Below are 57671 nucleotides of genomic sequence, written 5' to 3'. Positions count from 1 at the left end.
GCGGCCGCGCCCGGCGCGGTCAGGACGCCCTGGTCGACGCGATGGCTTTCCGGCCCGTCGGCGCGCAGGATCAGGTAGATCACGCTGTCCGCGGTCATGACCAGGGACAGCGTGGGCGGGATGTTGGCGAAGACCATGCGGTGGCGTTCCTCCGCGCTCAGCGCGGGAAAGACCGGAAGCACGGCGCGCTGCGTGGCGTTGAAGCTGGCATCGGGGTGCAGCGTGCGGTTGGTGCGATAATAGCCGGCGGTATCGGCGGGCAGGTCGTCGGGGAATTCGGCCAGTTCGCTGGGAATGAAATCATGCAGCGGCCCCTGGTGGAGCTTGCTGGCATGGTAGCCGTCATTGTTGTTTTCGAACATCACTTTCCAGTTCCATGGATAGCGCTGTTCCTGCCCTGGCCTGTCCCCTTCGGCATGGGCCAGGTCGTAGCCGCGCAGGATGTCCGAGATACCGGCCAGGCGCGGCGCCAGCGGCGCGGCATCGCGGTCGAAATTGATGAAGACGAACCCTTCCCAGATTTCCAGGGCGAAGCGCGGCAGGCCGAAATCCTCCTTGCGGAAGTCGCAGGACCGTTCCATCGCCGGCGCGGATGCCAGCGCGCCGTCCAGCGCGTAGGTCCAGTGGTGATAGGGGCAGACGAAGGCGCGGGTGGTGCCGCTGCCTTCGGCGACCAGCATGGCACGATGCTGGCAGACGCTGGACATGGCGCGCAGCACGCCGTCGCGGCCGCGCGCGACCAGGATGGGTTCGTCGGCGATGAAGGAGGTGAAATAATCGCCCGGGGCGGCGGCCCAGGATTCGCGGCCGACGCACAGCCATTCCCTCGCGAAGATCGCCTCCTTTTCAAACGCATAGAAGGCGGCATCGGTGTAGCAGAGCGGCGGCAGGCTTTCGGCCTGTTCCGTGGGACGGATGGAGCTTTCCATGGCGTCGAACAGGGCATCGTCGAAGGAGGGGCTGGTCATCGTCACTCCAGGTCGCAAGAGGGTCCGGATCGAAAAGGGGATGAGAGGATCAGGAAGGTCTGTCGCCGGCGATGGTGACGCGGAAACCCGAGCGAACCTGCGGGAAATAATCCCAGATGGCCTGATGCTGGGTGCAGCGATTGTCCCAGAAGGCGATCGAATCGGGCCGCCAGCGGAAACGCACCTGGAAATCGGCCGCCATGCAGTGCCGGTAGAGCATGGCCAGCACCGCGTCGCTCTCCAGCTTCGAAAGCTGGGGAATCCGCGTGGTGTAGGAGGGATTCACGAACAGGCAGCGGCGCCCGGTTTCCGGATGGGTGCGCACGACCGGATGTTCGCTGCACGGAAAGGTCTGGCCGTTCGGCCCGACGATCGGGCGATAGACGTGCTCGCCGTCATGGATGGCCGTCAGGCCGTCGAGGAAATGGCGCATCGGTTCCGACAGCGCGTCATAGGCGGCATACATCGAGGCGAAGCAGGTATCGCCGCCATAGTCGGGCACCACCTTCATGGCCAGGATGCTGCCCATCGGCGGTTCGGCATTGCACGACAGGTCCGAATGCCAGTTTTCGCCGGCCACGTAGCGGGAGTTTTCGTCGGCCTGGATGGCGACGATCTCCGGATGGTCGGGCAGGCCGGGCACCCCCGAATGGATCGCCAGCGTGCCGAAGGCGCGGCCGAGGCGCAGATGATCGTGATGCGTGATCGGCTGGTCGCGGAAAAAGATCACCTGATGGCGCAGTAGCGCGTCGCGCAGGCCGCGCAGCGTGGGCTCCGCCAGGGGCCGCGTCAGGTCCACGCCGTCGATCTCGGCGCCGATCCGCGCCGTTACGGGGCGGACGATGACGCCGCCTTCGAGACAGGTCGCATTCATCGGGCAGGCTCCGTGTCGGGTGTGACGCCGCAGATCGCGATTGCAATGCGAGCGTAGAGCAATGTTGCGGTCGCGAAATCGTCCAGCGTCGGGCGCCAGCGGCGCGGCCCGAACGTGGCCGATGGAATGCCGGCGCGGTTGAAGACGTTATGGTCGCGCCACATCGAGGCATAGACCGGGTCGGCGACCGCCAGCCCCGTGCCGCATACGCCCTGACTGGCGGTGGCGATGGCGTCGAGCAGCGGCGCCACGGCGGCTTCGTCGGCCATGCCGCCCTGACGGTAGGCGACGCAGGTCAGGTCGTGCGGCCCGGTTCCCTCCAGGACGGCCGCGATCTCGCGCCGGACGTCCTGGACGCGGTCCACGGCCGACAGCCCGACTTCGACATAGAGCGCGCAGACACCCGTCCCCCCGCCGATGGCGTGGGGCAGTCCGCCCCGCACCGCGCCGATCTGCACCTTGGGAATCGTGGTCCCCCAGCGCGTTTCGTAGCGATGGCGGCGCTCGAAATCGGGGGCCCAGGCGTGAAGTCGCGCGATGGTCTCGCCCAGCCGGTAGATCGGATTGGGGTGTCCGGCCAGCGGCCGGGTCGCATCGAACAGGGGGGTGAAGACCTGCGTGCCGTACAGGTCGATGCGGAAGATGGCGTAGCCGGCGCCCTGGGTCGTCACCGCGAAATCGGTGCCTTCCGCCGCGATCATGAAATCGGGCGCGACGCCGCCATTGGCCAGCAGGTAGGCGGCGCCGACATCCTTGCCCGACCGGGCCACGCCCTGGTGGCCGTCGATCGGGTCCGGCCCGATCTCGCCGGGGCAGGCGGCCAGGTGGAACCGGCCGGCCAGCCGGATGCCGGCCGCGCGGATCAGCGTCGCGGCCATCAGGAAACAGGCCATCGGACCGCGATCGTTGGCGACGGCGGCGCCGGTGAACACGCCGTCACGCTCGGCGACCGGCTCCTCGGGCGCCGCGTCCGGCGGCACGCACCAGCGGGCCTCTTCGGCTGGCAGTCCGCCCTCGGTATCGAGGTGCGCGGCGATCAGCAGGTCGCGCGCGCCGTCCTGGGCCGGCGCATGGCCGCCCAGGCAGCCGACGACGTGGAAGCGGTCCGGCACGGCGGCGACGCGGCGCGGACGCAGGCCCTCGCGCGCCATCCAGCGTTCGACATAGGCGCCGGCCGCCTGTTCCTGCCCCTGGGGCGCGGGGATGGCGCAGAGTTCCAGCACGAGCCGCCGCAGCGCCTCGCGATCCATCAGGGCGTCGAGGCGGTGTCCCAGCGCGTCCGTCATGCCGCCGATCCGCCGTAGCGGGCGCGCAGCGCCGGCAGCACGTCCGCGGCCAGCGCCGTGAGCCCGCGTTCGTAATCGGGGAAGATCAGCATCAGGCCGTCCAGGTCGGCATCGTCGATCACCTGCTGGATGCGCGCGACGACCGTGCCGGCGGACCCCGCGATATGGGGCGCCATGAAGCCGCTGCGCGCGCGGGCCGTCATGGCGTTTTCCTTGCCGATTTCGGCATCGATCATGCCATAGGCCCGCATCATGTTACGGAACCCTTCCTCGTCGAAGCCGTCGCGGAACGTGTCCATCATCGCCTCGGCCGCTTCGTCGGTTTCGCCCTGCACGATGATCGCCATGGCATAGGTGCGCAGGCGCCGCCCGGCGGCCCGCGCCTTCTGCTTGGCGCCTCGGCTGATGGCGCGCATTTCGGCATCGTCCCGGCCGCCGATGAACAGGGCGTCGGTATGGCGGATGGCGAAATCCATGCCTTTCCCCGACTGGCCGGCGGCGACCACGAAGGGCCGCGGCGTCTGGACCGGCTTCGGGTCGGACGCGCAGTCCGCGAGATGGATATAGCGTCCGTCGAGCGTGACGCTCTCCTCGGTCCATAGGCGGCGCACCGCCTCCATCCATTCGTCTGCATAGTCGTAGCGGGCGTCGTGGCCCAGCGTTTCCGGCCATGCGCCCATCTGCGCGAATTCGTCCCGGAACGCGCCGGGGACGACGTTCAGCCCGGCGCGGCCGTTGCTGACCTGGTCCAGCGTCGCGATCATCTTGGCGACGACGGCAGGATTGTGCAGCAGGGTCTGGAAGGTCGTCCAGACCTTCACCCGCCTGGTCTGCGCGGCCAGCGCGCTCATCAGCACCGTGGAATCCAGCGAGACGTCCCATTGGCGGGTGGTGCCGCCATAGCCGCGAAACTTGGCCATCGACATGATGAAGTCCAGCCCGATCTCGTCGGCCAGCAGGGCGGCGCGGCGGTTATAGGCGTAGGAGCCGTCGATTTCCGGCGCCGTCGTCGACAGGATCCACCCGCCATTGGCGATGGGCATGAAAATGCCGAAATCCTTGCCGCCGCGTTCCGAAGGCAGGTCGAACACCGGGCGCGAAATCGTGGACATGCTGGAATTTCCTCTCAAAAAAACCGGTTCGTGTCATGCGCGGATGCGCGTCGCGCAAGGTGTCGGTCAAACGCCCGGGAAATATTACGCGCCCGTTTCGCTCGGTTTCTTGTCTGAAAGCGTTGCATATTTGTATGATCCCACGGGAACCGCGGGAGAACAACGTGCAGCCCTGGACCTTCGATCTCGCACAGCATACCGATCGCCCGGCGGAGGTCCTGTGGCGCCAGACGCTGGCGCGCCTGTCCCTGCCGGAGGCGACGCCGCTGCCTGCGTCTCCGGCCGGTCATGGTGGCCTTGCGTCGCGCCGGTTCGCGGGGCGGGTCACGCAGGTTGTCACCCCGCTGGGGATCGAGATCACGCGGCTGGATGGCTCGCCGCAGCGCATCGCCGGGCGCTATGCGGCGCAGAGCGACGGCGTGTGGCTGGCCATGCTGCTGGCCGAGACCGGCACCGAGGACGGCGGCGGCAACGCGGCGCCCGCCCATGCGACGCTGGCGACCGAGGGCGCAAGCTGGACGCTGCCCGTCGGCGGCGTCGCCTGCGGGCCGCTGGCGGTGGACGCGGTGCTGACATTGCCCCGGTCCTTCTCCATGCTGTATGTGCGCCTGCCGCGCCTGGCCCTGCATCCGCGCCTGCTGGCACCGACGCAGTTGCGTGTCGGCGTGCTGGAATCGAAGGCCGGCATCCGGCGGGTGCTGGCGGGATTTCTCCAGTCGCTCGGCCAGGCGATCGAGGCGATGGATGCGCGCCAGTTGCGCGCGATCGAACTGGCCCTGTCCGAATTGCTGATCGGGTGCGTGCTCAGCGACCCGACCTATGGCGGGGGCGAGCCGCCGGTCAACCGTCGCATCGCGGCCATGCACGGCCTGTGCCAGTTGATCGAGGCGGAGCTGACCAATCCGGACCTGACGATGACGGCCATCGCCCGCAAGCACGGTATTTCGCCGCGCGGACTTCAGAAACTGTTTGCCGCCACCGGGCAGAATTTCAGCCAGTATCTGCGCCAGCGCCGGCTGGCCCGTTGCCATGACGACCTGGCCAGCCCGCTGTCGGCCCATCTGTCGATTTCGGAAATCTGCTTCCGCTGGGGTTTCAACGACGCGGCGCATTTCAGCCGCAGTTTCCGCGCCGCCTATGGGCGGACACCGCGCGCCTGGCGCCGCGACGCCCTGGGCGATGGGCACGAGGACTGATCGCGCGCGATCATTCCCGCGTGAAATGATCGGGGATCGCCGGGGCGGCGCCGGCCTTGCCCCACAGGATGATCTCGTTGCCCCACGGGTCCATGAAGGCGTGGTTGTAGCCGTTGAAGGTCGACCAGTAATGGTCGCGCCAGAGTTCCGTCGCGCCGCGTGCCGCGGCTTCGCCGAGAATGCGTTCGGGCGTGTCGTCGTCGCCGATCAGCAGCCAGACGCGCGGCTTGCGCCCGTCCTGCGACAGGCCGCGCGGCGCGACGCCGGCGGGGCGGGGATGCGGGCGCGCATTGTCGGCCTTGAAAATGCCGATATGCAGGTTGCCGATCGCGCTGTCGGTCCCGTCGGGGTTGGGAAACTGCCCGCCCGGCACCATGCGGTGATAGACGCCTTCGGGCCTGGGGTCGTTGCGCCAGCCGAAGACCTCGGCATAGAAGCGGGCGGCGGCCGATGGGTCGTCGGCGGGAATATCGACGAAGATCAACGTATCGGGCATGGGGCCTCGCGGGATGGAAAAGCGGTGTGGAGAGCGGATCAGGCCGGGCGGTCGCCCTTGACCCACAGCCGGTGCATCGTGCGCAGATATGTGCGGTCGTCGAACAGCGTGCCCGTATGCAGCGTGCAGCGATTGTCCCACATCAGCAGGTCGCCGACCTGCCATTGATGGCGGTAGACGAACGGGTCGCGCGTCATGAACGCGACCAGTTCGTCGAGCAGGGACAGGTCGGATGGATCGTCCTGGCCGATGATTTCCGTCACGGTGCCGGTCGACGGCCACAGGGCCTTGCGCCCATCGACCGGATGGACGCGGACCAGCGGGTGGACGACATCCGGATTGTCGCGGATCTGCTCCGGCGTCAGGCGGCGGCGCTGATGCTCGCGCGTTTCCATGAAATGACGATAGGAATGATGCAGCCTCAGCTTTTCGAGCTGCGCGCGCCGTTCGGGCGGCAGGGCCTCGTACGCCGCCACGCCATCGGCGATCAGCGTGTCGCTGCCTTCGGGGGGGACCTCCACCGCATAGAGCATCGTGCTCATGACCGGTTCCGCCTTGTAGGAATAATCGGTATGCCACCCCACGCCGTCATTGTGCGCGCCGATCGGGCGCCCATTTTCCACCCGGTTCGAGAGGACGTAGATCTCGGGAAAGCCGGGCAGCGTGAAGTCCTGGAGCGTATGCCCTTCGGGCGTGCCGACATGACGGATGAAGCGCACGAGTTCCGCCGGGTCCAGGCTCTGTCCGCGCAGCAGCAGCGCGCCATGGCGGTGGAAGATCCCGACGACCCGCCGCACCGTCGCCTCATCGGCTTTCCGCAGGTCCAGACCGATGATTTCCGCACCGAAGCCCGATTTCGGGTCGAGCGGAACGGTCCGGAACGCGGTATCGTCAACCGTCGTGTCCACCATCGTCTGTCTTTTCCTCCGGTTCGGTCGAACGTTGCGATTTAGACATCATGGCGACAGGGGCGGCTTGCCTGAGCGCGCCCCAGACTAGCATGAAACAGCAACTTCCCCCATCCTCGGCGAAATGGGATTGGCAGGCGCGCAGGGTGCGACACACTCCTGTTCCAGGCCACGCCGGGGAAAGGAAGGAGTGCTCGCCATGTCGATGCCGGTTGTGTTTTTCGGGCATGGAAGCCCGGTGATTGCCCTGCAAACCAATGAAACGACCCGTACATGGCATGAAATCGCCCAGCGCATCACCCGCGATCACGGCCGGCCGCGGGCGGTGCTGGCGATTTCGGGCCATTGGCTGACGCGCGGCGTCGCGGTTACCGCGATGGCCCACCCTCGGACGATCCATGATTTCGGGCCGTCCCTGCCCCGTGCGCTGTTCGACATCCAGTACCCCGCCCCCGGCGACCCGGCCCTGGCGGCGCGGATTGCGGAGTTGCTGGGCCCCGAGCCGGTGATCCTCGATCGGGGCGAATGGGGGCTGGACCATGGAACCTGGTCCGTGATGTGCAAGGCATGGCCCGATGCCGACATGCCGGTCGTGCAACTGAGCCTGGATGTGCGCCGCGCCCCGCGCGCCCATCATGACCTGGCCCGGGCCCTGCGCCCGCTGCGCGACGAAGGGATCCTGATCGTCGGCACGGGCAATATCGTGCATAATCTGCGCCTCATGGACTGGGCGCGGCAGGATTGCGCGCCCCATGACTGGGCCGCGTCGTTCGAGGAGCGGATCGTCCAGGCCGTCATGACGGGCGATGCCGCGCAGGTGATCGCCTATGAAGGGCTGGGCGACGCGGCGCGGCTGTCGGTGCCGACTCCCGATCATTACTGGCCGCTGCTCTATGCGATGGGCGCCGCGCGGGAGACGGATCGCCCGGTCTGCGCGCCGCGGCACATCGAGCATGGCTCGTTGAGCATGACGAGCATCACATGGTGGCCCGCGTAGGGCGGTTATCCGGTCGGTTATTTTCCGGAATCACAGCTTATGTGGTGCAGGAAGCGGGTCGTGTAGAGCGTCGAGAAATCCATGTGCGGCGGATAGAGGCCGGTCGGCTGCATCTGCTGGAGGTAGGCATTCCAGCGCGCGGCGGTCATGGCGCCGATGCCCTGGGTGCGGGCGTCGCCGCCTTCGATAAGCTGGTACTGCCGCATGGCGGCGACCGCGTCGCTGGCGTTCTGTTCGGTATAGTCCGGATTGCCGGCCATGATCAGGCGGTCGGTGCCGGCGCGGTCGCCATGCAGATAGAGGCACCAGCCCTGGAGCGTCGCATCCAGAAAACGCTGGACGATCTCGGGATGGCGATCGACCAGGGCACGGCGGGCGACGATGATCGGACCGTAGGAACTGTAACCGGCATCGGCCAGGGGAAAGACGCGGATCGGCACGCCCGCCGAGTGCAGGCGGGCGACATCGTTGGTCAGATAGCCTTGCTGGGCGATATGCGGCGTGGCGATGAACAGGGTGCTGTCGCCCGTATAGCGCCGTACCTGGCTGCTGGTGTAGCCGAATTGTCCGACCAGAAAAGCCCAGTAATTATCCAGCGCCTCGGGGCTGATCATGATCGGGTAGCCGCGCAGGTCGGCGAGCGAGCGCGGGGCGCCCGGCCCGTCATGCACGATGATCGCGGTCGGTTCCTTCTGGTAGACGGCGGCGATCGCGACATAGGGCAGATGCGCGTTCGCCATGTCCAGCGCGACGCCGCTATTGAAGACGTTCACGAAATCATAGGCGCCGGTGGCCAGCATCATGACCGCCCCATTGCGCGCATTGCCCGGAACGATCTCGACATCCAGGCCCGCGCGGTCGTACAGGCCGCCGGCCTGCGCCGCGAAGAAGCCGGCGAAATCGGCCTGGGGCAGCCAGCCCAGCGCCACGCGCAGGTGCGGCCGCGCCGCCGTGGCGGATGTCGCGGCCAGCGCCAGGGCCGCGACGACCGCCCAGAGGCATATCCTAGAACGAATAGGACAATGTCCCGAAAATCTGGCGTGGCGGAACATATTGCTCGACCGTCTGGCCGGTGCCGTACGGGTCGGTATAGCGCGAGTTGACGCCGGCGAAATTGCCGAGGTTGGAACAGGTGACCGCGAACAGCCAGTGCGTGTGGTCGGGCTTGTACGATGCATAGAAATTCCACAGATTATAGGCCGGCGTATGGTCATAGAGCGGATTGTTGTAGATCCGCGACTGCAACGGCCCGCGATAGATATACTGGATCCGCGTCAGCAGCTTGCCGTATGGAACATCCCAGGTATAGGCGGCGGAAATCGATCCCTGCACATGCGGCATCTGGGGCGGCGTATTGCCGTTGATATTGGAGGCGGCGGCTTCGACCGCCGCCCAGCAGGCGGGGTTGTAATATTGGCCGCCATAGGCGCAGGCGGCATTGGTGGCATAGACCGTCTTCTGCGTGATGGTGTCGATCGCCCGGTAATTGCTGTCGACCCGGCCGTCTTCCAGCGTCAGGTTGCCATCGAAGCGCAGCCGCCCGCCGAGGGTCAGCCAGGTGGCCTCGCTTTCCAGCCCCCACATTTCGGTATTGGGAATGTTGGCGATCCCGTAGGCATAGGGGTACGGGTCGTTCTCGACATACTGCATGTTATGATATTTCGAGAAGAAGGCCGCGAAATTCAACCGGAGATTCTGGTTGAAGAACATGTTCTTCGACCCGAGTTCGAACGTCGTGTTGCGTTCGGGCTGGAAATTCAGTCCCACCACCTTGGAATCGGGGTTTCCGTTCACGCCGCCCGGCTTGTAGCCCGTCGCCACGTCGAAATAGAGCATGTTGTCATGGCTCAGGTCGTAATCCAGCTCCGCCTTCCAGGTCGGTTCGCTGGTGCGGAAGCTGTTGCCGAGGCTGGAGGAGCCGAATGCCGAGAAATTGCCGTCATAATGCGCGAAATGGTCGTAATTGTATCGCGCGCCGCCGGTCAGGTGCAGCTTGGGCGTGATATTGTAGGTAAACTGCACATAGGGCGCGACGGTGAAGCGGCTGACCGTCGTCTTGTTGCCGTAGCTGAGGTTCGACGGCGGATTGGTCATGATGTCGGACGGAACGATGAACGAAAGCGGGCCAGGCGGCGTGGTGCCCTCGAATTCGGCGACGAACTGGCTGCTGCGCTGGCCCAGCAGGAAGACGCCGCCGGTCCAGGACAGGGGGCCGTGCCCGGCGGAGTGCAGCGAGAGTTCCTCGGTATAGGTATGCATGGTCGTCTGCCATGCCGCGTCGTTGTCGTAATAGCCCAGCGCGTCGTAATTATAGCGCGAACTGCTCATTCGCAGGAAATTGTTCAGGTGCTGGTAGGCCGTGACCGAGGTCAGCGTGGCCCAGGGCAGGCGCCAGTTCAGGTTCAGATGATAAAGCTGGGTATGGAGATTGAAGCGGGAGGGATAATCCTGCGCGACGCGGCGCGCGCCGGGCGTGGCGTCGAGAATGTTCTTCTGTTCGGCCCCGGTATTGGTCGCGCCATACCATTGCGCGGTCAGCGCGGCGGAGAAATTCTCCACCGGCCGCCACAGCGCGGTGATTTTGCCCGCCGTCGTCTGCGCGCCGTCCAGCCCGAACCCATAGGTCGAATGAGCGTAGTCGGAATGGTCATATTGCTGGAACGAGGCGCGGATGGCGAAATGCCGGCCCATGGGAATGTTGACGATCGCCCGGCCCCGGGCCATGCCGTAATTGCCGCCGCTGCCTTCGAGCATGCCGTGGAACCTGCCCAGTTCGGGCTGCCTGGTGTTGATCACCAATGCGCCGCCGGTCGAGCTTTGCCCATACAGCGCCCCCTGGGGGCCGCGCAGGACCTCGACCTGGTCGACATCGAACAATGTCTGGTCCAGCGAGATGGTATTGGCGATGAAGACGCCATCGGTATAGAGCGCGACGCCGGATTGCGCGACCAGGGCGTTTTCGGGCGTCTGCGAGCCGACGCCGCGAATGGTCACGTTCGTTTCGAACCCGGCGGTCTTGGCGATGCTCAGGCTGGGCACCAGGCCGTTCAGGTCCGAGGGCTGGGTGATGTTCGACTGGTCCAGCGCCGTGCCGCTGATGGCGGTGACGGCGATGGGCGTCCGCTGCATGTTCGAACGGACCTGCTGGACCGTCACGGTAACCTGTTCGATCTGCGGCCCCGCCGGCACGCCCTGAACTTCGGCGCCTTGAACTTCGGCGCCCTGGGCCGCCGGCGCGGGCGCCGCCGGATGCGGGCGGGCGGCGGGCTTGTGCTTCGGCGCGGCCGCGTGGGTGGGCGCGGCGGCCACCATACCCAGGCATGTCACCATCAGCCATGCGCGAAAGCCGGCAGGCTGTCGGCGGGACGGGGGCTGTTCGAACCTGCTCATATCTTGCCTCGCTTTGGAATGGGTGAGACCTGGGTTGGGAAGGACGCCGAGGCCGTGTCGCCCGACGAGTTCAGCGTCTTGTCCGGGATTCTGTCTTGCCGAAATAATACGTTTTCTTGCCTTCAGACGTTTTGTTTCATAATCGGATTGAAATGACGATCTTGCCGAAGAACTGCCCGGACCGCAGCCTGGCGAACGCCGCCGGCACGTCGGCGAAGCCGTAGAGCGAGTCGATGACGGCCGCGAGCGCGCCCGTCCGGTAGGCGGCGATGGTCTCGCGCATCTCCCGGCGCGTATAGCCGCCATGGCCGATCAGCGAGCGGCCGAAATGGAACAGGCTGGTATTGCGGATGGTCGAGTCATTGCCCGCCGTGGTGCCCGAGAGGACGACGCGCCCGCCGATGCGGCAGGCGTCGATCGCCTGTTGCAGGAAGGCGCCGCCGACGGAATCCCACACGAAATCCGCGCCCTGCCCGGTATGGTCGCGGACGGCGGCCACCCAGTCGCCCGCGGAGCGGTCGAAGGCGATTTCGGCGCCCAGGGCTTCCGCCGCCCGGCATTTCTCAGGCCCCGCCGCCAGGGCGATGACGCGCGCGCCGGTCCGGCGCGCGATCTGGATGCCGGCGGTGCCCAGGCCGGAGCCGGCGCCGGGGATGACGATCGTTTCGCCCGCCCGCAACCCTCCCGCGCCCAGCAGCCCGTGCCAGGCGGTGACCGACGCCACGGGCACGCTGGCCATCTTTTCCGGCGAGAGATGTTCGGGGTCGTAGACATGGCAGTTCCGCGCCGGAACGGCCACATACTCGGCCAGGCCGCCGGCGCGCGTGGAGCCGACCGTGCGCAGGGACGGGCAGAAGCCGGGCTCGTCCTGTCTGCACCATGCGCAGTCGCCGCATGTCACCACCGGGTCGATCACGACCGGGCGGCCGACCAGGGCCTCGCCCTCGGGGCCGCCGGTCGCGCTCACGGTGCCGGCCACGTCCATCCCCGCGATGTGCGGCAGGCTGAAACCGGGTACCAGCGGAGCGACCTGCTGCAACAGGTCGAGCCGGTTCAGGGCGCAGGCCTCCACCCTGACCAGCACTTCGTCGGCCTGGGGAACGGGGCGGGGAATATCCCGCAGGGTGACGGATTCAGGGCCGCCGAATGTCGTCTGGACCCACGCGCGCATCCGCATGTCAGGCGACCTCGGCCTGGATCCACAGGCGATGGAGCAGCCGTTCGTACCGCTTGTCGTCATAGACCGTCGCGGTATGCATCGTTTGCAGATTGTTCCAGATCACGATATCGCCGACCCGCCAGCGATGACGATAGACATGTTCGGGCCGGGTGACGAACTGCGTCAGCTCGCGCAGGAAGGCGCGCCCGTCCTCGTCGGTCATGCCGTCGATGCCGCGCGCGCTGCCGTTGCTCATATACAGCCCGGGGCGCCCCGTCGCGCTGCGCTGGACCAGCCGGTGGCGCACCGCGGGATTTTCGGCGCGCTGCCGGTCGGTGATCGGGTAGTCGGGAAAGCGTGTCTGCATGTAGAAGACGAAATCGTAGACCACGACCATGTCCGCCACTTTCGCCTTCATGTCCTCCGGCAGATTCGCGTACGCCGCGCAGGTATCGGCGAATACCGTGTCGCCGCCTTCGGGGGGCACCTCCAGCGCGTGCAGCAGCGTGGCGGCCAGGGGCCGTTGCAGGTACGTGCCGTCCGAATGCCAGCCCAGCCCGTCCAGATGGACGCCCAGCATGGTGCCGTCATCCTTTTTCTTGTTCGACAGCACATAGACTTCGGGATGTCCGGGCACCGTGTATTCCAGGCGCGTATGCGGCAGAAGCTCGCCCAGGCTCCTGCCGAAGGCCACGTAGGAGTCGACGGGGATCGTCTGGCCGCGCAGGACGACGATCGGATTGTCGTCATAGGCGCGGCGGATCGCGGCAAGGGTGTCGGCCGTCGAGCGGGTCAGGTCGGCATGCGTGATCTCGATGCCGATGCCGCCGTCGATCGGCGAAACGGTAAGTTTTTCCATGGGGTGATCCTCTCAGCGATCGCGCGACACGGCGCTTTCGTGCCAGCGTCGCAGGCAGAGATATTGAAGCAGGGACAATGCGCCCGAAATGGCGACCCCCAGCAGGCCGAGCAGGAACAGGGCGGCGAACATGCGGGGAGTGTTCAGGCGGTTGGCGGCCTCGCTGATGCGCCAGGCGAGACCGGCATCGGTGCCGGATCCGGCGACGAATTCGGCGACGACGGCGCCGACCAGGGCCATGCCGCCGGCCATGCGCGCGCCGGCCAGCGTGTAGGGCAGGGCCGCCGGCAGTTCGAGCAGGAACAGCCGTTGCAGCGAGGTGGCGCGCCGCACGGTGAACAGGTCGTGCAGATCGTGGCTGACGCTGCGCAGGCCGAGCATGGTATTGGAGGTGACGGGAAAGAAGGCGATGATCGCGGCCAGCAGCAGGATGGCGCTGTCCACATTGTCGATCCCGACCCAGACCAGGACGAGCGGGGCGATCGCCACGGTCGGCGTGACCTGCGTCAGGACCAGCAGGGGCGACACCGCCAGTTCCAGCAGGCGCGAGCGGGAGAACGCGATGGCCAGCAGGATGCCGGCGACCGTGCCCAGCACGAAGGCCTTCAGCGTGATCAGCAGCGTGTTCCAGGTGGACAGGGCCAGCGTGCCCGCATGCTGCCGCAGATCGTCGAGGACGGCGCTGGGCGCGGGGAGAATGAGCGGCGAAATATCCGCCGTCCGCACGATGACCTGCCAGGCGACTAGCACCAGCACGAAGAACAGGCAGGGCAGCGCCACGCGCAGCCAGAGCGGCGGCCGGGCCATCAGGGCGGACCAGTCGGTCATGACAGGGCCGCCTGGTCGGCGCGCAGCCGGGCGGCGATGTCGCCGCGCAGCGCCTGGAAGGCCGCGTGATCGCGCAGGCCGGCGCGCTCGGGGCCGAAATCGACCGGCAGGTCCCAGGCGACGCGCCCCCGGCTGAGTGCGACGATGCGGGTGGACAGGAAGGTCGCTTCCTCCACGCTGTGGGTCACCAGGATGACCGTGGGGCGGCGTTGGGTATAGAGCGCGCGCAGATCGTCATTCAGGCGGTGGCGCGTCAGTTCGTCCAGCGCGGCGAAGGGCTCGTCCATCAGCAGGAAATCCGGCTCCGTGACCAGGGCGCGCGCGATGGAGACGCGCATTTTCATGCCGCCCGACAATTCGCGCGGCCAGGATTTTTCCCGGCCTTCCAGGCCCAGCGCGCGTAGCAGGTCCAGCACGCGTGGCGCGGCGGCGGCGCGGGCGGTGCCCCGCAGCCGCAGGGGCAGAGAGACATTGTCGAAGACCGTCTTCCACGGCAGCAGCGTGGGTTCCTGCGGCACGAGGGCGATATCCGGCAGGCGGGTGCCGGAGGCGGACGACCCGTCCGGCGCCACCCAGCGGATCGTCCCCTCGGAGGGGCGCAGCAGGCCGGCCAGCAGGCGCAGCAGGGTCGATTTGCCGCAGCCGGACGGGCCCAGCAGGCTGACGAACTCGCCGCCGCCGATCGTCAGGTCGAGCGCGCTGAGCGTCGGGGCCGCCTGGCCGCTGAAACGCTTGCCAATACCCCGCGCCTCGATGCGAAAACCGTGCGTTTCAGCCATGCGGGGCCCCCATGGTCACGTCGTCGCCTGCAACTGCGCCATCAATGTGGCGCCGAGGGCGGTGAAACCGAAGCACTGCCGGACATTGTAAAGCGTGGCCTCGGTGCAGCAGGAGGGCGAGGTGGTCGCCGCGCAATCTTCCAGAAGGACGCAATCATATCCACGAAAGCTGGCATCCTGTAGCGTGCATAGGACGCACTGGTCGAGATTGACGCCGCCGAACAGCAGCGTCGTGACGCCCAGGTTGCGCAGGATCGCGTCCAGGGGCGTATCCCAGAAGCCGGACATCGCATATTTGGCGACATGGACGTCCGCGCTGGTATCGCCGAATTCGTCGACGATCGCGGTACACCAGCTCCCTTGTTCGAGGATGCGCGCGCCGTTGGGCAGGCAGGTTCCCACCCCGCGCCCCAGGGCCGCCCCGTCATAGGTATGCAGCGTCGATGGGCCGAGATTCAGCCGGTCGGGCCGGTTGCCCCAGTTGACCCAGATCACGGGCACACCCCGCGCGCGGCAGAGCCGCCGGATCCGCGTCAGCGGGGCGATGGGGGTCCGTGCCGGGGTAATGTCGACCCCGATGGAGGCCAGCCAGCCATCCGGGTGGCAGAAATCATTCTGCATGTCGATAATGACCAGGGCGGTCGCCGACAGGTCAAGGCGGATATCCTGCGGCGCCGCGGCCAGCGCCAGGGGGCGCGGCGGGCAGCACGGCCGGATGAAATCGACCTGTGTTTCGTCGACGCGCCACTGGTTGCGCGCCGAACTGCCGAGGGGCCGTAGCGGCGTCATCAGCATGATCCGGTGAGCGTCCGCAGGTCCTCGTCGTCAAGCGACAACGGATCTCCCGCGCGGATCAGTTCGGCGAAGTCTTCGTTGGGTACCATGAATGTCAGCGTATAGAGCTTCCTCGCGCCGGTATTGACGACCTGGTGCGTCGCGCCGGGGCGCAGCATCAGGGCATCGCCCCTGGCGATCTTCCGTGCCTGGCCATCGCAATAGGCGATCCCTTCGCCGGACAGGACGTAGAAGAACTCGTGGGCGCGCGCGTGCGTGTTGGGTGGGGTCCGGCCGCCCACAGCGAAGATTTCCACGACGCTGACCAGATCGACGCCGTCGCGCTCCGGGTCGAACAGGATGGCGAAATAATTGGTGTCCGTCGGCGAGATCCGGCGAACGTCGATCTGTCGCGCGGAGCGGACGACCATGGGCGCTTCCATCATGTCCTGCCTGTGTGCTGTGTGGTGCGGCTGGACATTACGATGACATATCGAACCGATAAAGCATCGTTATTCGCACGATATGTTGCCTGGAAGGCATCATGTCATCGGCCGGGGTCGCTCAGCCCCGGTGAGACGGCGCGCGCGCCGCCATAGCTGGCCTCGATGATCGCCGCCTTGAGCTGCTCGGCGAAGATATCGGATAATACATTGTTCTTCTTTGAGTTTTCGACCAGCATCAGCGTCTGCGTATGCTGCTGGAGTTCCCGGATGGGGATATAGGTCAGGCGCCCGTCGCGGCAGTCGGTCTCGACGTCGAAGGGGGTCAGGAAGCAGATGCCGTTGCCGCACATGACGACATGGCGCATCATCTCGATCGCGTTCGTCTCCACGATGCCCCGGCAGTCGAGGTCGATGCCGGTGAAGGCCTCCACGATATAAGGGCGGATGGCGGTCGTTTCATCGGCCAGGATCAGCGGATAGGGCGCGCAGTCTTTCAGGCCGAGTTCGTTTTCATGGGCCAGCGGGTGCTGCGTGTTCATGACCGCGCCGAGGCGACCCTGCGCGGAATGCAGCACCCGCACATTCGCGCGTTTCGAAAAATCGAATCCGATTCCCAGATCGACATCGTTCCGTTCGACGGCGTCGAGGATCTGCTCGCCGGTCGTCATCAGGTGCAGTTTCAACTCCACGCGAGGATTGCGTTCCCGGAACGATATGGCCGTTCGCGGCAGGATGTTGGCGGCCAGGCCGCTCATCAGCGCCACGCTGACCACGCCACGCCGCAGCCCCTTCAGGTCCTCGATCAGCGATTGCGTGCGCGCCATGCCGCGCATGGTCTCGCGCACATGGCGGATCAGCAGTTCTCCGGCTGCCGAAGGGACCAGCCGCCGTCCGGACCGGTCGAACAGGCGCACGCCCATATCCTGCTCCAGCGCCAGGATCTGCCGGCTGATCGCCGAGGCCGCGACATTGAGCCGCTCCGCCGCCTTGCGGATCGATCCCTGGCGGACGACCTCGTCCAGATAGGTCAGTAGGCGGGCATGGAGCATCGGGCCGTTCTGGCGTCTTTTTTATGGACAGGACCGTCTCGCGGCGAAGATGCCGGCCTGCCTCTTCATCCTATAGAGCACAGCCGAGCGGATGGGCAAGGCGCTTGCGCTCTCACCCGCCCGCCGCGCCGCGGGCGTCGCGGTGCTGAATGCCGCGTCTGGCGCAAAGTGGGTTCCGGTTCATGAAGGTGTTCATGGGCAGCTGGAAACCCGAGCGTCAGGAAGAGGACAATCGGGGGCCGGAACATGCCGGCGCGGCAACATTACGCCATCGGCACGCCATACAGGTCATAGCCATAGCACCAGTACGGATCTTCCGGCGCGCGCAGCCATGTGTTCGCGTTCGAGATCGCCTGGACCTTCGTGGCGCGGTCGCGGCGCAGGTCGAAATAGCGGTCGAAAATCGTGTCCAAATCCTCGGTGCCGAATTCCACCAGGCAGCGGGTCAGCATGGCTGCGTCCTCGACCGCCATGGCCGCGCCCTGGGCCATGTGCGGCTTCATCGGGTGGCAGGCATCGCCCAGCATGACGACGCGCCCCTGATGCCACCGGGGCAGAGGGGGGCGGGTCTTCAGCGGCCATTTCGTGACGTCGTCGGTCGCGTCGATATAGGCCTGGACCAGCGGGTGGTAGCCGCGAAAGGAGTTGCGCAGCGCGTCGCGCGTGCTGGGCATCTGGCCGGTGGCGCTGGTCCATTCGCCGGGCTCGCCGGTAACCAGATAGAACTCGTCCTGATCGCGGTCCAGATAATAACAGACGATATGCCGGTCGTCCGACCACCATTTCGCGTTCAGGTCGGCTCCGGCCGCCCGGGCGGCGGCCCCGGGGATAATGGCGCGATGCGCCAGCCAGCCGGTATAGAGCGGCTCTTCCTCACCGAACAGGATCTCGCGGATGCGGGAATTGATCCCGTCCCCCGCGACCAGAATATCGACGCGATCCTGGCTGCCATCCTCGAATTCCAGGGCGACCGAACGGCCGTCATCGTGGAACATCGCAAGCTTCTTGCCGAATTTCACCCGGTCCGGATCGATGGCCTCCAGCATCATCTGCTGCAGGTCGCCGCGATGGATGGTGATGTAGGGCGCCTGGTAGCGCGCGCGCTCGGCATTCAGCGGGATATTCGCCATGATGCTGCCGTCGTCCCATTTGCGGCTGGTCCAGTGGTCCGGCAGGCAGGACATGGCCTCGAGCCGGGCCTCCAGATCCAGATGGCGGAGGATCTTCATGACGTTCGGGCCGAACTGGATGCCCGCGCCGAGGCGTGAAAAGACCGGTGCCTGATCGTACAGGACGACGTCGTAACCAGCGCGCTGAAGAAGCGCGGCGGCTGTGATTCCTCCCATGCCCGCTCCAACGATACCGATTCTTGACGTCTGCGACATGTGATGGATACCCGCTGTTTCTGGATCTGAGCCATGAATGGCGTATACGCGATTTAATCAATCGACTGCTGCGCGGGATCTGTCAAGAAAATTGCAACGGAAGCGAGACGACCCCGCTGACGCTACCCCAGGCGTTCAGTCGGTGGAGAGTTTCTTGAGAACCTCGATCGCCGCCAGCCGTTCGCACGCGCTCAGATTCGCCAATGTCAGTTCCGTTATACGTTGCGCGTCGGGAATGACGCTGTCCACGAGTTTCTGGCCTTCGGTGGAAAGCGATACCAGGCGCTGGCGACGATCATCCTGGTCCGGCGCGATCAGCAGCAGGCCCCGGCGCTTCAGCCGCAGAACGATGTCGCGCAGGGTCGCGTGGTCGATCGCCGTCAGGCGGGCGATCAGGACCAGGGGGGAGCCGGGGTGATCGCGCACGGTCGTCAGGACGGCGAACTGGACCGACGTCAGCTTGTCGTCGGGAATCGTGCTCTGGAAAATGGCGGTATGACGCTGATACGCCCGGCGGAGCAGATGGCCGATCTGGTCGGAAAGAACGTAATCGCCGTTTCCCGGGCGATTCTCCTCCATCGCCGCGGGCGTTGCGGGAGCAGAGCGGGATTTGGTACTGCGGCGGGGCTTCTGGGTCATGCCCTTATGTTACACCGAAGGCGATGCCGGCTGAAAGAGACCGAAACAGGTCTTGTTTTACAGTGGATCGTGCGCTTAACATGTCGTGTATACGTTACAATGAAGCGCCACCTCCGACGGAGTGTGGCCTGTATGCGTAACATTGGTAAGGCGGAATGACTCGTGATCGAACTGAATGTCAACGGTCTGCGCCATCTTCTTGATGTGCCGGATGATGTGCCGCTGCTCTATGTGTTGCGGAACGACCTTGCATTGAACGGCCCGAAATATGGATGCGGGCTGGGCGAATGCGGGGCGTGTTCGGTGCTGGTCGACGGGCGTGCCGCGCGTGCCTGTTCCGTCTCCTGCGGCGCGGTCAGCGGGCGCAGGATCGTCACGCTGGAGGGGCTTGCGACCGAAGATGGGCTGGACCCCGTTCAGGAGGCCTTCATTGCGGAGCAGGGGGCCCAGTGCGGCTATTGCCTCAACGGGATGATCATCACCATTCGGGCGCTGCTGAACGAGAACCCGGCGCCTGATGAAGCGGCGATCCGCGAAGCCCTGCGTTACACGCTGTGCCGCTGCGGCACGCATGTGGAGATTCTGCGCGCCGCCCGGCTTGCATGCGGGCTGGACCCGGCGGCCATGCCCCGATGAGCAAGGACGTGCTGTCGCGGCATGAGGATGCCGGGGGCTATGTCGCGGTCACCCGCGCGCCTGCGCAGCCGCATGGCATGGGCGCCGTCAAGCGCGACCTGAGCAATGTGCCGGACGATGTGTTCGTCGTCGTGCGGGCGGACGAACATGTCGTCGGCTATTGCGGGCATGTCGATCTGGGGACGGGCATCGCGACCGCGCTGGCGCAGATCGTGGCCGAGGAAATGGATGTGCCGTTTTCCTGGGTCCGCATGGAACTCGGCCATACCGGCTCGACGCCCAACCAGGGGGCGACGATCGCGAGCGAGACCATCCAGGTCTCGGCCATTCCCCTGCGCAAGGCCGCCGCCCAGGCGCGGGAGGTACTGAAGACGCTTGCCGCCATCCGGTTCGGGCTGGCGCGTGACGAACTGCATGTTCTCGAGGGTGTGGTGTACCGGGGTGAGGGCACGCGCCTGGCCAGTGTCGCGGACCTGCTGGTCGGCGTGCGGCATGTCACGCGGTTCGACGAGGACGTGGCGCTCAAGCCCCGTTCGGCCTATCGCATCGTCGGTCATGAGGTCCCGCGGGTGGATATTCCCGACAAGGCGACTGGCCGGGTCGTCTATGTGCATGATGTGCGCGTGCCGGGGATGCTGCATGGGCGGGTGGTGCGGCCGCCCTACCATGGCGTGGAACATGGCCGTCAGGTCGGGCGCAGCCTGATCGATGTGGACCGGGCCTCGATCGCGCATCTGCCCGGTGTCGTCGAGATCGTGACGATCGGGGATTTCGTCGGTGTGGTGGCCGAGCGCGAGGAGCAGGCCATCGCGGCGGCACAGGCGCTGGTCGTGCGGTGGCGGCCGGTCGAGATGCCGGACCTGACCGATATCGCGACCGCCCTGCGCAACAACCCCTCGACACCGCGCCGGCTGCTGGACCGGGGAGATGTCGCGGCGGCGCTCGATACGGCCGCGCGGCGTCTCGATGTCTCCTATCTCTGGCCCTATCAGATGCACGGGTCGATCGGGCCGTCCTGCGCGGTGGCCGACTGGCGGGGCGGCAGCCCGGTCGTCTGGTCGGGCACGCAGAATCCGCATATGCTGCGCAGCGACCTGGCCACGCTGATGGCGCTGCCGGAAGGGCGGATCGAGATCGTGCGCCACGAGGCCTCGGGGTGCTACGGGCGCAATTGTGCGGACGATGTGTGCGGTGACGCGCTGCTGCTGTCGCGGGCCGTCGGCCGGCCGGTGCGGGTGCAGCTTTCGCGCGCGCAGGAACATGTCTGGGAACCGAAGGGGGCCGCCCAGCTGATGGAGATCAGCGGCGGCATCGACGCGGCGGGGCGGCCGGTCGCCTATTCCTTTCAGACGCGCTACCCCTCGAACGTTTCCCCTTTGCTGGCGCTGGTGCTGACGCGGACGATCGATGCCGATCGGCCGGGGGTTACCCAGATGGGCGACCGGACCTGCATCCCGCCTTATGCGTACGACAATGCACGGGTGGTCGTCCACGATACGCCGCCGATCGCCCGGGCGTCGTGGCTGCGGGGCGTCTCGGCGATGCCCAACAGTTTCGCGCATGACAGTTACATCGATGAACTGGCCGCCATCGCCGGGGCGGACCCGCTGGCCTACCGGCTGGCGCTGCTGCCCGACGCGCGGGCCCACGACCTGCTGCTGGCCCTGGCCGATCGGGCCGGGTGGGTGACGCGGCACGGGCCACGGCAACCGGTCGACCGGACGGCGCGCGTGCTGACGGGGCGCGGCATCGGCTACGCGGTCTATGTCCACGGTGCCTTTCCCGGCGTGGCCGCCGCCTGGGCGGCCTGGATCGCGGATGTGGCGGTCGATCGCCAGACGGGGCAGGTGCGCGTGCTGCGTGTCCATGTCGCGCAGGATGCCGGCATGATGGTCAATCCGGCGGGGGTGCGGCACCAGGTCCATGGCAATATCGTGCAGTCCCTCAGCCGGGTGCTGAAGGAGGAGGTGACGTTCGACGAGACCGGCGTGACCAGCCGGGACTGGGGCACCTATCCGATTCTCACCTTCCCCGAACTGCCCGAGATCGACGTGCTGTTCATGGATCGGCCGAACGATCCGCCGCTGGGCGTGGGCGAGTCCGCGTCCGTGCCCAGCGCGGCGGCGATCGCCAATGCCGTGTTCGACGCGACGGGCGTGCGGTTCCGGGACTTGCCGCTGACGCCTGCGCGGGTGAAGCCGGCGCTGGATCGTGCGCTTGGCGCCTATGTGGCGCCGGAGCCGGCGCCTGTTCCGCTTCCTCTCGCGCAACGGCGGATGCAGGGCCGGCCGGCCTTGCGTCGCGGCCTGCGAGACCTGCTGAATGTCGGCGTGCTGGCCGCCGCGATGTTCCAGGCGGCCTCGACCGCATGGCCGGTACGCCGCCCGATCGCGCCCGTTCCGCGTCCCGACGCGGCATCCTTCACACCGGACGAAATCGCGCGCGGACGGGTTCTGGCGGCGGCGGGAGATTGCGCCGTCTGCCACACGGCGCCGGGCGGGGTGACGAATGCGGGCGGCCGGGCGCTGGAAACGCCGTTCGGGCAGGTGATCACGACCAACCTGACGCCGGACGTGGAAACGGGGATCGGCGGATGGTCCTATGCGGCATTCGCGCGCGCGATGCGCGAGGGGATCGGCCGGGACGGGCGGCATCTCTATCCCGCCTTTCCCTATACGTCCTTCGCGCGCGTGTCGGACGACGATCTCCGGGCGCTTTACGCCTATCTGATGGTTCAGCCCGCCGTCACCCATGCCGTGCCGGAAACGAGGCTCGCCTTCCCCTATGCGCTGCGTCCGGCGATGGCGGGCTGGAACGTGCTGTTTCATGATCCGACGCCCTACCGGGCCGATCCGTCGCGCTCGGCCGAGTGGAATCGCGGCGCCTATCTGGTCGAGGGCCTTGGCCATTGTTCCGCGTGCCACACGCCCCGCAACGCCCTGGGGGCGGAAAAGCGCGGGTCCGCCTATCTCGCCGGCGGCGAGGCCGATGGCTGGATCGCGCCGCCCCTGGGCACGCGTTCCCGGGCGCCCGTGCCGTGGACCGTGGAGGCGATGGCGCGCTATCTCCGCCAGGGCCATGATGCGGCGCATGGTCCCGCGCTGGGCCCCATGGCACCGGTGATCGCGGAGATGCGCGCGCTGCCCGACGCCGATGTGCGGGCCATCGCCGTCTATCTGACCGAAGACGCGTCCCGCGCGGCGCCCCCCGCTCCCGATGCCGCCGCCGTCAGCGCGTCGGCCCTGGCGCGCCGCGCCGACGCCGCCCTGCGCGAGCCGGCGGGCGCGCGGATCTTCGCGGGAAGCTGCGCGGCCTGCCATGAGGGCGCGGCGCGGCATATGGACGGCAACCGGCCGGATCTGGCCCTGAACAGCAACTTGCAGGACGCGCGGCCCGACAATGTGATCCACGCGATCCTGCATGGCGCCGGTCATGCGGGTGAGGACGGGCGTGGCGAGATGCCGGGTTTCCGGACCGTGCTGGATGACGGACAGATCGCGTCGCTGCTGCGCTATCTGCGGGCGGTCAATGCGCCGGGGCGCCCGGCGTGGGACGGCCTGACGGCGCGGATCGTGGCGCTGCGCGCGCACCATGGGGGGCCGTGACGATGGGCGGCTGGTTTCCAACCTGGCGGCGGGCGGGCGCATCCTGCTGGCGGTCGAGCCGCCGGAGATCCTGGTGCGCAGGACGCCGACGATGGAGGACCGCACGCGCGTGCTGGCCGCCTCGGCGAAGCTGCAGGTGGCGAAGACGATGCATGTTTCCTCTGCCGCCGGTACCGACGTCACCTTCGCGCTGGGCGATTACCCGATGCTGGAGGAATATGGCTTCGTCGACGCGCCGGGGCGCTGGGACCATTGGCCGAGCGGCTTCCTGGCCACCTGGTCGAACGAGGGTTCGGCCGAGGGGATGATCGTGCTGGCGCCGGGCGACATCCTGCTGCCGCAGAAATCCTACGTGACCGCGCCGATCACGCTGCGCCTGGCGGGCGGCTATGTCCGCGCGATCGAAGGCGGCTACGAGGCCGGGCATCTGCGCGACTATATGGAAAGCTTCGGCGACCCCGAGGCCTATGCCGTCTCGCACATCGGTTGGGGCCTGCAATGGCGCGCGCACTGGTCGGTCATGGGGTTCTACGATCGCGAGGCGACCATCGGCATGGACCCGCGCGCCTGCGCCGGCAATTTCCTGTGGTCCACGGGGCCGAACAACGAGGCCGGCGGCACGCGCGACACGGCGTGTCATATCGACATTCCGATGTGCGGCTGCACGGTGCGGCTGGACGGCGAGGCGGTGGTGGTCGACGGCAATCTGGTGGAGGGATAAGGTGATAAACACGGACCTGCAACGTGACGAGGCGCGCTACAAGGCGCAGGGGTTCGGCAACGAAATGGGCATGGTCGGAAAGATCGGCCTGCTGATCGTCGATTTCGTCAACGGGTTTGCCGACCCGCAGGCATTCGGCGGCGGCAATATTCCCCAGGCCATCGCGCGGACGACGACATTGCTGGCGGAAGCACGCCGGCTGGGCTGGAAGATCGCCCATACCCGCATCGTGTTTGCCGATGACGGGGCGGACGCGAACATCTTCTCGCTGAAGGTTCCGACCATGCTGGGCCTGACCGAACACAACCCGGCCTCGGCCATCGTGGCGGATCTGGCGCCGGAGCCGGGCGAGTATGTCGTGCGCAAGACCGTGCCCTCGGCGTTCTCCGGCACGCCGCTGGCGGCGTGGTTCGTCACCCATGGCGTGCAGACCGTCGTGGTGGCAGGATGCGTGACCTCGGGCTGCGTGCGCGCCAGCGTGCTGGATGCGATGCAGGCCGGCTTCCGCCCGGTCGTGGTGTCGGATTGCCTGGGCGACCGTGCCATCGGCCCGCACGAGGCCAATCTGTTCGACATGGCGCAGAAATGCGGCGACGTCCTGGACCTGGACACGCTGCTGTCGCGCCTGCCCAATTGCTGATGTCCGGAGTATCCATCATGACCAAGACCCTTTATCGCATCGGCCAGATCGTCCCGAGTTCCAACGTGACGATGGAAACCGAAATTCCGGCGATGCTGGCCGCGCGCCAGCTTGTCCGTCCGGAACGATTCCTGTTCCATTCCAGCCGCATGCGCATGAAGACCGTCAGCAAGGACGAACTGGCGGCGATGGACGCGGAATCCGACCGCTGCGCCCTGGAACTGAGCGACGCGCGGGTGGATGTGATGGGCTATGCCTGCCTGGTCGCGATCATGGCGATGGGGCTGGGATATCACCGGCAGTCCGAGGCCCGGCTGCATAAGCGGACGGTGGAAAACGGCGCGCCGACGCCGATCGTGACCAGCGCGGGGGCCCTGGTGGAGGGGCTGAAGGTGCTCGGCGCGCGAAAGATCGTGGTGGTGGCGCCCTATATGAAGCCGCTGACGAAACTGGTCGTCGATTACATCGCCTCCGAAGGCTACGAGGTGATCGATCATGTGGCGCTGGAAATTCCGAACAATCTCGATGTCGCGGCGCATGATCCCGAGCGTCTGCCCGGCATCGTGCGGGGGCTGAACTACCGGGACGCGGATGTGATCGTGCTGTCGGCCTGCGTGCAGATGCCCTCGCTGCCGGTGGTGGCGAAGGTCGAGGCCCTGACCGGCAAGCCGGTCGTGACCGCTGCGATTGCCACCACCTATGCCATGCTCCGCGCCCTGGAGCTGGAAACCGTGGCGCCCGGTGCCGGTGCATTGCTGTCCGGCGCCTATTGAGGAGAAACATCATGACCGAGAGCCGTTTCCTGTACGGTGCGAACGTCCACGCCAATGGAATCCGCCAGCATTATCTGCGCTATGGCGGCCAGGGACAGACGATGGTGCTGATTCCCGGAATCACCAGTCCCGCGATCACATGGGGATTCGTGGCCGAGGAACTGGCGCGCACGTTTGATGTCTATGTCCCGGATGTTCGCGGACGCGGGCTGTCTGCGACGGGGCCTGATCTGGACTATGATCTCGACAGCTACGCGGCGGACGTGCGCGGCTTCATCGACGCCTTGCACCTGGCGGACGTGGTCCTGACCGGTCATTCGATGGGCGCGCGGATTGCGATTCGTGCCGCCCGGGTCAATGCCGACGGACTGTCGCGTCTCGTTCTGGTCGACCCGCCGGTCAGCGGGCCGGGGCGCCGGGCCTATCCGGCGAAGCTCGATTGGTACACGGAATCGATCCGCCTGGCGCGGCAGGGCATGACGGCGGAAGACATGCTGCGATTCTGCCCAAGCTGGACCGAGGAGCAGCGTGCCCTGCGCGCCGAGTGGCTGCATACCTGCGACGAACTGGCGACGCGGATCACGTTCGAGAAATTCCATACCGAGGATATTCATCAGGACATTCCGCATCTGCGGACGCCCGCGACGCTGGTCGTCGCGACGCGCGGCGGCGTGATCCTGCCCGAGGACGAGGCGGAGATTCTCGCACTCAATCCGTCCATCGCCGTGAAGCATGTGCCCGAGGCCGGTCACATGATCCCGTGGGACAATCTCGAAGGGTTCGTTGCCGCGGTCGGCGTGTGATCGGAGCCTCCTCCGGAGGTCAGTATTTATAGCGTAGACGCTATAATTCTTGCTGTTCCGTTTTTATGACGATATGGTTTTTCGTAGCTCGCCCGTGCCCAGCGCCCGGGCGCTGGGCGAAGGTGTCGGGCAATTGGGATCGAAGGCAGCAGAGAGGCCGGGCGACGAACCGGCGGCCCGCCATGGATGCGGGTCTGCGGCGGATGATCGGTCACCCGACCTGTCCGCCCTGACCCGCGATGACAAGATCGATCTGGTCAGTGGACGCGGCCTGTGGCGTACGGCCAGCCTGCCCCGGCATCATATCCGTTCGGTCCTGATGACGGACGGGACGAATGGCGTGCGCTTCGTTCCAGCCCAGATCGACGATGTCGGAGAGCAGGCCGATCTGGGCGCCTTTCTGGACACGGTCGACACCGCACGCGGCGAAACCGCGCTTCTGCTGGGCCGCAGCTTGCCGATGACCTGCTTCCCCAGTGGGGCCACCATGGGATGCAGCTGGGACACGGCACTGATGTACGAGGTCGGGCGCGCCCTGGCCGCGGAATGTCGTCTGCTCGGTGTCCAGGTTCTGCTGGGTCCCGGCATCAATCTGCGCCGCTGTCCACTCGCCGGGCGCGGTTTCGAATATTGCAGTGAAGACCCGGTCCTGACCGCGGACATGGCTGCTGGCCTGATCAACGGATTGCAGGATCATGGTGTCGGGGCATCGTTGAAGCATCTTGCCTGCAATAATTCCGAAGTCGAACGGACCAGCATGGATTCGGTGGTGGAACGGCGGGCTCTGCACGAACTCTATCTCTACGGTTTCGAAAGAGCGATTGCCCGCAGCGATCCGTGGACCGTCATGACGTCCTATAACCGGCTGAACGGTGTGCAGACTTCGGCCGATCCATGGCTGCTGACCGACATTGTGCGCAAGCGCTGGGGATATCGCGGCACCGTCATTTCCGACTGGCACGGCATACAGGACCGCCCGGCCTCCCTCCTGGCCGGCAATGATCTCGACATGCCGCAGAGCGACGCCAGGAAAAGACGTCTGCGCACCGCCCTCGCCGAGGGACGCGTACCTGACGCAGCGCTGGATGGTGCATGCCGCAATGTCCTGCGGCTGATCGAGCGGTGCGACCGTGCTGCGGCGATGCCCCCCCTGGCCGCCGATTTCGACGCCCATCACGCGCTGGCCAGGAAGATCGCCGCGCGATCCTGCGTGTTGCTGGTCAACCGGGACGATCTCCTGCCTCTGACGGCGACGTGCGGGCATTGGCTGGTCATCGGCTCGGGGGCTATGGAGCCCCGTATCCAGGGGGTCGGCAGCGCGGGCGTCAATCCCCGGCAATGCGACATCCCGTTGGACATGCTGCGCCAGACTGCCGGGGCCGGGGTGCAACTGTCCTATCATGCCGGATGGGCCGACGACGGGTCCATCGATCCCCAGCGCAGGCAGGAGGCCCTGGAGATGGCGGCCCGGGCCGATACGGTGCTGGTCTTTGCCGGAACGCCGCCCGACGTCAGCGGGGAGAATGCCGACCGCCCTGATCTGGCGCTTATTCCCGCGCATGACGACTTCATTGCCGCTCTGGCGGGCATCCATCCGCGTGTCGTGGTCGTTCTGACACATCCGGACGCCGTCATTCTGCCCTGGGTCGGGTCGGTCGGCGCCGTGATCTCCGCGGGATATGCCGGCCAGGGCTTCGGCGGCGCGATCGCCGATATCCTGCTGGGTGTCGAAAATCCGTCCGGCAAGCTGCCCGTGACTTGGCCCGCACGCCTGGAAGACAGTCCGGCCTTTCTGGGCTATCCCGGCGAACACGGCACGCATCTCTATCGCGAAGGCATTTTCGTCGGCTATCGCTATTTCGATGCGCGCCGCATCACGCCGCTTTTTCCATTCGGATTTGGCCTGTCCTATACGCGCTTTTCCTACCATGGGCTGCGCCTCGACCGATCTGTTCTTGGCAGGAACCAGACTTTATCGATCAGCTTCACAATACGGAATGACGGTCCTGTCTACGGGCGTGAAATCTGCCAGCTTTATCTGGGCCGCCCCGAGGCCCCGCGCCGTGCCATCCCGGCTCATCCCAGGCGCGCGCTGAAGAGCTTTGCCTGCGTCGCGCTGGCGCCGGGGGAAAGCCGCGTTGTCGATTTCGTGTTGACGCGACGCGACTTCGCCTATTTCGACGTCGTCCTGGATGAATGGTTCGTGCCCGAGGCCGTGCTGAGCATCGAAATCGGAGCCTCGTCACGCGATATCCTGTTGCAAACGGAGCTGACGGTTGCGGGTGACAGTGCCCTGCCGCGGCGGCTCGACCTGCATACGCCCCCTGGAATCGTCATGGAAACGCCCCATGCGGCCGCAGAACTGACCGAATGGCTGGCGGCGGAAACCGGGGCCGCGCCAGCCGAGGCCCTGGCGATACTCGATCGCTGCCGGACATCCTTTCTCGGGCTGCATGACACGCTGAGCTGGTCTTTGGGCCGCGAGTTGGATGAAGGCGCCCTGATCCAGGTCCTGGAACGCATCAACCGGGAAAACGGTATCCCATAGGCTGCTCTAGTTTATTGTTTTCACGAGCATCTTAATCTGTTTGACTGCATGCGTTCAAACAGGAACCACCCAAGCGCAATGTTTGCGATGCGCCCGATCGGTGCCGGCATCCGGACATACGCCCCGCCATCCGGGATCCGGCCGGTCTGACGCCAAAATGGCGCGTGCCTTATTTTGAGAACAGATTAATAACGTTTGCGTTCCGATGGTCGCGCATATAGAATGTATACGTTATTCTTTTGCGATGCCCCTCGTCAGAATCGCGAGCATCTGCAGATGGGAGACCAGGGTGATGATACAGAAAAAGTTAAGTGCCTCCCGCCGTAACTGCTATATTGCGGCAACCATGACGGCGCTTGTTGCGCTGGCAACATCGGCCCATGCAGCGTCCGGCACTGTCGCGCACAAGAAGAAATCAGGTGTACATCATAAATCGTCGCTGGCGCAGTCTCCGGTCGCGGCGACCGCCCCGGCCCGTGCAGCGGGGCCGGTCGCAGCCCAGGCCGCGACCGCGGCCGCCCCGGGATCTGCCGCGCCGATGATCGAAGGCATCATGGTTTCCGGCCGTCACAGCAGCCGCGGTGCCCACACGGTGCTCAGTTCCTCCGCCTTCGACAAGGCTGTTCCGGGAACGAGCGTTCTGAAAATCCTGCAGCAGATCCCGGGTGTCGCCTTTGTCTCGGATGACCCGCAAGGGCTGGACACCGGCGGCATGCAGATCTTCATGCACGGTTTCTCGCAGAACCAGCTCGGCTTCACGCTTGACGGTATTCCCCTCGGCGAGCCAGTCTACCGCAACTATAACGGGCTTAATACCGTGGAAGCCATTTCCTCGGAAAATGTCGACCATATGAACGTCACCCAAGGGGCGGGCGACCTCAGCATGCCCAGCACCAACAGCTTGGGCGGCGGTCTCGAGATCTATTCCAGCAACCCCAAGGACAAGCTGGGGGGGCTGGTCTCGCAAACCTTCGGCAGCAATGCGACCTACCACACGTTCGTCAGGATCGATTCGGGAAAGTTGACGCCGTCAGGAACCAAGTTCTTCGTTTCATATATGCGTAATGACACCGACAAGTGGAAAGGGTACGGCGATCAGTTCATGCAGCAGGTGAATGCGAAGCTGGTTCAACCCATCGGCAATTCGTCCAGTATCAGTGTCTTTTATGACTATTCGGATCTTTCTCAGTATAACTACCAGGATATTTCGCTAAATTTCCTGAATACGCTTGGGCAGAGGGTCGACAACTACTATCCTAATTACAAGGCTGCGTATCTGGCAGCGCAAGGCATCTTCACGCACGGCGAGAACTTGACGAACGACCCGCTGGACGTGTCCTTCTACTCGGCGGTGACGCAGACCGTCGATCAACTGGGCGCCATCAACGCCAAATTCCAGCTGACCGACAATCTGCACTGGGACTCCGTGGTCTACGGGCATGGTGAAAAAGCCGCGACCCTGTTCACGACCCCGTATCTGTCGTCGCCGAACGGTGCCCCGCTATCCGATATCATCAAGCGTCCGACCATCCAGCGGTTCGGCTTTACCTCGGCGCTGACCTACGAGATTGCCAAGAACACGATTCATTCCGGGATCTGGTTCGAAAACAACAAGTATGTCAGCAACATGTATGCGTATCAGGACCCGCTTCTGTCGTGCAACTGCACGCCCGACCCGATGCGTAACCAGAGCAATCCGTTCGAGGAACCCTGGGGCCAGACCTACAATACCGATACGTTCCAGTTCTTTCTGGAAGATACGTGGCGCCCGATCCATAATCTGACCCTGCATGCCGGGTTCAAGTCCCTGCTTTCGACGACGCACGTCTCCGCCACGGCCAATGATCCGTCCTATACCGGTACCGACCAGATCGCCGGCGGCGTCGGCCTGACATCCGCGGCGGCGTTTCTGCCGCATATCAGCGCGGATTATGTGTTCCTGCATAATCACGAGGTCTATTTCGACATCGCGAACAACATGCGCGCCTATCCGCAGAGCGGATTCCACCTTGCGGCCTCTCCCTTCGCCGTGTCGCAGGCGGCGTTCGATGCGTCCGCCCCGCACCTGCATCCGGAAACCGACTGGGCCTACAATATCGGCTATCGCTATACGTCGCCGCACGTCATCGGGTCGATCAACCTGTACCATGCCGATTTCGCGAACCGCTTGCAGGGTATCTACAGCGGCAGCCTGGTCGACCCGCAATTGACCGTGCTGAATGTAGGCAGCGTGACGATGAACGGGCTGGATGCCGACCTGACCATCATCCCGGTCAAGAATCTGCGGATCTTCAACTCGGTCAGCTTCAACAAGGGGACGTATCAGAGCAATCTGACCACCGACGGCGTCACCTACGATCTGAAGGGCAAGAAGGTCATTGATTATCCCTCCTTCATGTATAAGAGCAGCGTCGATTATACATTCCGGAAGTTGGACGCGCATTTTGACGTGATGTATATGGGACGGCGTCCGTTCAGCTACACGAACGATGTCTATGTTCCGGGTTACTGGCTGGCCTCCGTCGGGGCGAACTACAATTTCGGCAAGGTCGGATTTGCCCAGAACCTGACATTGAGCTTCAATGTCACCAATCTGTTCAACCAGGTCTATGTTTCGGAAATGGGCGGTGAAGCGGGCAATGCATTCCAGGGCGACTATGAATCCCTACTCATGGGGGCGCCGCGTCAGTATTTCGGCACGCTGAAGGCGGCGTTCTGAGTACCGATCACATGGCTGAAGCCAACGCCCGCCTGAGCTTCCGGGAACGGCTCTGCTTCGGGGCAGGGGATTTCGTCGGCAACATGCTGTTCGGGATCTCCGGCTCCTACCTCATCTATTTCTACACGACGATAGAACGCATCCCCGCCGCCAGTGTCGCCCTGCTGATGCTGGTGGCCCGTATCTTCGACAGTCTGGCCGATCCCGCCGTCGGACTGATGATCGATCGGCAGACCCTGTTCGGTGGTCGATTGCGGCCCTACATCAAATGGTTCGCCTTTCCGTTCGTCCTGTCGACCTTCCTGTGTTTCGTCCCCCTTCCCGTCGGCGGGGGCGTCCGCCTTGCCTGGGCGTATGGCACCTATCTTCTCTGCGGGATCACGTTCTCGCTGGTTATCAATCCCTATGGCGTGCTCCCGAACGTCATGACCGACCGGCCGGCCGACCGTCTGTCTCTGGCGACCTTCCGGATGTTCGGCGCGATGCTGGGCATCTCGCTGGTCGGTGCCACCGCCCTGCCAGCCGTGCATCTGCTCGGTCATGGCGATGACGAGCGTGGTTTCGTCCGCTTCATGGCGCTTGTCTGTGCCATCGGCGGTGTCCTGCTGATGGCCCCGTATTTCGGGTGCCGTGAGCGCCTGCCCCTGCAGCGCGAGCACCACCGGCTGAGGACGGCCCTGGTCGGGCTGCTGCGCAATCGCGCATGGGTCATCGCCACCATCGTGCTGAGCACCTTCTACTTGAACCTGACGGCCTTTTACGGTCTGGCGCTGTATTACGCGCAGGCCGTCCTCGGCATGCCGGCCGAATTCGGCGGGGTGCTGATCGCCGGCATGGGGTTTGGCAAGATGGTGGGAACACTCTGCTCGCCCGCATTGACGCGCCGCGTGGGGCCCCGGGCCGCGATCGCCCTGCCTTATTTGGCCTCCATCGCGGGGCTGGTCGCCTTCCTTGGGATCGGCCGCCATCCGGCGGCGTTGCTGGCCTGTTTCGCGACCGTCTGCTTCTTCGAAGGCCTGACCTTGCCGGTGATGTATATGCTCGTCGCCGACTCGATCGATTTCGGGGCGCGTGAACTGGGGCTGAAAGCGGCCGGATTGGCGTATTCGATCAATAATTTCGTCGGCAAGGTCGCCTGGGCGATCGGCGGGGCCCTGTCCGCCGGCATACTGGCCTGGGGCGGATATGATCCGGCGGCAGCGCAACAGACCCTGCTTGCCCGCCATTTCATCATATTCGGTTTTCTGGGGGTGCCGCTGATCGTCGCCCTGGCGTCCGCCGCCATCGTGACCCTCTACCCCTCCAGTCGTTCATAGCTGCTGCAAGAGAGACGTCATGCCTCTGATTGACCCGACAATTTCCGGCGCCACGGCGTGGAACAGCTGGTCAGACCGCCCGGCGGAAATGGTGTTCCTGCCGCTCGGGGTCACTGTCACACCCGTCCTGTACGCCACCAGCACCCGCAGGGCGACGACGATTGCCGCCGGGCCGGATCTGACATTTGGAACCCACGATATCGATGGCACGCATATCGGCTTTTCCACCCATCATGCCGGCACCACCATCGATTTCGCCTATCGCAAGGTCGGTCCATGGCGCTATCGCGCCACATGGCATGGCGCGCATCTGGCGGAATGGGGCCTGCGCTACTGGGTGACCGTCTGCCTGTCCGGCCCGGGCATGCAGGCCCGCTATTGCCCGCAGGACCATGCGGCGGTCGTCAAGGTCGGGTCCCGGTGGGTGGCGCTGGTCGCGGCCCCCGCGCCCGTGCAGACCACCGTGCATGACAGCATCGCCGCGGTTGTCGAAGATTTCGAGCAGAACGGGTATTTCTATCGCGGCAGCCGCGGCGATACGGGACCGGTCGTCGCCCTGCGCTTCAATCTGGAAATGATGCGTCACGGCGGCTTCGGCGTGGCCGTCGCGGACAGCGAGCAGCTTGCCATCGCCGGGGCCCGCGCGGCATTGGCACAGCCGGCGGACGACGACACGCCGCCCTTGCAGCAGGGCCTCTTTGCGGGCGCGCTGGACGCCATCCGCGACGTCATGGGCTGGAACACGCTGTACGACCGTATCAACCACCGTCCCTATACGGCCGTCAGCCGGATCTGGAACCTGGGCGATTTCGCGGTCTGGTACAATGACCAGACCTATGCGGCCCTGATGACCGGCCTGTTCGATCCCGATTGCGGACGCGCCAACATGGCCGTCGCCATGGCCAGCGCGACGCCGCAGGGCAATTTCGCCTGTATCGTCACCTCCAACGATGCATGGGTCGACCGTACTCAGGCCCCCAACGGGGCCTTCATGGCGTGGATGATGTATCTGCGCACGCGCGATCGCTCCCTGCTGGAACGCGTCTACGCGCCGCTGGCCCGCAATAACCGGTGGTGGCGCGCCCATCGTGACCCGGACGGGCGTGGCCTGGTCTCCTGCGGTACCTCGGATGTCGGCGAGGCCCTCTACAAGGGCACGCATTTCGGCGCGCGCAACGAAACGGGAATGGATAATTCCCCGACCCATGACGAAGCGATCTTCGATCCGGCCACCGGCACCCTGTCCCTGCTCGATGTCGGGTTGAATTGCTGCCTGGCCCTGGATGCCGAAATGCTGGCCCTGATGGCGCGCGAACTGGGACACCAGGCCGAGGCCGAGGAGTTTTCCACGCTGGCCGAAACCGGGCGGGCGCTGATCCGCACTGAATTGTGGGACGAGGCCCGGGGCCTGTTCGCCAATCGCCAGCGCACGGGTGGCTTCGTTCGCAGCGTCGGGCCCACAAGCTTCTATCCGCTGATCTGCGGGGCCGCGGATGACGCGCAGGCGGCCGCGCTGCTTGTACACCTGGACGACCCGGACACGTTCGGCGGCCCGTACGTCATCCCCAATGTCAGCCGGGACGATCCGGCCTTTGCCGACAACGTCTATTGGCGGGGCCGCATCTGGCCCAACGTCAATTTCTTTATCTGGCACGGGCTGCGCCGCTACGGCATGCGCGATGTGGCGCGCGCCTTTGCCGAAAAGAGCATGGCCCTGTTCAACCAGTCCTGGGTCGCACGCCGCCAGTGCGGCGAGAATTACAACGCCCGGACTGGAGAGATCACCGACCAGCCGGATACCGACCCGTTCCTGAGTTGGGGCGCCATGCTGCCTCTGATCGGCGTGTCGGAAGTCATGGACGTCAACCCCTGGGCGGGGTGGGAATTCGCCTGCGGCGGCCCCGACCGCACCCTTGGCCCGGTGCAAAGCCCCCTCGGCCTGATCCGGCTGGTGGTCAGCAACGGGCGGACAATCCTGACACAGGGCGAATACCCCCGTCTGCGCACGACAATGCAGGGCGTCATGAGCCATGTCGTGTTTTCGCAAACCGGCTTCGCCTGCGATATCGCGCCGGCGGGACCGTCGGAGACGACGGTCTGTCTGCCCGGCGTTACGGTGGCGCAGACCCTGGTGGTCCGCTTTGACGGATACGCCGTCGATACGCTGGCCGACACCGAAGATGGCCTGATGGTGACCTTGCCCGCGGCAAAGGCCGGACGATTGCAAATTGCTTTTTCTGCCTGAGGATCTTCACGATGACACGGCAAATGCATCTTTTCGCCTATCTCAAGACAGGTCCCACGGCCCTGCATGCCGGCGGCTGGCGCCACCCTGACGCGGTGCTGGATGATTTCCTCGAGCCCGGACGTTATCAGGCGATCGCCCGCACGCTGGAACAGGCCTGTTTCGACGGATGCTTCTTTGCGGATTTGCAGGGTCTCTACGACATTCATGGCGGCGGGTTCGACACCTATGTCCGGCGCGGCGGCCAGATCAGCTTCCTCGATCCCATGGTGGTGCTGCCGGTCATGGCGGCCGTGACCAGCCGCCTCGGACTGGGCGCGACGCTGTCCACCAGCTTCCTCCATCCGTACCATCTCGCGCGCGCGCTTCTGTCAATGGATGTGCTGAGCAAGGGGCGCATGGCGTGGAATATCGTCACGTCGGCGACCGATCTCGAAGCCCGCAATTACGGCATGGATGAAATCGCCGACAAGGCCGCCCGCTACGAACGGGCAGACGAGGTCGTCGAAGCCTGCATGAAACTCTGGAAAAGCTGGGACAAGGATGCGTTCACTCTCGACAAGGAGTCAGGCCTGTTCGCCGACCCGGCGAAAGTGCATTACGCGAATTATGAGGGCCGCTACGTCAGAACCCGCGGTCCGCTCTCCATCCCGCAGAGCGCGCAGGGTCATCCGGTCCTGATGCAGGCGGGTTCGTCCCCCCGGGGCATCCAGTTTGCCGCGCGCTGGGCGGAAATCGTCTTCGCCCCCGACGCCGCGGATGACAAGATGCAGGAGAACTACCGGACGCTGAAACAGGGCATCGTCGCCGCAGACCGCAGTCCCGATGATTGCGCCCTGTGTGTACAGACGACATGCATCGTCGCCGAAACCGACAGCATGGCGCAGGAACGTGCCGACTATGTGAATGCGCTGGCCACCGAAGAGTTGAACATGGCCACCGTCTCGGCCAATTCGGGGGTGGATGTCTCCAGGCTCGCGGGCAGTGAGTCGGTTGCCGATCTGGCGAAGAACCAGGGCATCCACGAAGCGCTCTCGATGCTCGAAACCGTCCAGCGTGAACGCGGTGCGGCGTTGCGGCAGACTCTCGAACGCCGCCTGCCGAACATGATCGTCGGTTCCTACAAGACCGTCGCCGACCGGCTGGAGGCCATGTTCACGTCCGGCTGCTGCGACGGTTTCGTGCTGACCCCGGTCATGTTTCCCGGCAGCCACGAGAGTTTCTGCCGCATGGTCGTGCCGGAACTCCAGCGTCGTGGCCTGTTCCGCACGCACTACACGGGTACGACATTGCGCGAGCATCTGGGCACGACCCCCGGTCGCTGAACGATCCGGTCTGACATGCGGGGGGCCTTGCCTGCTACGAGTGCCAGCCCAGGCCTTTCGGCACCATGGAAAAACCGCAGGCGCGCAGCATGGCGTCCAGGCGCGTCGTCCGCACGGGGCGGTCGTCGACCATTTCGAGCGTGAACATCAGGTGTTTCTCGCGCCTCAGTGCGGCGGCGAGGGCGGCCAGGCCGGCGGCGAGCGTGTCGGCGTGGGCGGAATCGTCGGCGTCGAGATAGGTCAGCAGGGTGCGGCCGCCCTGGGTCAGATAGAAGGCGAGCCGATCGCCGGCGATGACGACGAAAGCGCCGGGACGGCGCGTCGGGCGGGTTGCGGTTGGATGCGGTGGCCAGGGCAGGATCGTGCCGAACGGGTTGGCCGGGTCGGCCGCCGACAGCGCGATTGCGACGGGGGCGGCGGACCGGCCCTCCGCGCGGTCGCGCAGACGGTCGATGGTCGCGCGTTCCGCGAACTGCGCGGCACCCAGCCCTTCGACGAAACGGCCGCGCAGGATCTGGCCGGCATCTTCCATGCTGCGGAAAATCGGCTGAAGGGTCGGAAAGCCGCCCGGCAGGTCTTCCGCGACGGCCGCGCCGCGCGTGACGATGCCGTAGCGGTCCAGCAGCCCTTCGGCCAGCACCAGCGCGCGGGCGGTGTCGCTGGTCGCCTCGCGGGGCAGCAGCGACCAGCGGCCCACGAGGGTCGGGTCGCTCGACGGGCGTGCGAATGCGGCGCCGTGCAGCCCCCGGGGGCGCCGCGCGCGCTGGACCGGGCGGGGGCGGTGGGTGGTGCGCGTGCTCGAACGGGCGCGCAGAGGCGCCCAACTGTCGGTGGTGATCGCGCCGGCCCAGGCGAGGTCCCATAGCGCGGTATCGAGGTCGGACGCCGTCAGCATGGGGCCGCCATCCCAATTTGCGTCCGGGGCCGCGGCCAGACGGGCGGGTGCCAATGTTGCGAGCTGGCGGGCGAAATAGGCGCCCCCGTCGGCGAGAATGGCGAGGATCGCGTGCTGGACCGGCGACAGGCCGGCCAGGCGATCGGCATCCGGCGGCGGCGGCAGGGTTTCGGCGGCGAAATCGCGGGGATGCAGCGACACCAGCCCGTCCTCGCCGGCCGCCGTGTCATGGCCGCACCAGAGGACGGCGCCATGGCCGATCAGTTCGTCCAGCATGGCCGGCGTATAGTCGGGCACGCGGGCGCGCAGGATCTGGTTCTCCCACAGTGCGGCCGGCAACGGCACGCCGGCCAGTTGCTCGACGACCCGGGCGACGCCGTCGATGCCGGCGAGTGTGCCCAGCCCGCCGGAGGCGGCGATCAGGACATGGCGCTCCAGCAGCAGGCGCACATATGCGTCCTGACCGGCGGGGCGGGTCGCCTGGCGCGCGGCGTGCAGCGCGCGCAGCCGCAGGCGCCGGAAGATGTCGTCGGCCACCCATTCGTGGACCGCCAGGGGGTTGGGCATCGGCGGCGCGGAGTCGTTTTCCGCTTCCAGCCGACGCTCGACGCCGAAATCCCCCTTCAGCAGCCTGCCCTGGTCGCGCAGCCGCTCCAGCGCCGCGTCGGCGACCGCGACGCCGAGGCCGAAACGCAGCGCGACCGCGCGCGTCGTGAAGGGGCCATGGGTGCGGGCATGGCGCGCGAGCAGGTCGCGCAGCGGATCGACCGTCGGGTGCAGGAAGATGCCGGGCAGGCCGGGCGGCAGCGCCACCCCCAGCGCGTCGCGCAGCCGGGCGGCGTCCTCGATCGCGGCCCAGCATGGCCGGCCCGCCATCGTGATCCCGATGACGCGGCGGTCGGCCGCGAGGGCGGCGAGGCAGGTTTCGGCGTCGCCGTCCGCAAGCCGTTGCGCGATCTCCGCCGTCGAGAGCGGGCCGAGTTCGCGCAGCAGGTCGGCCACGCCCTCCATGCCCTTCGCCCGATAGGCGGGCGCCAGGCGCTGCACATCCTGCTCGACCTGCGCCGTGACCGTGGGGTCGAGCAGGGCTCCCAGATCGACCTCGCCGAGAAGATCGGCCAGCAATCCGCTATCCAGCGACAGGACCGAGGCCCGGCGTTCGGCCAGCGGCGCATCGGCCGCATACATGAATTCGGCGACATAGCCGAACAGCAGGTCCGCCGCGAAGGGCGAGGGGATCTCGGTGGTCACCTCCACCATCCGCACCGCGCCGTCGGCCAGCCGCCGCGCCAGAGCATCGAGGGCGGCGAGGTCGTACACGTCGCGCAGGCATTCGCGTGCGGTTTCGACCAGGATCGGAAAGTCCGGATGCGCGCGCACGATTTCCAGCAACTGGCCGGCGCGCAGCCGCTGCTGCCACAGCGGCGAGCGGCGGCCGGGCGCGCGGCGCGGCAGCAGCAGCGCGCGGGCGGCGCATTCGCGAAAGCGGGCGGCGAACAGCGCGGAACCGCCCACGGCCTCGGTCACGATGGTGCGGAGCCTGTCGGGGTCGAACAGGAACAATTCCGCGCCCGGCACCTGCCCGGCGGTGTCGGGCAGGCGGGCGACGATGCCGTCATCGCTGGCCACCACCGACGGGTCGATCCCGAACCGGCGCCGCACCCGCGCCGCGACCGCCAGCGCCCACGGGTCATGCACGCGGCGGCCATAGGGCGAATGCAGGATCACCCGCCAGTCGCCGGATTCGTCGCGGCAGCGTTCGACCACCAGCGTCCGGTCGGTCGGCAGCACGCCGGTCGCCGCCTGCTGGGCTTCGACCAGCGCCAGCAGGTTGGTGACGGCGTTCGTGTCGAGCCCGGCCGCGTGCAGCCGTGTCTCCGGCCCGTCGCGCGTGCCGGTATCGAGTACGGCCAGAAAGGCACCGATCGCCTCGCCCAGTTCGGCGGGGCGGCGCATGCCGTCGCCGTGCCAGAACGGCAGCCGGGCCGATCGCCCCGGCGCCGGCGTCACGACGACCTGGTCGTTGGTGATCTGCTCGATCCGCCAGGAGGTGGTGCCCAGGGTGATGATGTCGTTGACCCGGGATTCGTAGACCATCTCCTCGTCCAGTTCGCCGACGCGGCGCGATCCCGCCTGTTCCTCGCCTTCGGGCAGGATGACGGTGAACATCCCCCGGTCGGGAATGGTGCCGCCGCTGGTGACGGCAAGCTGCAAGGCGCCCGGGCGCGGGGTCAGCCGTCCGGTTTCGCGGTTCCAGACCAGCCGCGGGCGAAAATTGGCGAAATCGTCGGCGGGATAGCGCCCGGCCAGCATGTCCAGCGTGGCATCGAACGCGCCGCGCGACAGGGTCGCGAACGGCGCCGCGCGCCGCACCGTCGCGTACCAGTCCTCGACCGCCAGGGGCGAGACCGCGACCGCCGCCACGGTCTGCTGCGCCAGCACGTCCAGCGGGTTGCGCGGCGGGTCGATCGCCTCGATACGGCCGGCGCGCATGGCTTCGACCGTCACGGCGGCATCGACCAGGTCGCGCCGGGTGCGCGGATAGACCAGCCCGGCCGAGGCACCGCCGACCTGGTGGCCGGCGCGGCCCACCCGTTGCAGGCCGCTGGCCACCGACGGCGGGGCGGCGACCTGGATCACCAGGTCGACCAGCCCCATGTCGATGCCCAGCTCCAGGCTCGATGTCGCGACGACGCAGCGCAGGTCGCCGGCTTTCAGGGCGCTTTCGATCTCGCGCCGCTGGTCCTTCGAGACCGAGCCATGGTGCGACCGCGCGATCAGCGGCGGCCCACCCGTCGCGCGTTTTTCGGTGCTGCCGGCGACCGAGGCATAATGGACGGGCGGCCCGGCCTCCGTTTCCTCCTGCGTGAAGCGGTCGGCATAGAGTTCGTTGAGTCGTGCCGTCAGCTTCTCGGCCAGCCCGCGTGAATTGGTGAAGACGATCGTCGCCCGCTGGCCCAGGATCCGGTCGAGGATGCTGGCCTCGACATGCGGCCAGATCGAGCCCGCCCGCATACTCCGCTCCCCGACGCCGGCCTGGCCGCCGGAAGCCGCGAGGTTGCTCATATCCTCGACCGGCACCACGATCGTCAGGTCCAGCCGGCGGCTGGCGGGCGGGTTGACGATCGTGACCGGCCGCGCGCCCCCCAGGAAGTGCGCCACCCGGTCGGCCGGCCGCACGGTTGCCGACAGCCCGATCCGCTGTGCGGGCGCGGGCAGCAGATCGTCCAGGCGCTCCAGGCTCAGCGCCAGATGGGCGCCGCGCTTGGTGGCGGCGACGGCATGCACCTCATCGACGATCACCGCCTGCACGCCCCGCAAGGTCTCGCGGGCCTTCGACGTCAGCATCAGATAGAGCGATTCTGGCGTGGTGATCAGGATGTCGGGCGGCCGGCGCAGCAGCCCGGCCCGTTCGGCGGCCGGCGTGTCGCCGGTGCGCATGCCCACGGCGATGGTGACGGCGGGGTCACCGCGCCGCGCCCGCTCCGCCCCGACGCCATGCAGCGGAAGACGCAGATTGCGCTGCACGTCGGCGCCCAGCGCCTTGATGGGCGAGATGTAGAGAATGCGGGTCGCCGGCCCGGCTTCGGACGGCGCGGAAGCGGCATCCGCCTCGCCCTCACGAAACAGCCGGTCGATCGCGTGCAGGAAGGCGGCCAGCGTCTTGCCCGAGCCCGTCGGCGCGATCACCAGCGCGTTCTCTCCGGCGCGGATGGCTGCCCAGGCCGCCGTTTGCACCGGGGTCGGGGACGCGAACGCGGCGGCGAACCATGCGCGGGTGGCAGGGGTAAACCCGGCCAGCGGGTCGGTGGTCGGCGGGGCGGGCGGCGGCGTCATTCCACGGGTCGGCTCCCTCTGCGTTCCAACGATAGCCCGTTGTCCTCAATGCCTCCAAGGGGACTAGGTGTCAGGTTGTGAGACGTCATTGGGATATATCGTACGGAATCACGCATCGGCCGGTCGCGGTCTCCGGGCAGTTATGGCTGCCGAAAGGCCGGGCTCCGGCGGGCGGATGGCCATTGCTGGTCTGGACCCATGGCACCGTCGGCGTGGCGGATCATTGCGCCACCTCCTGGGCCGGCACGGGCAAGCTGTTTCCAGCCTATATCGCGCGCTGGCTACAGGCGGGCTATGCCGTGGTCTCCAGCGATTACGAGGGGCTGGGCACGCCCGGCCTGCATCCCTATCTGGTCGGCGCGACGGAGGCCCGCAACGCGCTGGACAGCGCACGCGCCGTGATCGGTCAAACCTATCATATCGCGAATCGCGTGCTGATCGACGGGCAGTCGCAGGGTGGGGGGGCCGCGTTCGCCACTGCCGGCGTGGCGCCGTCCTATGCGCCGGAACTCGCTGTTCTCGGCACCATCGCCACGGGCGTGCCCTATATCACGCCGAAGACGATGGCGGCGCCCCCGGCCGATCCCAACGCGGTGGATCCGGCGATCGCCTACATGTTCTATGTCACGCTGGTGGCACGGTCCCTCGATCCTTCGCTCGATACGGCGAGCCTGTTCACCGCCAGGGCGCTGCCGGTCTTCGAAAAGGCGGTTTCAAGCTGCATCGACGATCTGGCACGGGGCGTTAAGGCCGCCGGTCTCAGCGATGCCAATGCCCTGCGTCCCGGCGCCATGTCGCGGGTGCTGAAGGTGGTGATGCCGTATTACGGATATAGTACGCTTGCGCTGAAGCAGCCTCTGTTCGTCGGGACGGGAGATGCCGATCGCGATGTCAGTCCGCTGGCGCAGACGATGCTGGTCCATGATGCCTGCGCGGCCGGCACGGTGGTCGAGCGCCATGTGTATCCGGGAAAATCCCATCTGGACGCCTGGATGGCCTCGGAAGACGACGCTTTCGCGTTCGGCCAGGCCGTGATGCATGGCGGGAAGATCCATTCCACCTGTCCTTAGCGTCGATGGGGCAGGCGTCAGCCCGTCATGACCGCCCCCAGCCGCCGCAATCCCTCCTCGATCCGGCTGGCGTCGATGGAGGCAAAGCCCAGCCGGAACATCGACCGCCCCGTGCCCGGCGTGACGAAGAACGGGTCGCCCGGTTCGATCAGCACGCCCTGGGCGCGGGCCATGGCCGCCAGTTGGACGCTGTCGCCCAGATGCTGCGGATCGCGAACCCAGAACGACGTGGCGCCGGGGTCGCGGCGCCAGCGGCAAAGCGGCAGGTATCGCGGCAGCATCTCTTCCATCATGCGGGCGCGGTCGTGCAGGATCCGCCCCATGCGCCGCAGATGCGTCCGGTAGTGACCCAAGGCGATGAACTGCGCCAGGGCCCGCTGGTTGTTGCGCGGCGGGTGGCGCAGGATCAGCCGCCGCAGGGCGCGCAACTCGTCGATCAGGGGGCGGGAGGCGACGACATAGCCGATCCGCAAGCCGGGCGCGATGACCTTGGAAAAACTGCTGATATGAATCACCCGGCCGTCGATATCCAGGCTCTTCAGCGCCGGCAGGGCCAGTTCCTCCTCGAAGAGAGCGGTATCGTAATCGTCTTCCACCAAAATCAAATCATGTCGGGCGGCCAGATCCATCAGTGCCTGGCGCCGGGACAGGGGCATGATGGCCGTCGTCGGGCATTGATGCCCCGGCGTGGTGATGATGACGTCGCAGGACGCCGCATCCGGGCCGATCTTCAGCCCCTCCTCGTCGATATCGAGAATGACGCTCCGGCACGGTTCGATGGCCAGCATATGCCGGACATCAGGATAGGACGGATTTTCCAGCCCGACACGCCGTCCGGCCCCGGCCAGCAAGCGGATGACCAGGGACAGGGCCTGCTGCGCACCCAGGGTGATCATGACTTCGTCGGGCACCGCGCGGATCCCGCGTCGCGGCAGGACATGCAGGCACAACTGCTCGATCAGCTTGGGGTCGTCCTCGTCGATCGTGTCCGCCGCCCACAGGCTTACGCCGGCGGCGCCCGAGGTCATGCGGACGCATTCGCGCCATTCCTGTAGGGGAAACAGGGCCGGATCGCTCTGGCCGAACAAGAAAGGGTACGGATAGTCGGCCCAGTTCGCCGGTTTGGAAATATGCCGGAACAGGCTGGGCCTGACCGCGAACCGGCTGTGCCAGGAATTATGGCCTGCCGGCTTTTCCCCGGGCGGGGCATCCCTGCTCGTCATCGGGTCCGCCACATGTCCCAGATCAGCCACATAGAGCCCGCTCCGGTCGCGAGCGACGAGATAGCCTTCTTCCACCAGACGTTCCAGGGCCAGCACGGTGGTGTTGCGGGAAATACCCAGCGACGCGGCAAGAGCCCGGCTGGAGGGGAGGCGCATGCCGACGCGCAGCAGACCTTCCTCGATGGCGCGGACGAGGCCCTCGCGCAGGCGCGTCTGCAACGTTCCCCCATCGCCCTCCGTAACGTTGGCCAGGATATGCGTCCACATCGCGGTCATGGTCGGGACGGCGGGACGGGTGTCAATTGCCTGACGGGCGCCCCCGCCAGCCACGCCCGGATGTCTTCGACGGTTTCCGTGAAATAGGTGCGGTAATTGTCGCGGGTGACGTAGCCGAGATGCGGCGTCGCCAGCACGTTGGGCAGGCGGCGATAGGGATGGTCCGTCGGCAGTGGCTCGCGCGCGAACACGTCGAGCCCGGCACCGGCCAGGCGTCCCTGCTCCAGCGCCGCGATCAGCGCGGCCTCATCGACGATGGCGGCGCGCGACGTATTGATCAGGAACGCGTCGGGCTTCATCCGCGCGAGTTCGGCGGCGCCCACCAGATGCCGCGTGCCCGGGGCCAGCACGAGATGAATCGAGACGATGTCGCTCTCGGCGAACAATGCTTCCCGCGACCGGGCGAGGGCGACGCCGGCCGCTGCGGCACGCTCGGGCGTCAGGTTGGGGCTCCAGCCGCTGACCCGCATGCCGAAGGCTCGCGCCACCTGCGCAACGGCACTGCCGATCCTGCCGACGCCTAGCAGGCCGAGCCGATGCTCCGCCAGATCGCGGCCGAGGCCCCCCTGCCACGGGCCGCCCTCGCGCAGGGCGCGGTTCTCCGGAACGATCTGCCGCGCAAGGCCGAGAATGAGGGCCCAGGTCAGTTCCACGGGCGGCGTCAGGCTGCTGGCGGTGCCGCACACCGTCACGCCATGCGCCCGCGCGGCGCCGAGATCGATCGCGGCATTGCGCATGCCGCTGGTGACCAGCAGGCGCAGGCGCGGCAGCGCCGCGAACAGAGTGGCGGGGAAGGGCGTCCGCTCGCGCATCGCCACCACGATGTCGGCCGACCGCAATGCGGCGGCAAGCGCGGCTTCGTCGTCGATATGCGCGTTCAAGGTCCGGATCGCGACCTGATCGCGCAGGGCGGACCAGTCGGCGCACGCCAGCGCCACGTCCTGATAGTCATCGAGAATGACACATTGCTTCACGATGCCGCTCCCGGTCCGCCGCCACATGCGGCCAGATTACCGCCAGAGACCGCAGAATGGACAGCGGGAAAGGGACGGCAGGACGCAACCCTGGCCCACTGCCGCCGGGGCCGATCGCCCCCGGCCCCGGTGGCCTGGAACGATCGGTGCCCCCGGCGTGTCGACGGCGGTCAGTGCGACAGGGCGGCCAGCCACGGGGTGAGGTCGGCCTGGGCCCGGGCCGCGATGGCGGCATTGGCCGCGATCAGGTCCGTGGCCTTGTGCGCCTCGATCCTGGCGCCGGTCGAGGCCGTGGCCGAGGGATCGGCGGCCAGGGCCTTCGCCACGTCCGGGTTGAACGAGTGCGACGCGATGGCCGGCAGCAGCGCGGATTGCGACCACGGGGCCAGGCGCGCGCGGATCTGCTTCTGCGCCTGCGGGTCCTGCACCAGCGACCAGACCAGGTCGGGATGGTCGCTGCCGGCGGCCGTCCATGCCAGCGCGTGGGCGACGCGGCCATTGGGGATCACGCCGCTATAGGCGATCTGCACGGTCTGGCGGATCAGCGCGGGATCGCGCGCCGAGGCCAGCGCGCCGAAGAAGCGCAGCTTGTCCTCGGTGCTGGTGGCCGCGCGCAGCAGCCGGACAAGGGTGGCATAGGTCGCGGCATCGGCATGCTGGCCGACGACCCGGGTCACAGGGTCGACCAGGCTGGGCGGCAGGCTGGCGGGGTCCTTCACATAGGCGGCGAAGCGCGCCTGCGCGCCGCTGATCACCGCCGGGTCGTCGAACAGCCCCAGCGCCGAGATCACCTGCGGACGCAGCAGCGTGTCGAGGAAGGATTCATCGGCGCGCGGCGTCCAGCCCAGCCGCGCCAATTGCGGCCCCAGCAGGGCGCGGGCAAAGGCATGGAAGGCAGGCCGCGACGGGTTGCCGCGCTCCATCGCATCCAGGTCCCGCAACCGTCCGATCGTGTCCTGCCAGACGGCGATATTGTTCTCATGCATGGCCGGCAGCGCGGCGACCAGGTTCAGCCAGGTCGACAGCGGTGCCAGCCCGGCCTGGAACAGCGCATACTGGTCACCCAGCAGATTGGCGCGGTCGGCGGCATTCAACTGGCTGAAGGCCTTGCCCAGCGCCGTGAGCGACGCCGAATCATAGGCGGTACGGTAATAGCCATTCTCGCCCGGATTGGCCTTCAGCGCCTGGCCGCACCCCGCGAACGTCAGGTGCGCCGGCTGGTCGGGCGTCAGGATGACGCGCTGCGCGGCCACGCCGGGCCCCGCGACGGTGACGGGGATGTTCCAGCGCGCGGGCAGCGGATGGGGATCGCTGATGGCGAAACGGCCTTCGGTCAGCGTCAGAATCGTCCTGCCGGCGTCGCAGGCGCGCCCGACCGTGACCAGCGGGATGCCGGGCTGTTCGGTGAAGCTGCGCGCGACGGTCGCCACGTCCTGGTGCGAAACCTGCGCCAGCGCGGCCCACAGATCGGCGCTGGTGGTGTTGCCGTAGGCGTGGGCCTTCATGTAGGCGCGCATGCCGTCACGGAAGATGTCGGGGCCCAGCCAGTCCTCGATCATCCGGATCACCATCTCGCCTTTCTCGTAGCTGATCCGGTCGAAGGCGGTATTGGCCTCGCTGACGTCGTGGATCACCTGCTGGATCGGATGCGTGGTCGGGTGCGCGTCCTGCGCCATTGCCTGCTCGCGCTCCTCATGCTGGCGCGGCCACATCTGCCAGGTCGGGTTGAAATGGTCGGTGGCCTTGGTCTCCATCCAGGTGGCGAACCCTTCATTGAGCCAGATATTGTCCCACCAGCCCATGGTCACCAGGTCGCCAGACCATTGATGGGCCATTTCATGGGCCACGACGACATAGACGGCCTCCTGTGTCGCGGGCGCGCTGGTCTTGGGGTCGAACAGCAGGTCGTCGTCGATGAAGGTGATGGCGCCCCAGTTTTCCATTGCCCCGGCCTCGTAGTTTCCGGGAATGGCGATTAGGTCCAGCTTGGGCAGCGGATAGGCGACGCCGAAATAATCGTTGTAATAGGGCAGGATCTGCGATGCGGCGCCCAGCGCGTAGCGTCCCTGCTCCTGCTCGCCGGTGGGGGCGTAGACATGGATCGGCGTGTCGCCGCCCTTGCCGCTGACGGCCTTCATGTCGCCGGCTACCAGCGCCAGCAGATAGGACGACATGCGCGGCGACGTGCCGAACACCACCCGCTTGGCATGCGCGCCGACGGGGGTGGATGATGCGATCGGCATGTTGCTGACGGCGGTGTAATCGGCCGGCAGCGTCGCCGTCAACTGGAACGTCGCCTTGAAGGCCGGCTCGTCCCAGCCGGGGAACATGCGGCGCGCGTCCGCGACTTCGAACTGCGTCACCAGCATGCGGTGCGGCTTGCCGTTGGCGGTGCGGTAATCGTCGTAATAGATGCCGTTCGGCGTGGCGGGAATCGGGCCGCGATAGACGATGGCCAGCTTGTGCGCGCCGGTCGCCATGGGGTGCGGCAGGGTCAGCGTCGCGGTCTGGTCCTTGTCGTCCTGCGCGATCTTCGCCGGCACGCCGTCGAGCGTGGTCGACGTCAGCATCAGGCCCGCCTGGTTCAGCGTGATGCTGTTGGTCGGGGCAGTGACGGTGACGTCGATCTCTTCATGCCCGCTCAGGGTCAAGCGCTTCAGGTCGGTGACGATCTCGATCCGATAGGCGGCGGGCACCACATCCTTGGGCAACTGGCCCGGCGTGTGTGCGAAATCGAAAGGGGCTTCGGCCAGGGCTGGTCCTGGAAACAGGGCTGTGCCTGCCAACAGAAACACGGCGATGGCGGGTTTGGGAAACATGCAGAAACTCCGATGTACTGGGCCGGCAATGTGGCCATCGGTCGGCATTGTTCTCCTATCGGTGACATAACGCAAATCAATGGAATATCTATTTTTCTTTAAAAAGAGAAAGTATCCCAAGATGCGGCTGTCCATAAAATTGAGTCCCGCGTCTTGGCGCTGATGCTATTGCCGGAACGAAAATTAGGCAGCGAGTCGGAAGGATGAAAGTATTCCCCATTCTTTATATCGATAAGAAAACAAATAAATAATAATTTAAATTTGTTCAGTGAGGGTATTTTCAATGCTATTGAAAAAAACATAATATTTTCAGTGTTTGGAATAATGAATTATATGTATTTCTATCTAATTCTCGGATGTTTCCCTGTAGTGCGGAAATTACATTATGTTTATTTATATAGTGATGGTTTGTTATGCGGGATTCTTTAACCAGACTCATCAGATAGAGTCGATTTTCTTCAATCCCCCGTATTGCAACAGGATCAAAAGTCTCCTTGATATAATTTTTTTCATACATATCCTCATTGAGGAGTATAGAAATGGATTTTCTTAGAATAGACCGATCGTGCCGATATCGGTGCGGCAGTCTGGATATGAATTGAGCAAGTTTGATGTTTTGGTACGGATATACGGGCCAGATTCCATAACGCAGCAGGCGCTGAGATCTGCTGGCTGATGAATACCAACAACTTGCTGCGAGCCATCCCGTAGGGTAGGCAATATGGGTGGTACGCGCGTAATTCAGACCGGTTTCAGTAAGAAACGAGCATCTGGAAGCCTCTTTTCCGGAACTACTGCGATCTTCGTCCGCGTACATTACATACAGCTCATCTCCTCCCAATCCTGAGATAAGAGTGTCCACGCCTATGGTTTTCGCGATATTGAGGCTCGCTTCAAAAATTTCCGGATAACTTTCATCCTCGGGCATGACGCCGTACCGGACCCGACGAAGACTGGTTTCGCCGAACGGAGCAAGACGCGCTGCCGGAAGGCTAAGATTATCGAAGCCACCTGCCTGTATCAGGGTGGCGCACCTTTTCTGTTGCGCGGCTCCCATCGCACCGTCGAATTGGGCAGTAACGCTCAACAACCCGGGGCCGAGAAGATTTTTTGTAACCATTGAACTCAGCGCGGAATCCATCCCGCCACTTAATTCTACCGCCGTTCGCCGATTTTCCAGGGGCCGGGCGTCTAACAGGGCTTCAAGGGCACCTATGAAGTGACGCTCGATATCGGTGCTATCAATATGGTCGAACGGGGGAGAGAAATGAACAGGTAAAGGAAGTGATGTTTTTATACCATGTCTCGATGCTGTAAGGGTCGCGCCTGCGGTCGTGCGGACGACCCCCTCAATGACCGTGCGATGACCGTAGGGCATAATACCTTGGATCTGGGTAAGCACGACGTCCCATGCAATTTCTGCATCAGTGTCTTTTAATAGGCGCCGATAATCCCAGTCGATAGAGACCCCCTTCGGATCATGCCTCAGGTAAAACGGAACGTAAACGACTGAAGAAATGTGGCAGGAAAAACTCTGTGATTTTTTGTTAATAATCACAGCCGAAAAATCTAAAGATCTAAGATGATAATAATTTATTCTGTCTTCTATCCATTCGTCATGAACAAATCTTTCTTCTAATAAGCCATCTGGCTCATCCGAAAATCGTTCACTATTGAAAATCGCGACACGATTCTCGCTGATCAATATTTCCACAAAAAGAAGTCGATGCCGAATCGGGTAGAGATAAGATGAACCCCAAAAAATCCCCCCACCTGTAACGGTAAGGGGATAATTGGAGGCATCAAAGTCTATTCGCCCATAAAACATAAATAATTTAATTGGCTATCTTTTATTACTCTGGAGGATAGCCGCCAATGGAATCCGACCCATCAATCCGTTTACGAACGATGGGGTTAACCTCGCGCTCGTTTACGCTCCCGACGAGTAGGGTATCGAGCTGGGAAAGCTTGTTCTGCAATTGAACAATTTTCTTTGAGGAAGACATAGCATAATCCCTTATATGGTTTCACGCACGCCAATCACCTGCTTCTATTTAAGGTGTAAAAGCAGGAATTAACATTCTCCTCTCTGATGTTATGTTCTGTCAAGGAAATTGAAGCTTGGTCGCAGTTTGTCCTACAAGAACATGGATTTGAGAAGCAGGGGGTGTACACCAGAGAAGTGAATGATCGGATTTCCTGGCTTCGACACGCAATTTTTCGGGCGTGTGATCGTCGATCAGAGCCTGTTTGGAAACGCGGATGGGCTTGCCGGCAGAACTCATTTCCAGACCATCTGTTGGATGGTAAATCCTTTATTGAGCCAGATACTATCCTGCCATCGCATCGTCATTGGCGACAAACGGCGCATCATCTCTACAAAAAAAGGGGGTGGTCCTGACGACCACCCCCCATGATCGCGTCGGGTTCGATCAGAGCCGGACGTTCACACCGAACTGGAAGGACCGCATGACGATGCCCTTCTGCGTCCAGGACGAGTTGTAGAGGTAGGAGCCGTAGGTCGAGTAATCGTACGGCGCCCGGAAGCCCAGCAGGTTGTAGACATTGGCGTAAACCGACCAGCGCGGGTTGATCTGGTAGTTGACGGTCAGGTCCACATCCCACCAGTTTTTCACGTGGCACTGGGTGCTCGGCGCGCCGACCGCGCCATAGCCCGACAGGGTGTAGGCGCAGCTATTGGTATTGGGGCCGTTCTGGTCTTCCGCGGTGGTCTTGTAGCCGCTGGTGTAATAGACCGTCGGCGTAACGCTCAGCCCTTTCCAGCTAAAGGTATTCGCCCAACTGGCCTTCCAGCGCGGCGTGCCGGACGCGGACACCTGCTCGTATGGCCCGATGGTTCCGGCATAGTGATAGACACTGCCGTCGGGCAGCGTCAGGTTGGAGGCATGCACGTAGGTGGCCGTGCCCCGGCTGAACCACAGCACATCATGCAGCGGGCCAGGCAGGTGGCGGGTGGCATCGATCGACAGATCCACGCCATTGGTCATGAAACTGCGGGCGTTGACGTACTGAACGGTGAAGAAGCCTGGAAGCGGCGGTGCGTTCGGCGCTTGGATGTCCGGAATGCCGGGCGTTGCCGCCAGAACGCCGGCCGGCAGCGGCGCGCCCGCCAGGAAGTTGTCCGCCGCGAGGGCCGGATTGGCGCTCGGGTTGGACATGATGTAGTTGGTTTTCTTGATGTAGTAATAATCGGCCGAGATATGGAGCCACTCCACCGGGCTGATGATCGCGCCGCCCGTGAAGTTGGTCGAAAGTTCAGGCCGCAGGTTGGGATTGCCCACCGTATTGAGGCCGATGTTGGTCGCATTCGTGGAGTAGGCGTCGTTATTGTGTGCCGCCGCGAAGGCCGCATTGTTGGGCGTCCAGCCCGTATAACCCAAGACCGAACCGTTCGTTTCAGCGAAGCTTGGCACACGGAAGCCGCGCGAGAAGGTGCCGCGCAACTGGAACTGCTTCACCGGCTTGAAATTCACGCCCACTTTCGGCGAGAAATGATGCATGCCGGTGGAATAATTATCGTAGCGGCCGGACACGTCCACGTTCAGCATCTTCACGATCGGCAGGGCGACTTCGAAATAGCCGGATTCCACCCACCGGCTGCCCTTGGCGCTGAAGGGATTGATGCCGACATATTCCGCCGCCGGATTGCTGAGGTTCGCGGGGTTGGCATTCGGATCGTTGACCGATTCCCAACGGATGTTGCCGCCGATGGCCAGGTTGACCATGCCGCCCGGAAGCTTGAACAGCCCCTTGCTGACATGCATGTCTTCGGAATATTCCTGCGACCGCGCATTGATCACGTTCTTGGGTGCGATGGAATTCAGTTCCGCCTGCGAGTTCGCACCCGGATTGGCGAAATTATAGGCGCCGCTGGTGATCGAATTCTCGATGCCGGCAACCGTGGGGTAGCCCGTGTTCACCTGCTTCAGCAGGGTATTCATGCCGACGAAATTGATGTCGTAATTCCAGTCCGAGCCCCATTTCGACGGCGCCCAGCCGGCATAGCGCATCGAACCGCGGAAATTCTGGCTGAATTCCGATGTATGAGGGTCCAGTCCGCCATACAGGGCCAGAATCTGCGCCGTCTGGCCCGTGGGGTTGTACGGGCTGGAGGCCGGCAGGTAGGTGTCCTGCGCCGTGGCGGTCAGGTAGGGGTTGGAGCCGATGGTCGAATAAGGACCGGTATAACTATAGAAGTTCGTCAGCGTCTGCGAATAGTTGAACATGGTGGTGAATTGCGAACGCGGCGTGACGTTGGCGGTGAAGTGCATCGTCGCGTTGACGCGGCGGATGTCGGGCAGGATCTGCTTGTAGTTGCCGACCGTGTTCTGGGTGCAGGCGGTGCTGATGCCCGGGGCACCCGCCACCGCGCCGCTGACCTGCTGACCCACGCTCGCGCATCCGGCGGGGTTTACCAGTTGCCACGGCCCCGTATTGGTGGGGTAGCTGCCGCCGGAGGGAGTCTGGGTAAGAGTTACTGGCGAGACGATCGCGCCGGGGGTGGCCGTGAAATTGCCGATCGTTCCGCCGGACACCACGTTGCTGTTGCCGTTGAAGCCGCCCGGAAGACCGCTGAGATCGCCCGTGTTGTACGGATAGCCGAGCTGACGGTTATACAGTGCGTCGTCCTGCTGGTATTCCGAGTTGATGTAGAGATTCCAGCCGTCCCTGTTCAGATCGCCCCAGCCGTAAGTGGCGTACAGCTTCTGGTGCCCCGTGTCGCCGCGCTGGCTCAACCCGCCTTCGGCATTGCCTTCGAACCCTTTGATCTGCTTGCGGGTGATGTAGTTGACCACGCCGGCCACGGCGTCGGCGCCATAGGTGGCCGAACCGCCATCCTGCATCACGTCTACCCGTTCCAGGATCGAGGATGGCATCCAGTTGGTATCGACGAAGTTGCGTTCGCCGTCGTCGGCCAGCGGGTAATAGGACAGGCGTTGCCCGTCCATCAGGACCAGGGTCGAGTCAGTGCTCATGCCGCGCAGCGACGGCGCGGATGCGCCGGCGGCGAACGCGCCGTTCGCGCCGAACGCGTTGGTCAGGTTGCCTGCGCCGTTGGCCGACAGCGCTTGCAACGCATCGGTCACGTTCTTGAGACCGCGCGCCGCCAGATCCTGGCGCGTGATCTGGGTGATGGGCGAGGCGCTGGCGAGGTTGGCGTCGCGGAACAGCGTGCCCGTTACGACGACATTCTCGGTCGCGGGGGAAGAATCCTGTGCGGACGCGACGCTTGCGGCACCCGCGAGGACCGACGCGTTGACCGAGGGTGCCGTGGCGGCGGGCATCGCTGCGCCCGGACCTGCCGCGACAGGGGCCACCGGCGCTGCGACGCGGGTTGACCGTGCGGCCCTGGACGGCTTCGCGGCTCTGGCCGTCCGGACATGGGGTTTATGCGGGGTCTGCGCCGCCGGCTGCGCGCTCTGGGCGAAGGCGGAGGAAGACATCACCCCGCTCATGGCCGTGAAAGCGAGAAGAAGAACGTTCTTTCGCCGCAAAGTTCGTGTGGTTATCGGCTTCATCTGTCGATCGCCCATGGATTTCTCCAGAATATTGACGTGAAGATTGGTAAGCAAGTGTCTTGATCGGTCGTCGGTGCCAAAGGCCACGCCAGGTCGTCCCATCGGAGAACATGTCTGAATCGGTCCGATTCAGACATGCGCAACGATTGGTCGCGTCTCATCTCGTTCCGGATGTCCGGTGCTGGCGATATCGCGTGGAACTCCCTTTGGCATGTGTCTTTGCCTGTTGCGGCACGTTAATGAAAACTACACATGAGAGGGGCGGGGCTGTCGACTGCCTGCATGCAGTTTGTGACAGATTTCTGTCGTTATGTTGCTGATAAGCAACATGGCGATGCGTCGATTTTGCCGGACGGTTCGCAGCCGCCGAAACGAATATCAGAAATTCATAAACTCGATTTAAATTATTACGGAAATCTATCAACTAATTTTTATGGGGAAAGAAGGCGCGATTTTTGTCATTCATTGCGGCGATGGCCTGTTCCGTGTCATGAATGCAACAGAGCATTGCTGGGCGCCGTACACGCGGTGTCATGGGCGGTCCGGTCATGACGCTGTGGCGCCTGACAGCGCGGGGCGTTCGAGCCTGTTTGGAAGCGCGTCAGATCGCCACTAGCGCGGGTCCGGAATGGACATTTCGGGCGGCATGGTCCGTACCTGATGCCCTGCCGCTGGGTGAGGCAGGGCAACGTCCGTGGCAGGCGGGTCGGTTCTTTGCTGGTCCGGTACCGGCACGTGCGGTCGAAAATCGCCCAGGATGATCGACGGGTCGGAGGCATGATCGTCGATAGCGGTGTATTTCAGCCCCGGCGCGGTCGTCTTTGCCGGACATCATCCATGCAGGTTATCGGTCCGGCGGATGAAATCGGCGGCATTGTCGTGCAGTTCCTTCAGCGCCGGCGCGTGGGCATAGACCATGTGGCCGGACATATATTGATGGATCTCGATATTGCCGGCCAGCTTGCGCGGGATCGGCAGATGACGCATTTCGAACACGCCTTCGAAATAGGGCGTGCCGAGATCGAAATATCCCTGGTTCAACTGCACCCTCAGCAGGGGATTTTCCTTCATCGCCATGGCCAGGTCAGGCAGCACGTTGGGAAGGCCGCGGTCTGAATGCGGGCTGTCGGGCTGTTCGTGGGTAAAGGACCATTTCCCGATGGAATGAGCGCTGGGTTTGTAGTCCTCATAGGTGCCGGTCGGGTTTTCTCCCCCATAATGCAGCGCGTCACGCACATAGTCGTTGAAGGTCGACAGATAGGCGGACCCCATGGACGAATCCATCGGGTCATAGAACGGCCGCTGCGACAGGGGGTCGATCGAGGCGCCGGAAAAGCGGCTGTCTAGTCGTCCGGTATCGATATCCTCGTCGCCCATGAGAGTCTTTTCGAACTCTCCACCGTTCACACGCAGGTTGGCGTGCTTGATGTACTCGACCGGCAGGCCGGTATAGGCGTGCAGGCGGGTGGCGATTTCGCTGAAGCGCGCATCGGAAATCGCCGTGCCGTCCTGTAGGGCGCTGGTGTAGTCGGTCAGGGCGAAGTGCTCGACCTCGTGCAGGAAGGCCTTCAGGTCGGCGGGTTGCTGCGGCAGTTTGTGATGATACCACGCCGTCGCGGCAAAGCTGGGCAGCGCCAGGACATAGGGCTGGTCGACGCTGGGATTGTTCTGAGGGCGATCGATGCTGTTGTCGTAATCCAGGATCTGCGACAGCAGCATCACGCCGTTCAGGTCGATCTCCTTTTCCTGCTTCAGCATGTTCGCGACGATCGCTGATCGCGTGGTGCCGTAGCTTTCGCCATAGAGATATTTGGGCGAATTGTAGCGGCGATAGCGGCCCAGGAACTGGGCGATGAAATCCGTGAATGCCCAGGCGTCGGGGTCGGTCCCGTAGAATGCCTTCTCCTTGTCCTTGCCCCCCAGCCGGCCGAAACCGGTACCCGGCGCATCGATGAAGACCAGGTCCGTCACGTCGAGCAGGCTGTCGTCATTGTCGATCAGCTTGTACGGTGCGGCGGCGGTATGCGCATCGTCCGCCGTCACGATCCGCCGGGGGCCGAACGCCCCCATATGCAGCCAGACCGTCGCCGAACCCGGGCCTCCATTATAGACGAAAGTAATCGGACGTTCGGTGCTCTTTACCCCCTTCTTGAAATAGGCAACGTAGAACATGGCCGCCACGGGTTCGTCCTCGGGCTTGCTCGTCTTTTCGGGTGTGGCGTCGTCCCAGTCCTGGGGATGGACGATCAGGGTGCCGGCAACTGCCTGATAGGCGATCTTCTGCCCTCGTACGGTCACCGTGCCGTCAGAGATTTTCTGCTGCGGCGAGAAGTCGAACGCGGCCGGTGGCCGCTTGGTCGCCGCCGTATCCGTATGGGGCGCGTGATCCTCGGCTCGTGCCGAAAAAGGAATGACGACATGTGACGCGAGCACTGCCATGGCTGCGCCGCAGAGAAGGAAGGATCGTTTCATTGTCTCTGTCTTGACCGTTATGCGGCACACGCGTGCGCCGTCTTGGCAAAAGGAGCGGATCATGCGAAGGCGGCGACTGTTCGATGAAGAAGCGGGAGGCGGGTCGGTCCGGGGACGAATTCTTCGGGAATTCTCGGAAAATCAAGTCCCATAAAGGAAAGAATATCAGTCTTCCTTTTGGCCTGACCAATCACGAGTTTCGTGCTCGTCATAAAATTTAGTTTAGAGACGTCAGGAAAGTTCCGTGCCACCGCACATGCGAAACAAAAAAGGCGGCGGTCTTGTGACCGCCGCCCTCGACCCGACGATAAACGTCGTGGCCGATCAGAAGTTCACGCCGGCCTGTAGGAAGAAATAACGGCCGATATAGAAGCCGCCATATTGCGCGGCACCGCTATTATCCGTGGCGCTGGCGATGAAGGGCGGGTTCTTGTTGTTGATGTTCTGGATGCCGCCCGTGAACTGCCACCGGCGCAGGCGATAGGCGAAGGAAATATCGTTCTGCACCATCGCCGGTGTCTTGTAGCGACGTGAACCGAGCGGCGTCAGGAAGTTGGTACCGTCGTTCCACTGCATGCCGCCGATATATTGCATCATGTAAGTGACCGAGAACGGACCATGGGTCCAGGTCAGGCTGGCGTAGTCACGCACCTTGGGCTGGCCGATGCCGCTCTGGTAGAGAAGTGCGCCCGTCAGGTTCACCCAGGGACCACCGGACACATATTGCTGCTTGTAGTTCACCAACTGCTGGAAGTTGTTCGAGATTGTGAACGAATCCAGCGCCGTTACCCGGAAATGGTAGTCCAGGTCCCAGTCGACGCCGCTTTCATGTAGGCCGCCCTGGTTGATGAAAAAGGCGTTGACGGTATCGATCTGGTTGGTGCCCGGATAGCGCAGAATGTCCGAGCAATATCCGGTGTTGGTGCCGGTATAGCACCCATCCACAATGGTCTGGGTCGGGATGGCGGAAATGAGGTTTTCGATCGTGTAGTGCCAAAAAGTGGCGCTGGTCGACAGGCCCGGGATCCAGCGCGGGGTGATGACCGTGCCGAAGGTATAAGTGCGGCCGGTTTCGGGGCTGAGGTGCGGGTTGCCGCCCGTCAGTGTCGGGATCTGGCCGGAATTGGCGTCCTGGAAGGTCGAGCTGTCGATGCCGGTCTTGGCGCAGTTTGCGACGACCGTGGGCGATAGGCCGCCATAACTGTCGGCCTGCGCGCACGGGTCGGTGGCCGCGATATAGCCGAGTTGCTGGCCCTGATACAGTTCATAGACGCTGGGCTGCCGGACCGAGGTGCCCAACGTGGCGCGGAAGCGGATATCGCGTGTCGGCGCCCAGTCAATCGAAGCCTTCCAGTTCTTGACCGAGCCGAAGGTGTTGTACGCCGAATAGCGGCCCTGAGCGTCGATCGTCAGGTCACGCGCCAGGAAGGCATGGTTGAGAAGGTTCAGGCTGCCTTCCAGATAGCCTTCGGTCACGTTGAAGCCGCCGCCCGTGGGTTTGGCGGTGTTCGTGAGGCTTTCGCCGGAGCCGACCAGCGGGTCGGGATGGTAGGCCAGTTGTTCGCCGCGATGTTCCATGCCAAGGGCGATGCCCAGGCTGCCGCCATGCTCATACGGCATCTTCACGACGTGGTCGTTATGGATGCGGGCGTTCAGGTCGCGCATCTGGTAGTAATATTCGCTGCTGGTCGTGTAGTTTGCGTAGCGCGTAGCTGACGGCGACAGGGTTGCGAACGGATTGGACAGGACGCAGCCTGCGGCGGCATTGCAGACCGACGGATCATAGACCAGCGCGCTGTTGGTATCGGTCGGATCGACTTGGCGCAGGCCATATTCTTGTAGCAGGTTCACATAGCTGCCGACGCCCTCGACACGTTCGTTCGTCTCGTTGGTGCCCCAAGTATAGGACACGTCGTAGTTCCAGCCGTGTGTGATTTCTCCGTCGACGCCCCATTTCACGGTCGTGGTGTCGCTGGCGGCTCTCCCGCCTCCCGGTTTTTTGAGACACTCGATAAGCACATGAGGAACGTGCGGAGGTGTCACGATGAGGAACGACCTGAAGAACGACGCGAAACGACCGGGGCATGGT

40 protein-coding genes and 1 pseudogene (1 of these 41 running past the window's edge) are annotated in these 57671 nt (G+C 64.9%); 16 read left to right on the top strand and 25 right to left on the bottom strand.

The window, feature by feature from the left end:
* The 4 genes in view from HLH48_RS17705 to HLH48_RS17690 are tightly spaced (at most 49 nt apart) and all read right to left on the bottom strand, a layout consistent with a single transcriptional unit that may run on beyond the window.
* On the bottom strand, nucleotides 1-968 hold the 5' portion of the coding sequence (locus HLH48_RS17705) for an aromatic ring-hydroxylating oxygenase subunit alpha (protein ID WP_182998804.1). It extends 223 nt beyond the left edge of the window; 968 of the gene's 1191 nt are visible here — the first part of the coding sequence; the start codon lies at nucleotides 966-968; the stop codon falls past the left edge of the window.
* Between the two features lie 49 nt (nucleotides 969-1017).
* Complete coding sequence (locus HLH48_RS17700) at nucleotides 1018-1842, bottom strand: TauD/TfdA dioxygenase family protein (protein WP_182998803.1); 825 nt, start codon at nucleotides 1840-1842, stop codon at nucleotides 1018-1020.
* A complete protein-coding gene (locus HLH48_RS17695) occupies nucleotides 1839-3128 on the bottom strand; it encodes a zinc-binding metallopeptidase family protein (protein ID WP_182998802.1) in 1290 nt (429 codons plus the stop codon). The genes HLH48_RS17700 and HLH48_RS17695 overlap by 4 nt, the downstream gene beginning before the upstream one ends.
* Complete coding sequence (locus tag HLH48_RS17690) at nucleotides 3125-4240, bottom strand: LLM class flavin-dependent oxidoreductase (protein WP_182998801.1); 1116 nt, start codon at nucleotides 4238-4240, stop codon at nucleotides 3125-3127. The genes HLH48_RS17695 and HLH48_RS17690 overlap by 4 nt, the downstream gene beginning before the upstream one ends.
* A 164-nt stretch (nucleotides 4241-4404) precedes the next feature.
* Here HLH48_RS17690 and HLH48_RS17685 point away from each other — a divergent pair, with 164 nt between their 5' ends.
* Nucleotides 4405-5436, top strand: a complete 1032-nt coding sequence (locus tag HLH48_RS17685) for a helix-turn-helix domain-containing protein (RefSeq protein ID WP_264812203.1) — start codon at nucleotides 4405-4407, stop codon at nucleotides 5434-5436.
* Nucleotides 5437-5446: 10 nt separating this feature from the next.
* Here HLH48_RS17685 and HLH48_RS17680 read toward each other — a convergent pair whose 3' ends face one another.
* Nucleotides 5447-5932 (bottom strand): VOC family protein, encoded by a 486-nt coding sequence (locus tag HLH48_RS17680; RefSeq protein ID WP_182998800.1) that lies wholly within the window; start codon nucleotides 5930-5932, stop codon nucleotides 5447-5449.
* Between the two features lie 38 nt (nucleotides 5933-5970).
* Nucleotides 5971-6843: a TauD/TfdA dioxygenase family protein gene (locus HLH48_RS17675; protein WP_182998799.1), complete on the bottom strand. Its 873-nt coding sequence runs from the start codon at nucleotides 6841-6843 to the stop codon at nucleotides 5971-5973.
* 196 nt (nucleotides 6844-7039) lie between these two features.
* Here HLH48_RS17675 and ygiD point away from each other — a divergent pair, with 196 nt between their 5' ends.
* Complete coding sequence (ygiD, locus tag HLH48_RS17670) at nucleotides 7040-7837, top strand: 4,5-DOPA-extradiol-dioxygenase (RefSeq protein ID WP_182998798.1); 798 nt, start codon at nucleotides 7040-7042, stop codon at nucleotides 7835-7837.
* A 17-nt stretch (nucleotides 7838-7854) separates the two neighbouring features.
* Here the strand turns inward: ygiD and HLH48_RS17665 are convergent, their stop codons facing one another.
* The 11 genes from HLH48_RS17665 to HLH48_RS17615 form a co-directional block, all read right to left on the bottom strand.
* A complete protein-coding gene (locus tag HLH48_RS17665; RefSeq protein WP_182998797.1) occupies nucleotides 7855-8889 on the bottom strand; it encodes an ABC transporter substrate-binding protein in 1035 nt (344 codons plus the stop codon).
* On the bottom strand, nucleotides 8843-11227 hold the full coding sequence (locus HLH48_RS17660; RefSeq protein WP_182998796.1) for a TonB-dependent receptor: 2385 nt from the start codon (nucleotides 11225-11227) through the stop codon (nucleotides 8843-8845). The genes HLH48_RS17665 and HLH48_RS17660 overlap by 47 nt, the downstream gene beginning before the upstream one ends.
* A 136-nt stretch (nucleotides 11228-11363) precedes the next feature.
* Complete coding sequence (locus HLH48_RS17655; RefSeq protein WP_182998795.1) at nucleotides 11364-12404, bottom strand: zinc-binding dehydrogenase; 1041 nt, start codon at nucleotides 12402-12404, stop codon at nucleotides 11364-11366.
* Nucleotide 12405: 1 nt separating this feature from the next.
* On the bottom strand, nucleotides 12406-13245 hold the full coding sequence (locus HLH48_RS17650; protein WP_182998794.1) for a TauD/TfdA dioxygenase family protein: 840 nt from the start codon (nucleotides 13243-13245) through the stop codon (nucleotides 12406-12408).
* 12 nt (nucleotides 13246-13257) lie between these two features.
* Nucleotides 13258-14073 (bottom strand): ABC transporter permease, encoded by an 816-nt coding sequence (locus HLH48_RS17645; RefSeq protein ID WP_246387465.1) that lies wholly within the window; start codon nucleotides 14071-14073, stop codon nucleotides 13258-13260.
* On the bottom strand, nucleotides 14070-14852 hold the full coding sequence (locus HLH48_RS17640; RefSeq protein ID WP_182998793.1) for an ABC transporter ATP-binding protein: 783 nt from the start codon (nucleotides 14850-14852) through the stop codon (nucleotides 14070-14072). Before HLH48_RS17640 ends, HLH48_RS17645 begins: the two co-directional genes overlap by 4 nt.
* 15 nt (nucleotides 14853-14867) lie before the next feature.
* Nucleotides 14868-15641: a cysteine hydrolase family protein gene (locus tag HLH48_RS17635; RefSeq protein WP_182998792.1), complete on the bottom strand. Its 774-nt coding sequence runs from the start codon at nucleotides 15639-15641 to the stop codon at nucleotides 14868-14870.
* Nucleotides 15641-16072, bottom strand: a complete 432-nt coding sequence (locus HLH48_RS17630; protein ID WP_246387464.1) for a cupin domain-containing protein — start codon at nucleotides 16070-16072, stop codon at nucleotides 15641-15643. The genes HLH48_RS17635 and HLH48_RS17630 overlap by 1 nt, the downstream gene beginning before the upstream one ends.
* A gap of 101 nt (nucleotides 16073-16173) precedes the next feature.
* The gene (locus HLH48_RS17625) at nucleotides 16174-17121 is read right to left on the bottom strand and encodes a LysR family transcriptional regulator (protein WP_182998791.1); all 948 of its coding nucleotides are present in this window, start codon (nucleotides 17119-17121) and stop codon (nucleotides 16174-16176) included.
* A gap of 263 nt (nucleotides 17122-17384) precedes the next feature.
* Nucleotides 17385-18506 (bottom strand): FAD-dependent oxidoreductase, encoded by a 1122-nt coding sequence (locus HLH48_RS17620; RefSeq protein ID WP_182998790.1) that lies wholly within the window; start codon nucleotides 18504-18506, stop codon nucleotides 17385-17387.
* Nucleotides 18507-18641: 135 nt separating this feature from the next.
* Nucleotides 18642-19145 carry a MarR family winged helix-turn-helix transcriptional regulator gene (locus tag HLH48_RS17615; protein WP_456305414.1) on the bottom strand — a complete coding sequence of 168 codons (504 nt, stop codon included), beginning with the start codon at nucleotides 19143-19145 and terminating at the stop codon, nucleotides 18642-18644.
* Nucleotides 19146-19307: 162 nt separating this feature from the next.
* Between HLH48_RS17615 and HLH48_RS17610 the strand changes: the two genes are divergently transcribed.
* The 11 genes from HLH48_RS17610 to HLH48_RS17560 all read left to right on the top strand — a co-directional run bounded on the left by HLH48_RS17610 (nucleotide 19308) and on the right by HLH48_RS17560 (nucleotide 36476).
* Nucleotides 19308-19781, top strand: coding sequence for a (2Fe-2S)-binding protein (locus HLH48_RS17610; RefSeq protein WP_182998789.1), 474 nt, complete (start codon nucleotides 19308-19310; stop codon nucleotides 19779-19781).
* Nucleotides 19778-23386: a molybdopterin cofactor-binding domain-containing protein gene (locus HLH48_RS17605; RefSeq protein ID WP_246387462.1), complete on the top strand. Its 3609-nt coding sequence runs from the start codon at nucleotides 19778-19780 to the stop codon at nucleotides 23384-23386. Before HLH48_RS17610 ends, HLH48_RS17605 begins: the two co-directional genes overlap by 4 nt.
* On the top strand, nucleotides 23373-24107 hold the full coding sequence (locus HLH48_RS17600) for a 2,5-dihydroxypyridine 5,6-dioxygenase (RefSeq protein ID WP_246387460.1): 735 nt from the start codon (nucleotides 23373-23375) through the stop codon (nucleotides 24105-24107). Before HLH48_RS17605 ends, HLH48_RS17600 begins: the two co-directional genes overlap by 14 nt.
* 64 nt (nucleotides 24108-24171) lie before the next feature.
* Complete coding sequence (locus tag HLH48_RS17595; RefSeq protein ID WP_220795188.1) at nucleotides 24172-24747, top strand: isochorismatase family protein; 576 nt, start codon at nucleotides 24172-24174, stop codon at nucleotides 24745-24747.
* A 17-nt stretch (nucleotides 24748-24764) separates the two neighbouring features.
* A complete protein-coding gene (locus HLH48_RS17590) occupies nucleotides 24765-25520 on the top strand; it encodes a maleate cis-trans isomerase family protein (RefSeq protein WP_272502292.1) in 756 nt (251 codons plus the stop codon).
* A gap of 11 nt (nucleotides 25521-25531) precedes the next feature.
* The gene (locus HLH48_RS17585; protein ID WP_182998788.1) at nucleotides 25532-26323 is read left to right on the top strand and encodes an alpha/beta fold hydrolase; all 792 of its coding nucleotides are present in this window, start codon (nucleotides 25532-25534) and stop codon (nucleotides 26321-26323) included.
* Nucleotides 26324-26396: 73 nt separating this feature from the next.
* Complete coding sequence (locus tag HLH48_RS17580) at nucleotides 26397-28871, top strand: beta-glucosidase (protein ID WP_182998787.1); 2475 nt, start codon at nucleotides 26397-26399, stop codon at nucleotides 28869-28871.
* A gap of 205 nt (nucleotides 28872-29076) precedes the next feature.
* Complete coding sequence (locus HLH48_RS17575) at nucleotides 29077-31590, top strand: TonB-dependent receptor (RefSeq protein ID WP_182998786.1); 2514 nt, start codon at nucleotides 29077-29079, stop codon at nucleotides 31588-31590.
* Between the two features lie 11 nt (nucleotides 31591-31601).
* Complete coding sequence (locus HLH48_RS17570; protein ID WP_182998785.1) at nucleotides 31602-32906, top strand: MFS transporter; 1305 nt, start codon at nucleotides 31602-31604, stop codon at nucleotides 32904-32906.
* 19 nt (nucleotides 32907-32925) lie between these two features.
* Nucleotides 32926-35151, top strand: a complete 2226-nt coding sequence (locus HLH48_RS17565) for an MGH1-like glycoside hydrolase domain-containing protein (RefSeq protein ID WP_182998784.1) — start codon at nucleotides 32926-32928, stop codon at nucleotides 35149-35151.
* A gap of 11 nt (nucleotides 35152-35162) precedes the next feature.
* The gene (locus HLH48_RS17560; RefSeq protein ID WP_182998783.1) at nucleotides 35163-36476 is read left to right on the top strand and encodes an NtaA/DmoA family FMN-dependent monooxygenase; all 1314 of its coding nucleotides are present in this window, start codon (nucleotides 35163-35165) and stop codon (nucleotides 36474-36476) included.
* A gap of 34 nt (nucleotides 36477-36510) precedes the next feature.
* Here the strand turns inward: HLH48_RS17560 and HLH48_RS17555 are convergent, their stop codons facing one another.
* Nucleotides 36511-41208, bottom strand: coding sequence for an ATP-dependent helicase (locus tag HLH48_RS17555; RefSeq protein WP_182998782.1), 4698 nt, complete (start codon nucleotides 41206-41208; stop codon nucleotides 36511-36513).
* Nucleotides 41209-41390: 182 nt separating this feature from the next.
* Between HLH48_RS17555 and HLH48_RS17550 the strand changes: the two genes are divergently transcribed.
* On the top strand, nucleotides 41391-42278 hold the full coding sequence (locus tag HLH48_RS17550) for a lipase family protein (protein WP_246387458.1): 888 nt from the start codon (nucleotides 41391-41393) through the stop codon (nucleotides 42276-42278).
* A 17-nt stretch (nucleotides 42279-42295) separates the two neighbouring features.
* Here the strand turns inward: HLH48_RS17550 and pdxR are convergent, their stop codons facing one another.
* From pdxR to HLH48_RS17530, 4 genes are all read right to left on the bottom strand, one after another.
* The gene (pdxR, locus tag HLH48_RS17545; protein ID WP_182998780.1) at nucleotides 42296-43777 is read right to left on the bottom strand and encodes a MocR-like pyridoxine biosynthesis transcription factor PdxR; all 1482 of its coding nucleotides are present in this window, start codon (nucleotides 43775-43777) and stop codon (nucleotides 42296-42298) included.
* Complete coding sequence (locus HLH48_RS17540) at nucleotides 43774-44751, bottom strand: D-2-hydroxyacid dehydrogenase family protein (RefSeq protein ID WP_306309922.1); 978 nt, start codon at nucleotides 44749-44751, stop codon at nucleotides 43774-43776. Before HLH48_RS17540 ends, pdxR begins: the two co-directional genes overlap by 4 nt.
* Nucleotides 44752-44921: 170 nt before the next feature.
* Nucleotides 44922-47570, bottom strand: a complete 2649-nt coding sequence (locus HLH48_RS17535; protein ID WP_182998779.1) for a M1 family metallopeptidase — start codon at nucleotides 47568-47570, stop codon at nucleotides 44922-44924.
* A gap of 286 nt (nucleotides 47571-47856) precedes the next feature.
* Nucleotides 47857-49284, bottom strand: a complete 1428-nt coding sequence (locus HLH48_RS17530; RefSeq protein ID WP_264812283.1) for an asparagine synthase — start codon at nucleotides 49282-49284, stop codon at nucleotides 47857-47859.
* A gap of 472 nt (nucleotides 49285-49756) precedes the next feature.
* On the opposite strand from HLH48_RS17530, the gene HLH48_RS17525 reads away from it, so the two are divergent.
* Complete coding sequence (locus HLH48_RS17525) at nucleotides 49757-49987, top strand: hypothetical protein (RefSeq protein ID WP_182998777.1); 231 nt, start codon at nucleotides 49757-49759, stop codon at nucleotides 49985-49987.
* Between the two features lie 15 nt (nucleotides 49988-50002).
* On the opposite strand, the gene HLH48_RS17520 is transcribed toward HLH48_RS17525, so the two are convergent.
* Nucleotides 50003-52876: a TonB-dependent receptor plug domain-containing protein gene (locus tag HLH48_RS17520; RefSeq protein WP_306309924.1), complete on the bottom strand. Its 2874-nt coding sequence runs from the start codon at nucleotides 52874-52876 to the stop codon at nucleotides 50003-50005.
* On the opposite strand from HLH48_RS17520, the gene HLH48_RS23695 reads away from it, so the two are divergent.
* Entirely contained in the window at nucleotides 52848-53150 is a 303-nt protein-coding gene (locus HLH48_RS23695; RefSeq protein ID WP_306309923.1) for a hypothetical protein, read from the top strand. The genes HLH48_RS17520 and HLH48_RS23695 overlap by 29 nt on opposite strands.
* Before the next feature lie 791 nt (nucleotides 53151-53941).
* Here HLH48_RS23695 and HLH48_RS17515 read toward each other — a convergent pair.
* Together HLH48_RS17515 and HLH48_RS17510 are read right to left on the bottom strand one after the other, a co-directional pair.
* Complete coding sequence (locus tag HLH48_RS17515) at nucleotides 53942-55582, bottom strand: S10 family peptidase (protein ID WP_182998775.1); 1641 nt, start codon at nucleotides 55580-55582, stop codon at nucleotides 53942-53944.
* Between the two features lie 324 nt (nucleotides 55583-55906).
* Nucleotides 55907-57559: pseudogene (locus HLH48_RS17510) on the bottom strand (TonB-dependent receptor domain-containing protein); the annotation flags it as partial.
* Nucleotides 57560-57671: the final 112 nt, after the last annotated feature.

This window comes from Gluconacetobacter sacchari, assembly GCF_014174255.1.
Classification (GTDB): domain Bacteria; phylum Pseudomonadota; class Alphaproteobacteria; order Acetobacterales; family Acetobacteraceae; genus Gluconacetobacter; species Gluconacetobacter sacchari.
This window is presented reverse-complemented; position numbering and strand designations above follow the sequence as displayed.

Bases quoted from the DNA above. Each gene is read 5' to 3' on its own strand.
- HLH48_RS17700 (WP_182998803.1), bottom strand. From the start codon at position 1,842: ATGAATGCGACCTGTCTCGAAGGCGGCGTCATCGTCCGCCCCGTAACG.
- HLH48_RS17695 (WP_182998802.1), bottom strand. From the start codon at position 3,128: ATGACGGACGCGCTGGGACACCGCCTCGACGCCCTGATGGATCGCGAG.
- HLH48_RS17690 (WP_182998801.1), bottom strand. From the start codon at position 4,240: ATGTCCACGATTTCGCGCCCGGTGTTCGACCTGCCTTCGGAACGCGGC.
- HLH48_RS17680 (WP_182998800.1), bottom strand. From the start codon at position 5,932: ATGCCCGATACGTTGATCTTCGTCGATATTCCCGCCGACGACCCATCG.
- HLH48_RS17675 (WP_182998799.1), bottom strand. From the start codon at position 6,843: ATGGTGGACACGACGGTTGACGATACCGCGTTCCGGACCGTTCCGCTC.
- ygiD (WP_182998798.1), top strand. From the start codon at position 7,040: ATGTCGATGCCGGTTGTGTTTTTCGGGCATGGAAGCCCGGTGATTGCC.
- HLH48_RS17665 (WP_182998797.1), bottom strand. From the start codon at position 8,889: ATGTTCCGCCACGCCAGATTTTCGGGACATTGTCCTATTCGTTCTAGG.
- HLH48_RS17660 (WP_182998796.1), bottom strand. From the start codon at position 11,227: ATGAGCAGGTTCGAACAGCCCCCGTCCCGCCGACAGCCTGCCGGCTTT.
- HLH48_RS17655 (WP_182998795.1), bottom strand. From the start codon at position 12,404: ATGCGGATGCGCGCGTGGGTCCAGACGACATTCGGCGGCCCTGAATCC.
- HLH48_RS17650 (WP_182998794.1), bottom strand. From the start codon at position 13,245: ATGGAAAAACTTACCGTTTCGCCGATCGACGGCGGCATCGGCATCGAG.
- HLH48_RS17645 (WP_246387465.1), bottom strand. From the start codon at position 14,073: ATGACCGACTGGTCCGCCCTGATGGCCCGGCCGCCGCTCTGGCTGCGC.
- HLH48_RS17640 (WP_182998793.1), bottom strand. From the start codon at position 14,852: ATGGCTGAAACGCACGGTTTTCGCATCGAGGCGCGGGGTATTGGCAAG.
- HLH48_RS17635 (WP_182998792.1), bottom strand. From the start codon at position 15,641: ATGACGCCGCTACGGCCCCTCGGCAGTTCGGCGCGCAACCAGTGGCGC.
- HLH48_RS17630 (WP_246387464.1), bottom strand. From the start codon at position 16,072: ATGATGGAAGCGCCCATGGTCGTCCGCTCCGCGCGACAGATCGACGTT.
- HLH48_RS17625 (WP_182998791.1), bottom strand. From the start codon at position 17,121: ATGCTCCATGCCCGCCTACTGACCTATCTGGACGAGGTCGTCCGCCAG.
- HLH48_RS17620 (WP_182998790.1), bottom strand. From the start codon at position 18,506: ATGTCGCAGACGTCAAGAATCGGTATCGTTGGAGCGGGCATGGGAGGA.
- HLH48_RS17615 (WP_456305414.1), bottom strand. From the start codon at position 19,145: ATGACCCAGAAGCCCCGCCGCAGTACCAAATCCCGCTCTGCTCCCGCA.
- HLH48_RS17605 (WP_246387462.1), top strand. From the start codon at position 19,778: ATGAGCAAGGACGTGCTGTCGCGGCATGAGGATGCCGGGGGCTATGTC.
- HLH48_RS17600 (WP_246387460.1), top strand. From the start codon at position 23,373: ATGGGGGGCCGTGACGATGGGCGGCTGGTTTCCAACCTGGCGGCGGGC.
- HLH48_RS17595 (WP_220795188.1), top strand. From the start codon at position 24,172: ATGGGCATGGTCGGAAAGATCGGCCTGCTGATCGTCGATTTCGTCAAC.
- HLH48_RS17590 (WP_272502292.1), top strand. From the start codon at position 24,765: ATGACCAAGACCCTTTATCGCATCGGCCAGATCGTCCCGAGTTCCAAC.
- HLH48_RS17585 (WP_182998788.1), top strand. From the start codon at position 25,532: ATGACCGAGAGCCGTTTCCTGTACGGTGCGAACGTCCACGCCAATGGA.
- HLH48_RS17580 (WP_182998787.1), top strand. From the start codon at position 26,397: ATGGTTTTTCGTAGCTCGCCCGTGCCCAGCGCCCGGGCGCTGGGCGAA.
- HLH48_RS17575 (WP_182998786.1), top strand. From the start codon at position 29,077: ATGGTCGCGCATATAGAATGTATACGTTATTCTTTTGCGATGCCCCTC.
- HLH48_RS17570 (WP_182998785.1), top strand. From the start codon at position 31,602: ATGGCTGAAGCCAACGCCCGCCTGAGCTTCCGGGAACGGCTCTGCTTC.
- HLH48_RS17565 (WP_182998784.1), top strand. From the start codon at position 32,926: ATGCCTCTGATTGACCCGACAATTTCCGGCGCCACGGCGTGGAACAGC.
- HLH48_RS17560 (WP_182998783.1), top strand. From the start codon at position 35,163: ATGACACGGCAAATGCATCTTTTCGCCTATCTCAAGACAGGTCCCACG.
- HLH48_RS17555 (WP_182998782.1), bottom strand. From the start codon at position 41,208: ATGACGCCGCCGCCCGCCCCGCCGACCACCGACCCGCTGGCCGGGTTT.
- pdxR (WP_182998780.1), bottom strand. From the start codon at position 43,777: ATGACCGCGATGTGGACGCATATCCTGGCCAACGTTACGGAGGGCGAT.
- HLH48_RS17535 (WP_182998779.1), bottom strand. From the start codon at position 47,570: ATGTTTCCCAAACCCGCCATCGCCGTGTTTCTGTTGGCAGGCACAGCC.
- HLH48_RS17525 (WP_182998777.1), top strand. From the start codon at position 49,757: ATGATCGGATTTCCTGGCTTCGACACGCAATTTTTCGGGCGTGTGATC.
- HLH48_RS17520 (WP_306309924.1), bottom strand. From the start codon at position 52,876: ATGCCCGCCGCCACGGCACCCTCGGTCAACGCGTCGGTCCTCGCGGGT.
- HLH48_RS17515 (WP_182998775.1), bottom strand. From the start codon at position 55,582: ATGAAACGATCCTTCCTTCTCTGCGGCGCAGCCATGGCAGTGCTCGCG.